This is a genomic window from Alteromonas sp. 5NW40-0090, assembly GCF_057552975.1.
Genome location: NZ_BAAJLT010000002.1, coordinates 229,809 through 287,479, shown reverse-complemented (window position 1 = coordinate 287,479; position 57,671 = coordinate 229,809). Strand labels below are relative to the sequence as shown.

52 protein-coding genes (2 of these 52 cut by a window edge) are annotated in these 57,671 nt (G+C 44.8%); 19 read left to right on the top strand and 33 right to left on the bottom strand.

From position 1 onward, the window contains the following. Positions 1–382 carry the 3' end of a GTP cyclohydrolase FolE2 gene (gene folE2 / locus AC27KT_RS03385; protein ID WP_487127380.1) on the top strand. It extends 545 nt beyond the left edge of the window, so only the last 382 of its 927 coding nucleotides appear in the window; its start codon lies beyond the left edge, outside the window; its stop codon occupies positions 380–382. Between the two features lie 62 nt (positions 383–444). Further along, positions 445–1,242 (top strand): HAD family acid phosphatase, encoded by a 798-nt coding sequence (locus tag AC27KT_RS03380; RefSeq protein WP_487127378.1) that lies wholly within the window; start codon positions 445–447, stop codon positions 1,240–1,242. A gap of 18 nt (positions 1,243–1,260) precedes the next feature. Here AC27KT_RS03380 and AC27KT_RS03375 read toward each other — a convergent pair whose 3' ends face one another. Genes AC27KT_RS03375 through AC27KT_RS03365 form a run of 3 tightly spaced genes read right to left on the bottom strand, consistent with a single transcriptional unit; the run spans position 1,261 to position 3,050 of the window. Further along, entirely contained in the window at positions 1,261–2,001 is a 741-nt protein-coding gene (locus AC27KT_RS03375) for a DUF3299 domain-containing protein (protein WP_487127376.1), read from the bottom strand. 15 nt (positions 2,002–2,016) lie between these two features. After that, positions 2,017–2,463 (bottom strand): hypothetical protein, encoded by a 447-nt coding sequence (locus AC27KT_RS03370; protein ID WP_487127374.1) that lies wholly within the window; start codon positions 2,461–2,463, stop codon positions 2,017–2,019. Positions 2,464–2,468: 5 nt separating this feature from the next. Then, the gene (locus AC27KT_RS03365; RefSeq protein WP_487127372.1) at positions 2,469–3,050 is read right to left on the bottom strand and encodes a DUF3299 domain-containing protein; all 582 of its coding nucleotides are present in this window, start codon (positions 3,048–3,050) and stop codon (positions 2,469–2,471) included. Between the two features lie 193 nt (positions 3,051–3,243). Here AC27KT_RS03365 and AC27KT_RS03360 point away from each other — a divergent pair, with 193 nt between their 5' ends. The 4 genes from AC27KT_RS03360 to AC27KT_RS03345 all read left to right on the top strand — a co-directional run bounded on the left by AC27KT_RS03360 (position 3,244) and on the right by AC27KT_RS03345 (position 8,671). Beyond that, positions 3,244–5,127: a tetratricopeptide repeat-containing diguanylate cyclase gene (locus AC27KT_RS03360; RefSeq protein ID WP_487127370.1), complete on the top strand. Its 1,884-nt coding sequence runs from the start codon at positions 3,244–3,246 to the stop codon at positions 5,125–5,127. 781 nt (positions 5,128–5,908) lie between these two features. Further along, positions 5,909–7,072, top strand: a complete 1,164-nt coding sequence (locus tag AC27KT_RS03355; protein ID WP_487127593.1) for an MFS transporter — start codon at positions 5,909–5,911, stop codon at positions 7,070–7,072. Between the two features lie 433 nt (positions 7,073–7,505). Next, positions 7,506–8,279, top strand: a complete 774-nt coding sequence (locus AC27KT_RS03350) for a siderophore-interacting protein (protein ID WP_487127368.1) — start codon at positions 7,506–7,508, stop codon at positions 8,277–8,279. Between the two features lie 200 nt (positions 8,280–8,479). After that, a complete protein-coding gene (locus tag AC27KT_RS03345) occupies positions 8,480–8,671 on the top strand; it encodes a CsbD family protein (protein ID WP_474872273.1) in 192 nt (63 codons plus the stop codon). A 202-nt stretch (positions 8,672–8,873) separates the two neighbouring features. On the opposite strand, the gene AC27KT_RS03340 is transcribed toward AC27KT_RS03345, so the two are convergent. The 3 genes from AC27KT_RS03340 to AC27KT_RS03330 are packed head-to-tail and all read right to left on the bottom strand — an operon-like array spanning position 8,874 to position 10,715. Continuing rightward, positions 8,874–9,395: a CC0125/CC1285 family lipoprotein gene (locus tag AC27KT_RS03340; protein ID WP_487127366.1), complete on the bottom strand. Its 522-nt coding sequence runs from the start codon at positions 9,393–9,395 to the stop codon at positions 8,874–8,876. Then, positions 9,385–10,224, bottom strand: a complete 840-nt coding sequence (locus AC27KT_RS03335; RefSeq protein ID WP_487127364.1) for an anti-sigma factor — start codon at positions 10,222–10,224, stop codon at positions 9,385–9,387. Before AC27KT_RS03335 ends, AC27KT_RS03340 begins: the two co-directional genes overlap by 11 nt. Next, positions 10,221–10,715 (bottom strand): RNA polymerase sigma factor, encoded by a 495-nt coding sequence (locus AC27KT_RS03330; protein WP_487127363.1) that lies wholly within the window; start codon positions 10,713–10,715, stop codon positions 10,221–10,223. Before AC27KT_RS03330 ends, AC27KT_RS03335 begins: the two co-directional genes overlap by 4 nt. A 250-nt stretch (positions 10,716–10,965) precedes the next feature. On the opposite strand from AC27KT_RS03330, the gene AC27KT_RS03325 reads away from it, so the two are divergent. Further along, entirely contained in the window at positions 10,966–12,381 is a 1,416-nt protein-coding gene (locus tag AC27KT_RS03325; RefSeq protein ID WP_487127361.1) for a S8 family serine peptidase, read from the top strand. A 20-nt stretch (positions 12,382–12,401) separates the two neighbouring features. Here AC27KT_RS03325 and AC27KT_RS03320 read toward each other — a convergent pair whose 3' ends face one another. The 4 genes from AC27KT_RS03320 to arfB form a co-directional block, all read right to left on the bottom strand. Beyond that, on the bottom strand, positions 12,402–13,421 hold the full coding sequence (locus AC27KT_RS03320; protein ID WP_487127359.1) for an outer membrane beta-barrel protein: 1,020 nt from the start codon (positions 13,419–13,421) through the stop codon (positions 12,402–12,404). A gap of 249 nt (positions 13,422–13,670) precedes the next feature. Then, positions 13,671–14,666, bottom strand: coding sequence for a hypothetical protein (locus AC27KT_RS03315; RefSeq protein ID WP_487127357.1), 996 nt, complete (start codon positions 14,664–14,666; stop codon positions 13,671–13,673). A 122-nt stretch (positions 14,667–14,788) separates the two neighbouring features. Continuing rightward, positions 14,789–15,466 carry a hypothetical protein gene (locus AC27KT_RS03310; RefSeq protein WP_487127355.1) on the bottom strand — a complete coding sequence of 226 codons (678 nt, stop codon included), beginning with the start codon at positions 15,464–15,466 and terminating at the stop codon, positions 14,789–14,791. 126 nt (positions 15,467–15,592) lie between these two features. Beyond that, positions 15,593–16,009: an alternative ribosome rescue aminoacyl-tRNA hydrolase ArfB gene (arfB, locus tag AC27KT_RS03305; RefSeq protein ID WP_487127353.1), complete on the bottom strand. Its 417-nt coding sequence runs from the start codon at positions 16,007–16,009 to the stop codon at positions 15,593–15,595. Between the two features lie 145 nt (positions 16,010–16,154). On the opposite strand from arfB, the gene AC27KT_RS03300 reads away from it, so the two are divergent. Continuing rightward, the gene (locus tag AC27KT_RS03300; RefSeq protein ID WP_487127351.1) at positions 16,155–17,096 is read left to right on the top strand and encodes an alpha/beta fold hydrolase; all 942 of its coding nucleotides are present in this window, start codon (positions 16,155–16,157) and stop codon (positions 17,094–17,096) included. On the opposite strand, the gene AC27KT_RS03295 is transcribed toward AC27KT_RS03300, so the two are convergent. The 4 genes from AC27KT_RS03295 to AC27KT_RS03280 all read right to left on the bottom strand — a co-directional run bounded on the left by AC27KT_RS03295 (position 17,093) and on the right by AC27KT_RS03280 (position 19,071). Then, positions 17,093–17,527, bottom strand: coding sequence for a hypothetical protein (locus AC27KT_RS03295; RefSeq protein WP_487127349.1), 435 nt, complete (start codon positions 17,525–17,527; stop codon positions 17,093–17,095). The genes AC27KT_RS03300 and AC27KT_RS03295 overlap by 4 nt on opposite strands. Before the next feature lie 115 nt (positions 17,528–17,642). Further along, the gene (locus AC27KT_RS03290; protein ID WP_487127347.1) at positions 17,643–18,095 is read right to left on the bottom strand and encodes a hypothetical protein; all 453 of its coding nucleotides are present in this window, start codon (positions 18,093–18,095) and stop codon (positions 17,643–17,645) included. Between the two features lie 135 nt (positions 18,096–18,230). Further along, positions 18,231–18,794, bottom strand: a complete 564-nt coding sequence (locus AC27KT_RS03285; RefSeq protein WP_487127345.1) for a CBS domain-containing protein — start codon at positions 18,792–18,794, stop codon at positions 18,231–18,233. A 43-nt stretch (positions 18,795–18,837) separates the two neighbouring features. Beyond that, complete coding sequence (locus tag AC27KT_RS03280; protein WP_487127343.1) at positions 18,838–19,071, bottom strand: hypothetical protein; 234 nt, start codon at positions 19,069–19,071, stop codon at positions 18,838–18,840. Positions 19,072–19,532: 461 nt separating this feature from the next. Between AC27KT_RS03280 and AC27KT_RS03275 the strand changes: the two genes are divergently transcribed. After that, positions 19,533–20,060, top strand: a complete 528-nt coding sequence (locus AC27KT_RS03275; RefSeq protein ID WP_487127341.1) for a cytochrome b — start codon at positions 19,533–19,535, stop codon at positions 20,058–20,060. Between the two features lie 22 nt (positions 20,061–20,082). Continuing rightward, entirely contained in the window at positions 20,083–20,649 is a 567-nt protein-coding gene (locus AC27KT_RS03270) for a YceI family protein (protein WP_487127339.1), read from the top strand. A gap of 77 nt (positions 20,650–20,726) precedes the next feature. On the opposite strand, the gene AC27KT_RS03265 is transcribed toward AC27KT_RS03270, so the two are convergent. Together AC27KT_RS03265 and AC27KT_RS03260 are read right to left on the bottom strand one after the other, a co-directional pair. Further along, positions 20,727–22,019: an NAD(P)/FAD-dependent oxidoreductase gene (locus tag AC27KT_RS03265; protein WP_487127337.1), complete on the bottom strand. Its 1,293-nt coding sequence runs from the start codon at positions 22,017–22,019 to the stop codon at positions 20,727–20,729. A 185-nt stretch (positions 22,020–22,204) separates the two neighbouring features. Continuing rightward, positions 22,205–24,274, bottom strand: a complete 2,070-nt coding sequence (locus AC27KT_RS03260; RefSeq protein WP_487127335.1) for a TonB-dependent receptor — start codon at positions 24,272–24,274, stop codon at positions 22,205–22,207. A gap of 318 nt (positions 24,275–24,592) precedes the next feature. Between AC27KT_RS03260 and AC27KT_RS03255 the strand changes: the two genes are divergently transcribed. Both AC27KT_RS03255 and AC27KT_RS03250 read left to right on the top strand, forming a co-directional pair. Further along, positions 24,593–25,036, top strand: coding sequence for a DUF2721 domain-containing protein (locus AC27KT_RS03255; RefSeq protein ID WP_014951195.1), 444 nt, complete (start codon positions 24,593–24,595; stop codon positions 25,034–25,036). A 286-nt stretch (positions 25,037–25,322) separates the two neighbouring features. Then, a complete protein-coding gene (locus tag AC27KT_RS03250; RefSeq protein WP_487127332.1) occupies positions 25,323–26,207 on the top strand; it encodes a LysR family transcriptional regulator in 885 nt (294 codons plus the stop codon). Between the two features lie 102 nt (positions 26,208–26,309). Here the strand turns inward: AC27KT_RS03250 and AC27KT_RS03245 are convergent, their stop codons facing one another. Further along, positions 26,310–27,644: an OmpP1/FadL family transporter gene (locus tag AC27KT_RS03245; protein ID WP_487127330.1), complete on the bottom strand. Its 1,335-nt coding sequence runs from the start codon at positions 27,642–27,644 to the stop codon at positions 26,310–26,312. Positions 27,645–28,028: 384 nt separating this feature from the next. Here AC27KT_RS03245 and AC27KT_RS03240 point away from each other — a divergent pair, with 384 nt between their 5' ends. Further along, the gene (locus AC27KT_RS03240; RefSeq protein WP_487127328.1) at positions 28,029–29,027 is read left to right on the top strand and encodes an NADP-dependent oxidoreductase; all 999 of its coding nucleotides are present in this window, start codon (positions 28,029–28,031) and stop codon (positions 29,025–29,027) included. A gap of 30 nt (positions 29,028–29,057) precedes the next feature. Here AC27KT_RS03240 and AC27KT_RS03235 read toward each other — a convergent pair whose 3' ends face one another. The 8 genes from AC27KT_RS03235 to glmU all read right to left on the bottom strand — a co-directional run bounded on the left by AC27KT_RS03235 (position 29,058) and on the right by glmU (position 40,119). Next, on the bottom strand, positions 29,058–30,128 hold the full coding sequence (locus tag AC27KT_RS03235; protein WP_487127326.1) for a GGDEF domain-containing protein: 1,071 nt from the start codon (positions 30,126–30,128) through the stop codon (positions 29,058–29,060). 104 nt (positions 30,129–30,232) lie between these two features. Next, the gene (locus tag AC27KT_RS03230; RefSeq protein WP_487127324.1) at positions 30,233–32,158 is read right to left on the bottom strand and encodes an ATP-binding protein; all 1,926 of its coding nucleotides are present in this window, start codon (positions 32,156–32,158) and stop codon (positions 30,233–30,235) included. A gap of 19 nt (positions 32,159–32,177) precedes the next feature. After that, entirely contained in the window at positions 32,178–33,200 is a 1,023-nt protein-coding gene (locus AC27KT_RS03225; protein ID WP_487127322.1) for an ABC transporter substrate-binding protein, read from the bottom strand. Positions 33,201–33,324: 124 nt separating this feature from the next. After that, the gene (locus AC27KT_RS03220) at positions 33,325–34,311 is read right to left on the bottom strand and encodes an LLM class flavin-dependent oxidoreductase (protein ID WP_487127320.1); all 987 of its coding nucleotides are present in this window, start codon (positions 34,309–34,311) and stop codon (positions 33,325–33,327) included. 275 nt (positions 34,312–34,586) lie between these two features. Further along, positions 34,587–36,419: a glutamine--fructose-6-phosphate transaminase (isomerizing) gene (glmS, locus tag AC27KT_RS03215; RefSeq protein ID WP_487127318.1), complete on the bottom strand. Its 1,833-nt coding sequence runs from the start codon at positions 36,417–36,419 to the stop codon at positions 34,587–34,589. Positions 36,420–36,421: 2 nt separating this feature from the next. Further along, complete coding sequence (locus AC27KT_RS03210) at positions 36,422–37,234, bottom strand: DeoR/GlpR family DNA-binding transcription regulator (RefSeq protein ID WP_487127316.1); 813 nt, start codon at positions 37,232–37,234, stop codon at positions 36,422–36,424. A 197-nt stretch (positions 37,235–37,431) separates the two neighbouring features. Further along, a complete protein-coding gene (locus AC27KT_RS03205; RefSeq protein WP_487127314.1) occupies positions 37,432–38,472 on the bottom strand; it encodes a Gfo/Idh/MocA family oxidoreductase in 1,041 nt (346 codons plus the stop codon). 288 nt (positions 38,473–38,760) lie between these two features. Next, the gene (glmU, locus tag AC27KT_RS03200; protein ID WP_487127312.1) at positions 38,761–40,119 is read right to left on the bottom strand and encodes a bifunctional UDP-N-acetylglucosamine diphosphorylase/glucosamine-1-phosphate N-acetyltransferase GlmU; all 1,359 of its coding nucleotides are present in this window, start codon (positions 40,117–40,119) and stop codon (positions 38,761–38,763) included. A 231-nt stretch (positions 40,120–40,350) separates the two neighbouring features. Between glmU and AC27KT_RS03195 the strand changes: the two genes are divergently transcribed. After that, a complete protein-coding gene (locus AC27KT_RS03195; protein ID WP_487127310.1) occupies positions 40,351–41,772 on the top strand; it encodes a sensor domain-containing diguanylate cyclase in 1,422 nt (473 codons plus the stop codon). A gap of 17 nt (positions 41,773–41,789) precedes the next feature. Here AC27KT_RS03195 and AC27KT_RS03190 read toward each other — a convergent pair whose 3' ends face one another. Genes AC27KT_RS03190 through AC27KT_RS03180 form a run of 3 tightly spaced genes read right to left on the bottom strand, consistent with a single transcriptional unit; the run spans position 41,790 to position 44,713 of the window. Continuing rightward, on the bottom strand, positions 41,790–42,674 hold the full coding sequence (locus AC27KT_RS03190) for a DMT family transporter (RefSeq protein ID WP_487127308.1): 885 nt from the start codon (positions 42,672–42,674) through the stop codon (positions 41,790–41,792). Between the two features lie 33 nt (positions 42,675–42,707). After that, entirely contained in the window at positions 42,708–43,256 is a 549-nt protein-coding gene (locus tag AC27KT_RS03185; RefSeq protein WP_487127306.1) for a methylated-DNA--[protein]-cysteine S-methyltransferase, read from the bottom strand. Positions 43,257–43,258: 2 nt separating this feature from the next. Then, complete coding sequence (locus AC27KT_RS03180; RefSeq protein WP_487127304.1) at positions 43,259–44,713, bottom strand: DNA-3-methyladenine glycosylase 2 family protein; 1,455 nt, start codon at positions 44,711–44,713, stop codon at positions 43,259–43,261. Positions 44,714–45,012: 299 nt separating this feature from the next. On the opposite strand from AC27KT_RS03180, the gene AC27KT_RS03175 reads away from it, so the two are divergent. Continuing rightward, positions 45,013–46,161 (top strand): serine hydrolase domain-containing protein, encoded by a 1,149-nt coding sequence (locus tag AC27KT_RS03175; RefSeq protein WP_487127302.1) that lies wholly within the window; start codon positions 45,013–45,015, stop codon positions 46,159–46,161. A gap of 60 nt (positions 46,162–46,221) precedes the next feature. On the opposite strand, the gene speA is transcribed toward AC27KT_RS03175, so the two are convergent. From speA to AC27KT_RS03150, 5 genes are all read right to left on the bottom strand, one after another. After that, positions 46,222–48,132 carry a biosynthetic arginine decarboxylase gene (gene speA / locus AC27KT_RS03170; protein ID WP_487127300.1) on the bottom strand — a complete coding sequence of 637 codons (1,911 nt, stop codon included), beginning with the start codon at positions 48,130–48,132 and terminating at the stop codon, positions 46,222–46,224. Between the two features lie 158 nt (positions 48,133–48,290). Further along, a complete protein-coding gene (locus tag AC27KT_RS03165; protein WP_487127298.1) occupies positions 48,291–48,713 on the bottom strand; it encodes an arginine decarboxylase in 423 nt (140 codons plus the stop codon). Positions 48,714–48,898: 185 nt separating this feature from the next. Continuing rightward, positions 48,899–50,287, bottom strand: coding sequence for an NAD(P)(+) transhydrogenase (Re/Si-specific) subunit beta (locus AC27KT_RS03160; RefSeq protein ID WP_487127296.1), 1,389 nt, complete (start codon positions 50,285–50,287; stop codon positions 48,899–48,901). An 11-nt stretch (positions 50,288–50,298) separates the two neighbouring features. Continuing rightward, positions 50,299–50,580, bottom strand: a complete 282-nt coding sequence (locus AC27KT_RS03155) for an NAD(P) transhydrogenase subunit alpha part 2 (RefSeq protein ID WP_014951245.1) — start codon at positions 50,578–50,580, stop codon at positions 50,299–50,301. A gap of 2 nt (positions 50,581–50,582) precedes the next feature. Beyond that, positions 50,583–51,740, bottom strand: a complete 1,158-nt coding sequence (locus AC27KT_RS03150) for an NAD(P) transhydrogenase subunit alpha (protein ID WP_487127294.1) — start codon at positions 51,738–51,740, stop codon at positions 50,583–50,585. A gap of 541 nt (positions 51,741–52,281) precedes the next feature. Between AC27KT_RS03150 and AC27KT_RS03145 the strand changes: the two genes are divergently transcribed. The 4 genes from AC27KT_RS03145 to AC27KT_RS03130 form a co-directional block, all read left to right on the top strand. Further along, the gene (locus tag AC27KT_RS03145) at positions 52,282–55,188 is read left to right on the top strand and encodes a TonB-dependent receptor (protein ID WP_487127292.1); all 2,907 of its coding nucleotides are present in this window, start codon (positions 52,282–52,284) and stop codon (positions 55,186–55,188) included. An 84-nt stretch (positions 55,189–55,272) separates the two neighbouring features. Then, the gene (locus AC27KT_RS03140) at positions 55,273–56,841 is read left to right on the top strand and encodes a tryptophan halogenase family protein (protein ID WP_487127290.1); all 1,569 of its coding nucleotides are present in this window, start codon (positions 55,273–55,275) and stop codon (positions 56,839–56,841) included. A 26-nt stretch (positions 56,842–56,867) separates the two neighbouring features. Beyond that, complete coding sequence (locus tag AC27KT_RS03135) at positions 56,868–57,611, top strand: SapC family protein (RefSeq protein WP_487127288.1); 744 nt, start codon at positions 56,868–56,870, stop codon at positions 57,609–57,611. After that, on the top strand, positions 57,590–57,671 hold the beginning of the coding sequence (locus AC27KT_RS03130) for a DUF6445 family protein (RefSeq protein WP_487127286.1). The gene runs 620 nt beyond the window's last position; only the first 82 of its 702 coding nucleotides appear in the window; its start codon is at positions 57,590–57,592; the stop codon falls past the right edge of the window. Before AC27KT_RS03135 ends, AC27KT_RS03130 begins: the two co-directional genes overlap by 22 nt.

The following is a 57,671-nucleotide window of genomic DNA, read 5'->3' as shown; positions in this document are numbered from 1 at the left end:
AAAAGGTTTATCCGTAGAAGAAATGGGCGCTTGGCTCGCTTCCAAACAAGCCAGCATAGCCACGGCGCATGCTCAGCGCTCTTTTGCCGATATAACCTTGGATTTGGCCAATAACGAAATTCCAGACTTCGTAGGCATTATCGACTTAGTAGAAACCGCGCTAGGCACACCGCTTCAAACCGCAGTGAAGCGAGAAGATGAGCAGGCGTTTGCCAAACGCAATGCTGAAAACCTAATGTTTGTAGAAGATTCGGTAAGGCGACTGCATGAAGCGTTAAGCACGTATTACCAAGCCACCTATTTTCGTGTAAAAGTAGAACATCAAGAAAGTCTGCATGCACACGACGCCATTGCTGAATTATCAGGCCCAGTTCATCGATAAATTCAGACATAATTTGGGTGTTGAAACCGGTAGGCAGAAGAAACAATAAAAGGAAAATAACATTGTTATCTCTTAACAAGCTCTCTTACATCAGCAAAGCAGCGTGCATAGGCGCTGCAGTATCAGCTATTGCGGCGTGCTCGTCTGCGCCATCAACCCCGCTTGCTGGTGTAAAATCACACACTCTGTCAAATGCCGTGATATACCAAACCAGCAGCAAAGAGTACCCTGTTCTTTCAAGTTTTGTGTATGGCCAAGCTATTTCAGCGCTACCTACGCGTTTTGCTGATGGCGATGTTGTGGTGATGGATGTTGATGAAACCGTGCTAGACAATAGCACCTATCAAAAAGAACGAGAAAGTGCTGGCTTGGGATATTCTTCACAAAGCTGGGCCGAATGGGTAAAACGTGAAGAAGCCACACTGGTGCCTGGTGTAGCCGCTTTCATCGATGAAGTAGTTGCACGAAATGGCAAGGTGGCGCTTATTACGAATCGCAATAAAGCGCTTGATAGTCACACCTGGAATAACCTTTTGGCACAAGGTTTACCGCTTACCACGAGTAATACCTGTATTGTTGGCCGCACTGCTGAAGACAAAGAAGCGGTAGGCCAAGAAGGTATGGTTAATGACAAAGACTTGCGCAGAATGCAGCTTACCCAGGGCAAGATCGCATGTTCGAATACGTCTAAAGACGCGACGTCTACGTGGGCTGTGCCTCACACTATTATCATGCAAATTGGCGACAACATTGAAGATGTGGGCGGCGTAACCCAAGAATCTGCCAACGTTGAGTTGCTCATGCCACGAGTGGGCACAGAGATTTTTATTCTGCCAAACCCCATGTACGGTTCTTGGTAGACCATTGATAAAGTAAAATCAACGAATGTCGCTTTCTATATGGAAAGCGCCGTTCGTTAAATTAGCGTTGTTATCGTTAATGCCATTTCCCAGCCTTGAATAGGGCTTTATTTCTACCACGTCCAGTAAGTATGCAGATGTGCCCTGAGGGTCTTCATACAGCCCGGTAGAAAATTCACCCGAAAATGTATACGCCTGCTGGATGTCTATTCCTCTAATGCCGCCTTGCTCGTGGGTATTATTCAACGACACAAACACTATTTGATTCGGTGGCGGTGGTGGGTAATGAATGCACGCGCCGAAATAAGGCACAATGAAGAACGCCGTTATTTCTCGCTGTGCATTGGCTTCTACAGGCACAATAAACCCGCTGAGTTCGACGTACTTGCCGTTAAATGTATCAACCGTATTCACTGAAATTAGCGCTTGCTGGTATTCATCGTCAAACGTGCGCTGAATAGACTGAAATACCTGCTCATGAAGGGGTAAATCCTGCGGAGGATTTTGAGAAGAATGGGTCTTGCCCAACAGCGCTTTTTCGGCGTCAGGTAACAGCGCGTCCCACGATAAGGGTTGGAACTGTTGAACGGTAGTTAACCTGTGGCTGTCTTGATAAATCGCCGTGTTATTCTCGAAAAAACGCTCAATTACGCTATCAAGCTTACCGCTTAATTTACCCCTCAGGCCGAGCCCCACCAGCGCGCCCAATGCAGTGAAAGCAACAAGAGAAGCCAGTAAACCATACGTGGCGCGCTTCATACATTATCCTAGCTTTTAACTTGCTAAAATTTTGACTTTACGGGTGTAAGTTACCGGCACATTCTTTTTAAGCGCATAGACTTTTAGAACAAGTTCGTGCGTGCCTTCTTCTTGTGCCTGAAAGCTAATGGCTTGTTCGCCCTTTGTAGACGGCAGAGAAAAACGCGGCGGCGAAAGTAGCGTTACGCCATCACTTGCCATCACATCTACGCTAACTTCTTTGTAGTTCGAAGGAATGGTAAATCGCAGCGGAACGGCTGACGCCTCAAGCTTAGCCACTTCTCGCTTTCTGTCGATATTGAGCGAAATAAGTGGCTCCTTAGCTGCCGCTAAATGCTGTTGCATCATGGGGTGCTGAAAGCCAAACTGCATGTTTCCCATACCTGCGTGTAGTTCACACGCAGTACTATGAAATGCTATGAGACTTGATAAAACGGTAGCTGCAACGACTGTTTTTTTCATATCAGTTACTCCTCGTAAAGCGCGAAGCTGTCTAGCACTAACGAATAGGCAGATTTACCTAGTGCGCTTTCGTGGTTGTCAATTTTTACCGTGCCTTCAAACCAATAAGGGTCGTACAAGTTCTCAACTGCAATGCCTTCTTTGTATTCAACATACAAAATTTGATTTGGCGGCGGTGGTGGCATGTGTAAGCAAGCCCCAAAATAAGGAACGACGAAAAAAGCCGTCGCTTTTTGCTCATCGTTTTGCTCTAAAGGCACAATAAACCCAGGGATGCGGATAGCCTTCCCGTCAAACGCCTCTATCACTCGCGTCGACACTAACGCTTGTTGGTATCGCTGTGCTTGTTCATCTTCTAGCTGCTTTGAAGCAAAGTCATCGACAGAGTCGGCGGCAGAGCCATCGGCAATATCGTTTAAAAACTCAGGCCTATTTAAAAGCGCGCTCAAATCGTCCTCGGGCATAAGAGCTACCCAGTCAATTTCCTCGTAATTGGCGGCTTGGGTTGGGTTTAACGTGCTAACTAAAACCAATAGTGCCGCAATTAAACCGAATTTAACGCTAGAAAGCGTGACAGAAAATTTCACAAAGATGCCCCTTCAAAGAAACAGAAAACACGTTATAACATAACAGAACTCACTAGGATAAGTTTTACGTTGTTCTACCTACATTTTTGATTGAGCACTTCATAACAAGAAAGTTAGCTCAATATTGTCGAAGCTCGAAAAGAGTGACTATATTTTAGTGAATGGAGTTTTTATAAAATAGGCACATAGTTGAATGACTAGAATTGGACTTTTTGTCACAAGTGTATTGCTCACCCTTTTCACGTTAAAGCCCGCCTACGCTGCTACAAACCAAATCAACCCTGCACCAAACGATGAAGTTATAGCCAGTATCAAAGCACTACATCGAGCACCCGAAAAAGAAATGGGTAGATTAAAATCGCTGCTTGATTCAAATCAGTTCTCTCCAAAACGTCATGAATGGATATACCTTTATGCCTTAGGTAAAGAGAAACAGGGCGAATATGATGAAGCTTTAGCACTCGTAGAGAGATGCATAAGCGATGTTTACGCTAGCAGACTAATGCAGCAACGCGCAAAATTGCTAAAGGCCAAAATACTTTCACGCAAAGGCGAAATACAAGAATCGATTAGCTTGCTCAACTCCGTTAGGCAGTGGTCTATGAACCACGGCGTAATACAATTGAATATTGGCGTACTAATGACACTAGGCACTACTTTTGAAAATATTGAAGAACCTAAGCTTGCACTTGATAACTACCTCTCCGCTTATGATTTAGCTACACAGTTCAAGACACAAGTCCCCACCTCTCATATTGCTGGTCTGATAGGCACTATTTATCTGCAGCAGTCTAAATTCGAAGAAGCAAAAGCCTATTTGAACGAAGCTTATGAATTTGCGGTTGAAAAGAGCAATACTATTAATCAAAGTAAGGTAGCAGAAAAGCTTGCTCGAGCAGAGCTAGGGCTTTCAAACTTTAAAGCCTCCGCGCACTTTTTTGAATTAGCCATAGAGATTGCCAGAAAAAACAATACCCCCCTCCTACTAGCTAAAGCCCTACTCGGCGAAGGAGAAATGTTATTAGCGCAAGGGAATACTTCAGAGGCAGCCAGCGCAGCTCGCCGTTTATTTGAAGAAGCAAGCGACCTGGCCCGTAATTTAGAATCTACTACTATTTACTTCAACTCGCTTATAGCGCTTTCTCGTCTCGCGCTGTCTAGCGGAGACAAAACAGAGGCGTTAGCAAAGGTTAGGCTTGCAGAAGAGGCAATAGCGAGTGCAGAAGCAGGCGTTGCCCATTTGGAAGCCGCTTATCTTAAACTGTCTATTCTTGAGAAGTTTGGCAACGAGCAAGATACGATAGACGCACTCAAGCAATACATTGAATTAAATAAAAAAATAACCGAATCACTAGATAAGTCGCGTGTGCAAGTAATACGAACGCTTTACGAACTAGACGAAATTCAGGCGGAAAATAGTGACTTAAAAGCTATCACTCAATTACAAGAAGAAAAACTTGCGCTTAACCAGCAACGAAATTTTTTGCTGGCTGTAATCACTGGGTTATTTCTAACACTTAGTCTACTACTATTTTTACTCTACATTAAGCGTGCGCGTTACCAGAAAAGATTAGAACGGCTTGCTACTACCGATGCATTAACCCGCTTTTATAACCGGGTCAAAATTCTAGAGTTACTGGAAGGATCTCTAGCCACCTTTGAAGCGACTAACGAAAAATTTTGCGTAGTAATGTTAGATATCGATTTCTTCAAATCTATCAATGATAACTATGGACATAAAATGGGCGATGATGCATTGCGCATATTCGCTCGCACTGCGCGACAGCTTTTTACTAAACACGTCGATATGGGCAGGTTAGGAGGTGAAGAGTTTCTGTTCATATTCCATTGTGCTAAAGAAGACCAAATTTACAAACAGCTAGATAGCTTCCGTCAGACGCTAAAAATAGCCTCTGCAAGTCAACTCTGTACAGACATTAAATTAACATTCTCAGCAGGGCTAAAAGTAATTGAGTCGCAGCAAAGCACTGCTGCCATCTTAGAAGATACAGACAGAGCCCTTTATGAAGCTAAAGAAACTGGCAGAGATAAAACAGCGGCTATTAAATGTTTGTAATTTGATACACATTAATGGGAAAAAACTACACAGCCGTATCCCACAAGCAAAATACGCTTTCTATAAAAGCGTCAAAGAAACCACTAATAAACGTTAAAAAACAAAAACTTAAAACAAATTAAACTCCATAGAAAATGATTGGCACAGATCACGCATATATTAGACTAACGGATAAACACAGAGCGTAGTTTGTAGCTAGGAAAGCTTTAGCGACGGAGAGGCCAAATTACGTAGATGACAAATACTGAAGGCGACGACATTGGAAGTAAACGGAGAGGTCGCCAAGGATAAATGGAAACGTCGGTATTTGGAGTTAAGGGATGACTGTAGAAGATTCGTTAAACTGCTGGTCGATGATGAGGTTAGGTAAATGAAAACCTAATTAAACTCGCAGGAAGCATGGCTTTAGTTTCATAAGGATTGCAAACAAGCTCTGAGTACCTACATCGCAAGCACTGACAGTGATGTCTCGTGCAGCAAGGGACTGTTGACCCAATTTGGATTCGTTGAACGTACGTGTGTGTTGCTTCAGCGAGACCATTGTGAGGACACTGGTAATGTCGTCGATATTATTAGTGAGTTGTCACCCGACGACATTCCTCTCCCCTCAAAGGCCCATCCCGGCCTTTACATACCTCTGATTTTGGCCCGCCTTTGGCGGGCATTTTTTTATCCTCACTTGTGATAAAATGTTAGTGGACCTTCGCCACCTACCTAAAGAGCTACCTGCGTGATATCGCCTTCAGCATCTTCTACTGTCTTCAAAGTGCTTTTTTGTGCGCTGCTCGCTACGTCTATTGGTCAGAGTGTTATGTTAACCACCTTACCTTCTATGGGACGCCAGGCTGACCTGTCTGAGTTTCACATCGCCACAATTATGTCGAGTTCAGCGCTAATTTTCGCGTTTGGCACCAATGTATGGAGCAAAGTAGCAAAACGCGCTGGGTTTAAGCGAATTCTGATGGTTGGACTAACTGGCTATAGCTTGGGAACATTTGCCTTTGCTAGCGCTTGGATGGCAGGGTTTTCGGGCTTAATTAGCGGTACTAATTTGTTTCTGGCATTATTAGTAAGTCGCAGTTTGCAATCCACTATAATGTCTGCAACGCCGCCCTCTGCCGTGGGTTACGCTGTCGCAATAAGTACTCCCCAAAACAGAGTTAGTGCCATTAGTAAAGTGACCTCCGCGAGTAATGTAGGGCAGATTTTCGGTCCAGCTTACGCAGGGTTATTGGTGGGGTTTGGCTTAATAGCTCCGCTGTACAGTATTGTTTTATTAACCTTGTTAGCACTGACGTTGGTTTATTTTAAGCTGCCAGTTTTACCCCCTTTATCTGAGCAACAGACAGCTGTGCATAAAAACGAAGACAACCAAGCTCCCACCAAAGTGCCTTATGTGTTTGTTGCTGCGTGTATTTGCGTGTTCTGCGCTATGGCAATGATGCAGCAGTCGCTAGGCTTCTTTTTTATCGATTTTTATCATTACACGCCCGTTGAAGCCGCACAACAAGTAGGGTTTGCTATGATGATCAGTGCCGGAGCGTCTCTTACTGCACAATTTGGATGGGTTCAAAGAGGACGTGTAAGTAAAGAGACTATGATTTCGCTGGCACTTCCAATATTGGGTTTAGCTTACTTGTTGCTCTTCCTTCAACATTCGTTGTTTGTACTTTATGGTGCGATGACATTGATGGGGCTAGGTATGGGCATGGCTTACCCATCATTGGCCGCAGCCGCAACAACCTATTGCGCGCCTTCTCAACAAGCGACTATTACCGGTTTGATTACGGCCACAACCGCCATGGGCTATGTTATAGGACCACCACTCGCAGCAGTGATATACCAAGTTAACATTGCCTTGCCTTTCGCTATAGCGTCAGTACTCATTGCGCTTACCACTTGTGTAGTCTACGTAACGCTGCAAAGAGCTAGCCGTCATGATTAGGATTTAAAGGCCTATACCAAAGGCGCGCACCTGTTGTTTAATCGATGCTTTTCAAAGGTATTTATTTTTTTACCATTTATTTTTAAAAAAGCGGAACCTTTTCAAAATTCGGCTATCTTACTTAATACATAAAGTCGTTGAGTGTGCGTCTTTGTGGTGTGTAAATGTGTTTTCCAAGTTATGTTGTGGTTTTTTAAGGGGCTTTTTAGCCCCTTTTCTTTTGCCGCTATTTTCCACATCAGTGCCTTTCAACAACGGCATTTCGATCCACTTATCTAACAATTTGGCTTAACAATCGTAGTCGGTTTTCGTAACCCCCCCCCGCATTTAATCTAAAAAATAGAATTTAACAAACGTTATCGTTTCATCTTAAGAAATAGTAATAATAATCATTATCAGGTAAGATTTTTAGTCTATTTTTAAGGAGAAGCCAATGCCTAAACCTCAACCCCGCCAAGCGGTTGTTACGCAATCTGTTCGTATAACCCCTACTATGCAGCGAGTCTTTTTAGGTGGTGAAGACCTTCGCACTTTTCCAGCAGTAACTGCAGGTGCTTATGTAAAGCTGATGTTCGATAGAAACGGAAACCCGCTTAAGGAACCTACGGATATGGGCCAAGTGGCAATGCGCACTTATACGGTTGCTCACTTTGATGCGGACAAACCTGAAATAGTTTTGGATATGGTTATTCACGCAGATAACGGAAAAACTGGGCCTGCTTCAGCGTGGGCGACCAGTGTAAAACCTGGCGACGTTATTACATTGGCGGGTCCAGGCTCTAGCAAAGGATTAAGCGAACATTACGACTGGGTATTGCTAGCAGGCGATATGACCGCTCTTCCTAGTATTAGAAATCACTTAGCGGCACTTCCCTCTCATGCCAAAGGCTATGCCGTGATCCGTATTGAAGACGAAAAAGACGCGGTGGTGTTTAAAAAACCTGAGGGTATTGAGGTGATATGGGAGTTTGAAGACACCTTATCTAATCGCCTTACTCAGATTAATTGGCTAGAGGGTACACCCGCAGTTTGGGTAGCGTGCGAATTCTCTGATATGCGCACCATAAGAACATGGCTAAATGATGACAAAGCCATAGCGCATAAGAACATTTACATTAGTAGCTACTGGAAAAAAGGTCGTAGTGAAGATCAGCATAAAATAGAAAAACGGCAAGACAGCGAAGCCTTTGCGAAAACGTTAGCCTGACATAGATTCAGTGAGGCTGTAGTGTTTTCAAGCGTTTGTAAGATCTGCATAAAAAGTTTTGAGGCTACCATTTAAAAAATCCAATAAAAGCCTATTTTTCAATAAGATAAACTATGGAATATCGTTTGCTCTAAGTAAAATGACTGGCGAATATTATTGCCAGTTTTTTAGACCAATTGTTTGGATAAGGAGAGCAAATCATGAACAGTGATCGTATTGAAGGTAATTGGAAAGAAATGAAAGGTAAAGTACAGCAGAAATGGGGCAAACTTACCGACGACGACTTAGATGTTATCGACGGTCGCCGCGAAGAATTAGTAGGAAAAATTCAGCAAGAGTACGGCAAAACCCGTGATGAGGCTGAGAAAGAAGTAGACGAGTACTTCAACTAATATCTTAGGTTTTCTTCAGTGCTCGAACGAGAGAGTGCTTATTAGCAAGGTAAACATTTGCTAATGCAAAATTAATAAGGGCCGCAACTTTACGTTGCGGCCCTTATTGTTTGTTCAGTCTATAAATGCATAACGCTGATACTTTAGAAGACCGATTTCACCTAATCACCACCCAAATTTAAGGAATGGCCGGTGAAATACATTACTCTTTTATATTCGGCTGAAGATTTTCACGTACTTCCCTTGCATCAAAACTGGTCGCTGATGAAGGGCGCGTACCTTTACCTAATTCAATGTTTAGAATGCTCTCAATCTCACTTTTTTGGGAACCACCCACAAATACACCGGTTTCAAATTGAGTAGTCGGGTGATAAGAAGTACGGCATGTCAGCACACCACAATCGGTAACTCTTGCGTAACGCTGGCTAAACCCAGCGGTAGGTGTGGTTTGAACCGTCTCTTTATCGACTAACGTTTCGCGGTCGGTAACAACAAACCAGTCGTATCCTTCTAAAAGCGTAAGTTCAGCGGCACGCAGCATGGCGTAGTCCATAGCTTTAGCCTTATCTGTTCCTTTAGCTTTAAAATGCACACGGTATTGTGTGTCACTCAGTTTGCTTTCGGTATAGCCAAAACCACCTTGCTTTGCTTGTCTATAGTCAGGTTGGCTTGCACAGCCCGCCATAATTATTACCGCAATTACTACCAGTATCTTAGTTTTCATCATTTACTCCTTTGGCCTTATCAGATAGCCAAGTTGCTTCTATTGCGCTTTTTTCTTGCTCTCGGTTTAATGGCGCCGATGCCATCATTTTATCTAACTCATCTTCCAGTGATTTGGCACTAGCAGCCGTTTGATATTCACCTGCCATTTCGCCTACCTCATCCAGTTTGCTAGCGGCAAGCAGCCATGTGCCTTGCTTGTCTTTACACGCTATCATTACGCTTAGTTCATCTTGTGATGCTACTTCAGCTTGTCGGCAGTAGTTGAATTCAGTGTTTAAAAAAGACAACTGTGGCGTTACCGTAACGCCTGATACAAACGAGGTGGTTTCACCCGAAAGGTTTTTATCGAGTACAGACGAAACGTTAGCCCAATGAGAAGGTTGTACGGTTTCAGCCCCTTGTTGATTAAAAAATACTAAGCCTGCTAATACTGCTACACTCGCCGCTATTGCAAAAGGTCCTTTCCACTTTGTTGGCCCACCTAGCCCACTATTAGTTACGTCCACTTTCTTTGGAAACGGCTTAACATTTTCCGCAAAACTCTGATTTGACGAGCTTTCGCTAGATAAGCTTACGCCAGAGGCCTGTATTTCGCTTTCTTGGCTCAGCTGTTTTTCATCATTCAAAAGGGCTACGATTTCTTTAGGTAGCGCTACTGCAGTCGCCTTCTCTGCCGCCACTTTTACTACTCTGTCTACTTCTGCAAGTGCGGCGAGTCGGTCAGAAATGGATACATCTTGCGCTATCGCTTCACGGACTGTGTCCATTTCTGCTGTGTTTAACTCTCCATCTAAAAACGCAGAGAGTTTCTCGTCAGTTAAGATCACGATAGCACCTCTTTTTGCCCGTTTAATAAGTTTGATATCTTCACTCTTGCTCTGGCAAGGCGGCTCATGATGGTCCCTGCCGGCACCTGTAAAACTTCAGAAGCATCGGCGTAACTCATTCCCTGTACCGCCACTAAAGAAAGGGTTTCCCTCTGCTCACATGGTAGTTCGTCCATGGCACTGGAAACCTGTTTTAACGTTATCGCTTGCGTCACTGCCTCATCCATATTTAATTGATGTGCAGACTGCGCTTCATGAGAAAGAACATCGCAGGCATTAACACGTACCTTTTTCGCTCTGTACTCGTCTATCCAGCAATTACGACACACTCTAAATGCCCATGCCATTAACGTCACTTGCTCAGGGATCGGTTTACTAAGTAGCCTTTCAAGCGTGTTCTGAAGTAAATCATCAGCATCATGCATGTTTCCCGTCAACGAATATGCGAATTTTCGCAATGACGGGACGAGTTCAGTCAACTCATCTTTCATTTTCATGTACCTTCGTGAAGATTTCCGTTATCAATACTCTATTAACGAGCCACTGTTATTTTTATTCCGCTGCATTGCATCTTTTTTTCAATGGTATGGATCACCGTGCCATTCGCATTGGAATTTTTTTTCTATCTATTCGTCACTACAATATAAGGCAGTGGTAATACTTGCCTAGAACCATGGCACAATTTATGCCATTCCTTCTCTTAGCACTGAACTGCACCAACATTATTGTAAAGGTAGCAAAATGAAGTACGCACTTATGGTGGGAGTTATTAGCTTATTCGCGGCATCAATCTCTCAAGCTCAACTCGTCGGAACTGTGAATCAGGTAGTGTCGCCAGTGCGCCCAATAATTGATAGAACACCTTCCGACTTAACCGCCATTCGCGAGGAAGCAAAACGACGCGTGCAATCATCTATAGAAGAAGTGGATAGCGCAACGACGTTGGTCTCGGGCGTGGTTAACAGCATCCCTTCCCCTAAATTCGTTGTCCCTGAGACGGCCACTATTTTATCTTCATCAGGACAAGTAATTGTCAATGAAGTTGTGGTAGAAAATGGTTTTCTTGCTGTCGAAAATGAGTGGTTATTTTTAGGGGAAGAAGCAGACAGCGTACATTTTCAAAATAACAACATTGAGTTACAAAAGGCTCAGTTTTTACCCGCTCTCTCTCAGTGGCTTTTTAAAGTAAAAGTCACAGGTGATAAAGAAGAACTGTCGTCTATTCGCAACAGTTTACCGAAAAAACTTCAGTCTCAAATTGGGCGAAATCATATTTACTTGTCACAAAACGACGTTACAAAGACTGGAAATAAGCCGGACATCGGGCAACATTCACATAAGTCATCACAATATTTTGAAGTTTGCCCCACCCCGCTACGCATTGGAATGATTGATACTCATGTTATGGCTGCTCACCCTAAGCTGTCACACATCAACCTTACACAAGCCTCTTTCACTGTTGGGCAGCTTCAAAACGCCAGCACACATGCAACAGACGAAGAAGGTCAGAAAGCATTGAAGAGCCCGCAAGCAAAAGGCGTCCCCATTTCTTACGATCATGGAACAGCAGTAGCGAGTTTATTGGCAGCGTCGGTACCTGAATCAAGCCAAGTGTTTAATGCCAGTGTGTTTTATTCACGCAACAGTGTTAGCCAAGGCGCCACACTGATGTCGTTAATTGAAGGCCTGAACTATCTTGCATCTCAGCATGTAGATGCCATAAATATGAGTTTGGCAGGTCCCGACAACCCTATTTTAGCGAGGGCTATAAAAAAGTTAGATGAGAACGGTATTCAAATAATTGCAGCTGTAGGTAACGAGGGCCCGGCCTCTTTACCCTTGTACCCTGCGGCTTATCCTGAGACATTGGGCATTACGGCCGTTGATAAATCTAATGCAATTTACAGATGGGCGAACCAAGGAGATTACGTTGATTTTGCAGCATTTGGTGTATCAATAGATGCTGCACACCCTAATGGAAAAACGGTGAGACAAACGGGCACCTCTATGGCGTCACCTCGAGCCACCGCCTTGTATGCGTGCTTTTTACGTGCTGAGAAAGAGAGAAACGCCGCTTTGATAAAGCTGCAGCAATTAGCGATAGATGCGGGTACTCCGGGGCGGGACAGCGTATTTGGTTTTGGCGTACTGCCATAGCCTCAAACACACCGCCCTTATTAGAAGTGAACATTAATGCCGAGCTCAGCAATGGTTTCTTGATAGTTTGCACCATCCACACTAGAAGCAAAGTCTCCATATTGCGTAGACAGTTTAATATCAACATTGTTGTGAATGGCGTAATCGGCACTCATCTCAACGACGTGTCTGTCGTCTTCCCTACCTATACCTCCATCTTGTTCTGAGGCGTAATCTCTTACATCTAATTGATAGGCAACCGTAAGCTTCAAGGGTTTACTAAGTACCGCTAGAGGATAGGTGTACGCTAGATCCATCCCAATACCGGTGTAATCGAACACATTATTTTGGGCATCTTCATTTTGATACTTAAGCGCGATTTGGAAGAAGTCTTCCCCTTCGAAGAAGTAAAATAGGTCACTGCGCACAGCAGCTGCTTCACTATCTCGAATTGGTGCACCTTCAGGCGTGTTCTCGAATTGTTTATCGATAAGGTCGCTACTAACACGCAAGTAAATGCGCTGCCCCAACAATTTTCCGACAGATAATCCAGATTGTTGATAGGTGAGGAAGTCACGCCCGTCTAGCTCAGCGCTAGCGTGATAGTAGTGCGCTCCTAGTTTGGCGAAGTCAAACGCATAGCTGGTGCTAGCGGACAGCGTGGTAAGGCCAAGATCGAACTCGTTTAGCGTTTGATAGTTGGTATTCGCCTGACTTACCGACAGTACATTTTCCCATTTCGCTGTGGGCTTCACCAACACCTTTAGCTGAGCTTCTGACTGTACCGCGCCGTCGGCCACATCTGAATTCGTATCGAGCTCGCTAACGCTCACATTGCTATCAGAGCGGTACCCTAAATAGCCAGACCCTGAGAATGAAAACGTTTGGTGTTTTGCGTTTGTATTATTCGCATCTTCATCATTGTGCGAGTGACTGTCAGAGCCCGCATAAGCAGCGCTATTACCGAGTAAAACAGCTGCCACGGACAGCGAGAGGCATTTGCGGCCGCCACGAATAAGGTTGTTGGTTGTTGATGAGTGTTGAAGTATTTGCGTATTCATTGTTATTACCTACCACAAAGAAAGTGAAACTTAGCGATTGCTGTTTTTAAGGAGAGACGTGAGATTTGACTTGAGGTGCTCGCTTTAAGGAATGCACGATAGCGAGGCAATGTATTCGCACCTGCAGCCTAGACCTTAAATAGCGGCTTGCCTTTCTATTTAGACAAGCCGCACTCAGACTTTAAGGTGGCTATTTAACGTGCTAGCTCAAGGTTGCTCTACGCCCACCTAGTGGTTTAAGCCTTTATATTAAAGGCCAAGCGCACCTGAAATACTTGAAGCTACGTTGTCGTTTACAGTGCTTGTTACGGCGCTTTCGACCGAACTCGCCACGGTATTATTTACCGTGCTTGCTACGGTGCTATCCACCGTATTTGCTACCGTGCCTTCTACCGTATTTGCGACTGTTGCTGACACAGTTTGCTCGACTGTATTTGAAACTGCGCCTTCTACAGAGCTATTAACCGTACTTGCTACCGTGCCTTCTACCGTATTTCCTACCGTGTCAGTAATCGTTCCTTCGACAGCGGTGCCAACCGTTCCGGTTACAGAACTGGTCACTGAGCTTGCTACGGTGCTGGCTGCTGTATTGGCTACGCCGCCGTTTACCGCACTTTCGATGGTGCCTGCAGCCGTGTTGTCAGCCGTGTTCGTTAAGGTACTACCTGCTGCTGTTTCTGCAGTATTGTTTAGTGCACCACTTACACTGCCAGCTAGCGAACCTTCTGCGGTATTTTCCGCGCCATTGTTTGTTAGTGAACCGATTTGGTTCAATGCCAAGCTTGGCGCTGTCTGCGCTGTACTTTCTGCTTCACTTTCTGCTCCATCGACTTGTTCTGCATTTCCAGACGCTGATGACAGTACAGATAATGACCCAGACACACTACTTGTCAGTGCGCCTGCCACTGGCGAAGTTATCGAGTTCGCCATATCTGATGTTGCAGAAACTTGACTCACTCCCTGATCGGCAGATAGATCGTTGCTTGTTTGGTTTGCGGATAATTGTTCACCGGTATCGGCTGAGCTCTCGGTGGACATTTGGCTCTGCGTAGATGCTTCGCCTTCGGCAGAAGTCTGTGTATTAACCTGATTTGCAGACTGTGTAGTTGCACCGCTTGTTAGTGAAAGCGATGCAGAAGTCGACGCATTAGCTGATGTGTTAGCAGAGAACGTGGTTTCTTGAGCAAAGGCCGACGTTGATGCGATACCTAACGCTAGTGCAATTGCAGTGTTTAACTTTTTCATCCGGTTATCTCCGTTTTTCATAAAGGACACTGAGATAACGATTAGAGAAAACGATTTATTCCGCTGAAAAATGATTTTTTTGAAGATAATTAAAAAAGCCCCGTAAAAACAGGGCCTTTTTATTATTTTTCCGAGGCAGTCATGCTCTTTTCCCACCAAGGAAGTGAGAAATCTATATTATCTGGGTCGTAAGTTTTAGCGTATTTCATTTTTACCGAACTCCAAAACGCCGCTTTGAAGACAGGGTCATAAATGACAAACTCACCTTGCTCTCGATATTGCTCAAATAACTTTTGATAAGCACCCACAGGTGTTAAAGGATTATCTTGTTGGAAAACCACGTCGCCGCCATAGGCCTCGTAAAGCGCTTTAGATACTTTCCAACTTTTAGCCATGCCTTCGGCCATCGCAAGACGGTAACGCTCTAACTCGTCGTCTTGATAGGCGCCATTTTCATCTAAATCAACAGTCCACAGCTTTATCACGGAGTACGCAGATTGAATCTCACTTTCGTTGGGCTCTATGGCGTTTTTATCGGCAAAATCAGAAAGTACAGATTCAGTGATTTTATTACCAAGCGCACGTTGCGCTAAAATATCGCGAACTTCTTTCTCTGATTTATCGGTCAAAATAGATTGAAAGCGGTCGACGTCAGCCTGTGAAGGCTGAAGTTCAGAATTTGAAATAGACTTGTTAAACAAACGAGCAATAATCTCGTTTGCGGCTTGCGGTGTATTAATCCCAAGCGAAACCACTATGGCTGCAAATAGCACCATAGGAATAACGTTCGAACGCGTCACTTTGTATGCTTCCCTAAGTTCCAATAATTAGCACAAGCACAAGACACATTCATTTATTATTGTAAGAATTTTCCGTTGTCTTGCGAAATGACATCTATAAGGCTTAATACTTTAGATTAGTTTTGATTAAAATTCCACTTTCTTACGCATGGATTTTTTAGCACCCTGTTGTTTTTTTACATCTACACGACGAGCTTTCGCTGCGCGGCTTACCTTAGTTTTTATGCGCGGTTTTTGCTCGACTGTTGCAGACTTAATCCAAGCGACAAGACGCGCTAACGCATCTTCTCTATTTTGTTCTTGAGTTCGGAAATTTTGTGCTTTCAACACAAATACACCGTCATTAGTGACACGACTATCTTTTAAGCTCAACAACTTAGCCTTTAGCTTATCGGGTAATGACGACTTATTAATGTCAAATCTCAGGTGTATAGCACTGCTGACTTTATTAACGTTTTGCCCGCCACTGCCTTGCGCTCGAATAGCTTGCAAATCTGCCTCGCCCTCATCTATAGATATTGACGATGTTATTGGTAGTTCCATTTTGTTTCCTATTATTTTTCGCATGGCGCGCTAGCTTTGCTGCATTAAAACCCTACTTACAACCAGTGACTATTATTCATTACTCACTTGACCGTTTGTGGGTTAATCGATAGGTTAAAATTCACTCTTGCTCTGGAAACACAACATGCTGTTCGCTTTACTTATCATTATTTGTATCCTTGTCGCTCTTATTTGGTTTACTGCAAAAATGGATAGCAGTATCGAATCAGCATTCACGCCATCGGGAAAACTGACCCCTGTTGAGGGAGGAGTTATCCATTGGCAAAAGCAAGGAAGCGGGCCATCGCTCATACTTATTCACGGCTTACTCGGCAATAGTAGCAATTTTAACGATTTAGCTAAAACTTTAGCATCGCGCTATACCGTGTATTCTGTTGACCGCCCAGGTAGCGGCTTTTCTAGCCGATACAAACGCACGTCTGCATGCTTTGAGCAACAAAGTAAGATGATATTAGAATGGATGAGAATAGAAGGCATCGAAAAAGCCAGTATTGCAGGTCACTCGATGGGCGGCGGTATTGCATTAAGAATGGCGATAGACGCGCCTGAAAAAATCACATCTGTTTCATTACTTTGTCCACTTACCACACCGCTTAAAGGCGGGGCAGGCCCACTTTCGGTTCTTTACATACCTAATGAATTCGTGCGCAATGGCGTAGCAAAAACCATTGCCAGCCCATTAAGAGCAAAGTTGGGACGAAAACAGGTTGCTCAAATCTTTCATCCAGAGCCGGTGCCCTCATCCTTCTCTATCGAAGGCGGCGGCTTACTCGCGCTTCACTCGCGAAGTTTTTATGAAGGGAGTCGAGATACGGTGTCTGCACAAGGTAGCCTGCATAGACAGCAGAACTATTACAATGACATCCAATGCCCAGTGGGTATCTTGTATGGAGAAAAGGACACAATTTTAAAGCCAAGCGAGCATATCGAAGCTGTTACTTCTACATTAAACACGGCCGTACAGAAAATAATTCCTAACGCAGGGCACATGATCCCCGTTACTCAAGCGCGAATCTGTGCCGACTTTATTGTCGAGATTGACAGTAAAGCGCGGCAAGCTAACTAATGAAACATAGCGCCTATTTTTGAAGTGTGAGCATTGTGAGAGAACTCAACAACAGCCAGCGCGCTCTGTCTGCCAGATTCAGCCTGTCTTAATTTACGCAACTGGTCAGCCACACACTCAATACCATCATATTCCTTACACATCTCAAGAGGACTCGATTCAAGCGTAATATTGTAGCTACTAAACCAAGTTTTCATTTGTTCACTGTCCCCTTCTGACAATGAAATGAGTAAATGATACATACGAATGAACGCGAGTTGCTTACGGTACTCTACGGTGCCGCTTTCAAAACCAAGCAAGGTAGTTTGCGCAAGAGACGAAGGAGAAATACCCAATATTTCAGAGGCTTGTTTAATATTTAAACCCAGTTCTTGATAAGCCCAAGTGAACGCTTTGGTTACTACGCTGGTAGGAAATGGTGATCTATTCATAATTTCGCCTCGTTTCATCAAACAATTGCAACAAGATTTTTTACTATCTATGCATTGATCTGCGAAATACGTACCAACTCGCTTGCTAGTTAAAGATTCACTTAAAACGTCCCAGCTAAGACACTTGCTTTGCTGCAACTTTTGCTAAATGTGATGAGATACCTTCTGGTTCGATACTGAATCTGTACTGGGAAAGCCATTCAATGGCTTCGTCAATTAGTTCAACAAACGTAAATTCGATATTGAGCTCTTTATACACACGTTTGAGTTGACCCTTAGTCGTTGCTTTTGCCGTAGAGTCACCTAATACAACCGCAATGTGAGTCAAGCCCAAAGGTTGCATTGCCGCCGTACGCTCGCGCAGCTGCGCTTCTGCATCGGGGATCAGAAGCGATTCTCCTGTAACGCACACGATATTACACCACACCTTTCCAAACAAACCTTCCGCATTGGTGCGATATTCTTCACTAAAACTTTTTACACATTCCCTATTCCAAGGCCCGTAGGCTTGTGTTACTACCGCATCACCACACAGAGTCACAATAAACTCACCATGCGCGTACCTCATACAACCACCTAATCATTTTTATTAATACTCTAATAGCACATAGCGATATTGCATTGTGAGCTATATGCGTTTTACTGCGCGTTGCTTAACGACAGCGCGCAGTAAGAGTATGGTCCAAAACTCATAAAATAGAAATTAGGCCGCTAATATAGTGATGAGTTCGGCAAACGTAGGCCTACCTTGTATATCAAGGGGCAAGCGCAACTCTCTCGCTATATCACTGACACTAATTACACCACGAACTTCATGGCTATTTCTGTCCATAACTAGACAGTGATGCTGCCCGTAATCTTTGAGTGTTTCTATAACGTCACCCACCGATGAACGTATTAGTTCACTGAAATCGAACGACATGAGAGAAGTTTTGGGACGCATGAAATCATGAACAGTGAGCTCTTCTCGCTTAATCTTAAGCTCGCTTACACGCTGAATGATTTGCTGTTCACCTACATCGTGACTGGTCACGATACCAACGAAACGGTTCCTACTGTTTACCACCAGCATCATACGAACATGAGACTGACGCATAATCGACTCTACTTTCGTAGCCGGCGTTCGCGCATCAATAACGTGTGGTAAGTGCTGCTTAAAGTCAGTGAAGACCGCCATAGCAGATGATTTTACAGTAATGGTGTTTTCAACAACCGGCCATGCCAAAGTATCGATAGCTTCGGTTTTATATAGATTTAAGGCGTGCATACCTTTCTCCTAATCAACAATTAAAAATTCAGATTTTTAGTGATTAAGTGAAAGAAGGAGGTCCTCGAATGATGTTGGCGCGCTGCCTAGTAGAGGCTTTTGCATCAATCGCTTTACCAGTCGAAAACCGGTATTTTTCCAAGCCGCTGGTGATGCTGACAAGCGAAATGCCATCATCAATATCGTCGTCAGATACTTCAAAAGCGGAGCTTTCCCACTCGCTAATGAGGGTTGAGAGCGTATTCGTACTGTTCGACTGCCCCGCAATATTTTGCACACTTTTTCCCTCTCCCAATACGGAGACGGATACTAGTGATGAAAATAACGCTGGCAGAATAACGGCCAACAAAATGTACGAAACGCGCAAAGCGTACAACCCCTACTGAACTAAACAACAATGAAGCAAAGCAGCCACATTTGTTACTGCCTATTTAAACTATAAGAGTATTTAGCGCGTTTAATAGAGGTGTTTAGCGCATTTTATCGACCATTAAACGACACGCCTTCGAAAACTAAACGCGTTGCGACTCAGGTTTGGTGGGTTGTCTGCTGTACATTCGTTCTAAAAACAAGAACGAACACTCCCATTAAATGTGATGTTTAGCCAACGTAATTAGAAATACACTAGACTCAATTGATCCATAAGGTGTTTTTTCAGCGGTCATTTAGTGGTTAAGACAACGGGATTAACTGAAGGTCTAAACAACCTGATTTCAAGTAAGTAATAACGGAAGTGATATGAAACCAAGATGGTCCAGATCTATAGTTATTTTGCATTGGATATCTGCCATTGCCATTGTCGGCATGTTTGCTTCAGGGCTGTGGATGGTCGACCTCACATATTACAGCGACTGGTATAAGACGGCACCGCATTGGCACAAGAGTGTTGGATTAATTTTGCTTGCCATCACTGTTATTCGCTTAGTCACGCGCGTTGTTACTTCACGGCCGCCGTCACATGGCACCCCGTTAGAAAAAAGGTTAAGTCGCATAGGTCATGGGCTTTTGTACACCTTGATTATCATGCTATTCGCGAGCGGCTATTTAATTTCAACGGCCGATGGAAGAAGCATAGACGTATTTAATTGGTTTTCTGTACCTGCAATGGGCGAGTTCTTTGAAAATCAAGAAGACATTGCAGGAGAGGCCCATTTTTATATTGCTTGGTCAGTGATTGTATTGGCGAGCATTCACGCACTGGCTGCACTGAAACACCACTTTATTAGTAACGATGACACACTGAAGCAGATGTTACGGCTTCGATGATATTGAGGAAAAAGGAGAAATGATGAAGAAGTTAACACTTGCCTTGGCCGCTGCGCTGACTTTAAGCACCGCTAACGCCGCAGATTATGTGATTGATAGCAAAGGCGCCCATGCGTCTATCAACTTTAAAATTCAACACTTGGGCTACTCGTGGCTTACTGGTCGCTTCAACGATTTTAAAGGTACTTTTAGTTACGACGACGCAGCACCTAGTGCAGCAAAAATTATGGTGACTATCGATACCGACAGTATCGACTCAAACCACGCAGAGCGTGACAAGCACCTTAAGAGCGACGATTTCTTAAACGTAGACGACTTTCCAGAGGCGAAGTTTGTCAGCACAAAAATTGTCGATAAAAGCAATGGCATGATGGATGTAATGGGTGACTTCACGCTTCATGGTGTGACAAAGCCTATTACGATAGAAGCCAAAAAGATTGGCGAAGGCAAAGATCCATGGGGCGGCTATCGTGCAGGCTTTATGGGCACAACGACGATCGCTCTTAAAGACTATGGCATCGACTATGATTTAGGCCCGGCGTCGCAAACGGTAGAATTAGAGCTTCACGTTGAAGGCGTAAAACAATAGCTATCTACGTTTAGTCCCAGCGAGCTAAATTTATGATTTAAGAAAGCCCCAAACATGGGGCTTTCTTTTTTATGTGGTTAGTGAAGCTTCAGCTTAGGACTGATGGCCTGACTTAGCTTTTTCACAAGGAGCTTTAGAGCACCTTTAATTTTTCCGTGTACTGCAAACTGGTGCATATTATACAAAGAAACGTAAACCAACTTAGCTAGACGCCCTTCAATAAACATACTGCTGTTTGACAGTGAGCCCATTAAGCTTCCAACAGTGCTGTATTTACTTAAGTGAACCAAGGATCCATAGTCCTTGTAAGTAAAATCTTTCGTGTCTTTTTGGGTGAATAACGACGTTATATTATGCGCAACAATATCCGCCATTTGGTGGGCAGACTGCGCTCGAGGCGGCACCCACTTCCCATTTTCCTGCTGGAAACCACAGCAATCGCCTAACACCCAGATATTCTTGTGAGATGAACTGCGAAGCTGCTTATCAACAAGAATTTGATTAGCTCTGTTCGTTTCAAAAAGCGCAAGCTTTGTTATGAAGTCCGGTGCTTTCACCCCCGCAGCCCACACCATTAAATCAGCGTCAATCCGACCACCGTCTTTTGTGATCAGTCCTTTCGCGTCGGCTTCTGCCACCATGGTTTGCTCTTTAATGTCTACGCCTAACTTATGCAGTGCTTTTCTTGCAGAGTTTGCTATCCGCTCGGGCAGCGCAGGCAATATACGATCTCCCGCTTCTACTATAGTAATTTTAAGACGAGAAGCTGACATGTCTGGCATTCCGTAAGCCTTGGACAAATTCGCCACATGGTGAAGTTGAGCGGCAAGCTCAGTACCTGTTGCTCCAGCCCCTACTATAGCGACATCAATTTTGGCGTCTTTATCTTCTTGCTGATTGATGCGGATTAGCTGATTAAGAAGCGCTCTGTGAAAACGTTCAGCTTGCTTTAGCGAGTCGAGAAAGTAGCAGTGCTCAGCAACACCAGGTGTACCAAAGTCGTTACTCACACTACCAACAGCCATCACTAACTGATCATATTGAATCTCGCGTTCGGGCAAAACCTGTGTCCCTTCTTCGTCGATTAGAGGCGACAAGGTAATGGTTTGCGCTTGCGCGTTAAGCGAGCACATTTCACCTAATTGAAAGCGGTAGTGGTGAGCCGCAGCGTGGATAGCGTAGTCCACACCGTCTGAATGCTTATCAATTACACCGGCGGCCACTTCGTGTAATAGCGGCTTCCAGATATGGGTTCGACTGCGGTCGACGAGGGTAATTTCGGCTTGTTTCTTTCTCCCGAGGGTGCGGCTTAAGCGACTGGCTAATTCAAGACCACCAGCACCGCCACCAACAATTACTATTTTTTGCATGGGTATACCTATTAACAATCATTCCACGTATGTCGCCTGACCTTTCCAAACGCTATACATGGCGTGACTGAGACCCATGCTGATGCCTACAGACTACGCCTGATGCCGCTGGGGTACAAGCAAATCACGGCAATAGTCTGTATTTTCAAGATTAATAGTTATCTATTACGGTTGCTTATTTGAAGCTATAACGTGAACGATGCCGTTATCATGAAGTTTCGAGGCCGCCCAGGAAAATAGCGAGGGCCTGTGAAGCTAGTAAAGTCTGCGCGTTCAGCGTAGTCCGTATCAAATAGGTTATTAACGCGCGCGTATAGCGTTACATCGCTGTTCAGGCTATATCGTAAACGCGCGTGCACCAAATCATGCCCCTCGTATTCATTGAGATTTTCGGCGTCGGTGAAATAGCTCGAAATATGCTGCCACTCTAGCTGTGTTTGTACTTTTCTCGATACATCAAAGCTTAAGCGGGCGTTAAACTGAAGCTTTGGCGCGGTATCAATATCATTACCTTTAATATCTTCTTCACCTGAAAGCTGACTGTGCTCGTAAGTATGCCTTGCGTATGTACCAGCAAAATCTAAGCGCAGTATATCGCTTAAGGGTAGGTCAAAAGAAAGCTCTACGCCTCTATGCCATGTTTCGCCGTTGCTTACGTTGAAAAAGTCGCTGTCGCGGTAAATCACATTATCTTTTTGTAGGCTGTAAAGACTAAGCGTATAGCTGCCGTCAAATAGTGTACCTGTAACGCCCATCTCGATATTATCGGCCGTTACCGAGTCAAGATCAGTAACAGTCTGTGCACGCTGCAAACGATACAGCTCTGTTGCTTGAGGGGCGCGATAGCCTCTTGCGATGCCGCCAAACAACTGGGTTTGAGGATTAAGTTGATAACGAAGTGAAAGCTTCGGACTAAAGTTATCAAAGTCATTTTCGCTGTCTGCTGGTCTGGAATATCTACAGCCACCAAAACCGCACTGTGTGCCATCTTCGCGTACACGACCAACATTCATATTGTTGGTATAGTCGTATTGCATAGACTCAAAGCGCCCGCCGACAGAAATAGCCCAACGCTCAGCTTGCCAATTGAAGGTAAAGAAAGGTGCAAATAGCGTGGCATCTACATCATAATCATAGTGCTTTCCTACAGGTATAGTTTCAACCAAAAAGGCTGACCCTTCTGTGGCGCTGTCTTGTGACTGGCTTAATTCACCTTCTGTGTATTCTACGTCTAATCCTATATCTGCACTTAGGCTGTCATTGATGACGTAATTGAACTGAGACAGTACACCAACGCCTTTTTGAGCATTCGTTTCAAGGGGTTTGCCAGGTAAAAAATGCATACGGAAACGCATGTCCTGGTTGCGTACGTAAGGTGTAATCGACAGTGCATGATCACCGCTAAAGCTAGTATCGAACTTGCTCCATAGCCTAAAACTTTCTGCTTTTCGAAACGCTTCGGGGTTTGGGTTACTTTTGGCTATTTGTGTATTTTTGTAGCTTTCAAACCCTTCGATGTAGCCGGCAGTTTCTTGGTCCAGATGGGTATAAGTAAGCCCGCTTGTAATAACCGTGCTGTCCCACTCTAGCCTGTGGCGAAGCGAGACTTTCTCTTGGTCAACGCCCTCTTCATTTCGATATCCTGTATCTCTGGTAACACTGGCGGCGATACCCACGCCACTGCGACCAAAGTCTTTCCCTTCTTTAAGCTTTACGCGATGAAACCCATATGACCCATAATCAACGCTAAGCTCTCCGCCGCCTTGGGTTGTGTCTGGGGTAATCACATTAATCACACCATGTATCGCATTAGAGCCATAAAGCGCTGACGCAGGGCCTTTTATCACATCAATACGCTGTGCAATTTCACCGTGGGCTTCAAACAGTTCGTTGATGTTACAGAAGCCTGCCGCGCGTAGAGGGATTCCATCTTCTGCCGCTAAAATTCCGCCGCACGCGCCAGCGCCGGTTAACACTGGCGAACGAAGGGCAGGCAAATACTCTTGCCCATTGCCCCGCTGTACGCCGGCACCCGCTATGTAATTCAGCGACTCTTGAATGTGTTGAAATGAAAGCAGCGAAAGCGTTTCTTCTGAAATAGACGACACTGCATAACCGGAAGCATTCATATTTCCCTGTATACGAGAAGACGTGGTTTCAATTCTTTCTATTTCATTGGTTTGTTGAGCGATGGCTGCATACGATAGCAGAGCCACAGCTAACAACGACAGAGGAAAGCTTGGGGCAAAGCGCATTATCTATCCTTATGATGACAAAATGTTTTTTTTAGCAACTGATGCTAGTGTATCGTTAATTTAGACAAGAATGGGTTAAAACTCGCTAAACTGTTGCGGCATTTTGACAATTACGCCATATCTATGATCTAAGCGTTGGCGTAGACTTTGCAGTTCGCAGACTTTACTGTCACAACACAAATCTTAGTTTTATACACTATTTCTAATTTACGTATATCTAACGCATATAGACAGGCAGTACGTTAGTAGATTGCAGCAATGGGTTAAACACTCTTTGCCTGAAGTAAGAACACCAAACTTTGTTCGTTGGAGGAACCATTGGACACACTTATTCCTAGTCTTTCACAGCTTATTGAATTCGCTGTTGCCCCCGTATTTTTACTTACCGGTATTGCTGGCTTCCTCAATGTTATGTCGTCTCGGCTGGGCCGAATATCCGACAGGGTGAGGGTGGCAGAAAGACAGATTCATACTCTTTCAGACCCGCATATTGTCGATCGCTCAAAAAAAGAAATTAAAGTGCTATGGCGCAGGGTAAAAGTGATTAACTGGGCGATTGGGCTATGTGTTGCCGCTGGACTGATGGTGTGTACCGTCATTATGGCGCTATTTTCTGGGTCGCTGTGGGTTGTAGATTTAAAAACACCGGTCATCGTGTTGTTCATACTGGCTATGATGTTTCTAATCAGTGCGCTCATTGTTTTTCTGGTTGAAGTGAAACTGGCGACCAACACGATAAATATGGTCAGAACTATTCGCTAGCATTTTGACCCAATGCTAAGCTTCGTAATTTCAAGATTGGTAATCTCTAAGGCAATTATAAGGCGGATGTTTTTTAACTAATCTAACCGCCTTGTATTCCTTTTATGTGTTGCTATTCACACAATGTAATTGTACATAGAACTTCTGTGTAAACATGGTGTAAAGGTCACTTCTTAAAAGCGTTCATTAGCGTCTAAATAAGGTAAAATCCCACCATTAACGTCGTTAATTTGCTACAAATGCACTTTTACACAGTTTCGGCCTACTGAAAGGATTTAACTGCGCCATGAATACTAAATTACTACGCTCTCTTCAGGTTTTTGTTGCGGTAACAGACAGCGGTAGCATGAGTGTGGCAGCCCGCGAGCTACACATGACTGTTTCTGCAATTAGCCAACAATTAAGAAAACTTGAGCATGATATAGGGCTTAGTCTTTTCAACCGAAATACCAGAAGTTTGAGCCTTACAGAAGCTGGCCGCATTTATTACGATACCAGCAAGAAAATGCTACAAACCGCTGAACTCGCTCAACAAAAAATTGAAAGTCTTCAAGATAACCCCACTGGGAACATTAACATTATTGCCCCTGAAGGATTTGGTGGCGGTTTACTCAGTGAACCACTGAAAAAGCTTTGTGAAGAATTCCCCAAAATTACGATATCTTTAACGGTAACTGATGAACCGAAAGATATCATTGCATCAAGTGCAGACCTGGTGCTTTGCTTCGCTCCGGTTTCAGATACTAACTTCAGCAGCTTAATGCTAGCCACATGGAAGCGTATTTTATGTGTCTCGGCAGCGCATCCGTTAGCCAACGAAACGTTATCTTCACCAGACCAATTGAATAGACATGCTTACATTACACATAGACATGTTGAAGACTACGTAATGAAGCACAAAAACAAAGGCGAGTTTGAACTGGACACTCAGCGTATTGACGTCAATTCAATGCAAACACTCATTAAACTTACCCAAGATGGCTTGGGCTTTGCCGTATTGCCTGAGCCAGAGGTAAGACATTTGCTCAAATCAAACGAGATGAAGCAGCTTTTCACCGACTGGGATTTGCCTGACTATACTGTATACGCGGTAACACCGAAGCGGGACCTTATGCCAGCAAAAATCAGTGCTGCTATCACCTGCTTACAAGATTTGTTTGCGCAAATATAATCGTCATATAACAGCCAAATGGACCTAGAAAAACGCTTGGCTCAATACGACAAAGGCAGCGTACAAACGCTGCCTTTTTTATTGCTTTTAGCTTCTTTATTATTAGAAGCGAGTGTTCATTTGAACGCTCAAGATGTGCGCCGTAGCTGACTGTGTACCAACAAATGTGGTAGTAAAATCAGCACCAGGTACTGCATCTTCTACAATCGTTCTCTTTTTATCAATGTCTGCTTCACGACCATCAATAAATACGTATGCAAGGTCAATTGAGGTGTCTTCACTCATGGTGTAAGTCATTCCACCAGAAATCCAATGACGGTCAGTATCTGGAATACTTAGCGAGCGATTTTCTACCGATACCACACCGTCGTCATAAGCATAGCCCGCACGAAGAGTAATCTCATCGTTTAAGATGTAGGTAACACCGATAGATGCGCGCCACGAATCGTCGAAGTTTTCTTCTTTGATAAGGAAATCATCACCACTTGCAAGATTAGCTTCAAGCTTTTGGAAAGTACTCCAATCAGTAAAAGTTACACTACTTTGAACAGACCACTTATCGTTTAACTTCTGATCGATGGCTAGCTCAGTAATTGCAGCTAAATTCAAATCAAGGCTTCCACCTTGGTTTAGTACTGCTCTCAAATCTGAAGATACTTCACCACTTAGCTCTAGTTTTGTCTCAGCACGATGTGATAGCGCAATATTAGTCATATCAGTCGGCTGCCAGAAAATTCCCGCGTTCCAACCAAAACCCCAATCGTCTCCTTCTAGATTAAAAAGAGAAGCACCCGCCGGTACAGTAGAACCTAGCGCATTAAAGGCAAACGATAGAGATTCAGAAACGCCTGAACCAATTTCAGCTTCGGCATAGGTTGCGTTCAGACCGAAACCAACCATAAGCTGTTCATTTACTTTGTATGATATCGCAGGGTTTAAAGTTACACTTTTAACCTCTGCTTCATCGGCAAACGGCAAAGCCTCAAAGTCATCTGAGTAATCAGAGCGAAGACCATAAGTAGTAAACACACCAACACCAGCCGAGAACCTTTCATTAATTGGTGTGGTATAGAAAAATCCAGGTACAAACGCAGTATCCGCAATATCATCCTCTGTTGCTGAAGTAGAAAGAGAGGTTGCATCAGTAGGAAGAGAAGTCTCACCCAATGCATAAGTCGCGGTGCCATTAATATCTACATTTGGGTCGATAAAGCTTACTGATGCACTGAACTCAGCTTCTTTAAATACACCAATTGCTGCAGGGTTGGTTGCTAGAATAGAGGCATTCTCTGGCTTTGCCGCTTGACCAGCCATCGCGCGGCCTAGGCCGTTTGCACTGTGTTCATTAACTTGGAAACCAGCTGCCAGCGCAGAAGAAGAGGCTAAGGTAGCAAGCGCTAAGCAAACTGAGGCACGTAAAGAAAACTGTTGCTTCATAAGATACTCATTGTAATAGGGGAAAATTGCAGCGGGCATTTTACGGATATGAGTAGTTTTGTTCAATGCAAGTAAACGTTATTTACGCACTTTTATCGCATTTTTTACAATTATAGCTACAATTTCGACGCATTTATAAGCACATTTGATAATACATAGTTAACTAAAGATCACTACATTGTTAACACTCGTCTAGTGAACCATCACCAATAACTATTGGAACTGTTCACATCTTTAATTCACATTTATAGATTCTTTGCTAAATGGTTGTATTTATACCAATAAGCCCCACCCTATTTTCATAGTCGTGGGGTGATCTCAACCAGCCAAAATGCGTTTCAACATTGAGCACACCACCCCTTTTAACGAGTACAGGAGGATACAATGCCAACATATAAAGCTATTACTTTGGTAAAGCGCCCCGACGATAGAAAAATCGGTCCGCATTTATTTGAAACGAAAGAGCTTGAAATACCTACACCAAAAGATGGCCAGATTCTAATTAAGCAAACTCACATGTCTTTAGATCCTGCAATGCTAGGGTGGATGAGTGAAGACAGAGAAAGCTATATCCCTCCAGTAGAGCTTGGTGATGTCATGCGTTCGAGCGGCGTAGGCGAGGTGGTTGAGTCTAACAACTCAGACTTTTCTGTGGGCGATAAAGTTATGGGCATGACCGGCTGGAGTGAATATGTGCTGAGTGATGGCTCTGGCTTCAATAAGCTTCAGCAAGGTGTGACTGAAGAAATGGCACTGTGCGTTTTTGCGCTACCTGGCTTAACCGCCACAACAGGCCTTTATAACTTTGGCGAACCAAAGGAAGGTGAAACGCTTATTGTAACAGGTGCAGCGGGTTCTGTAGGATCGATAGTGGGTCAACTTGCAAAAGCTGATGGACTGCGTGTGATCGGTGTAGTGGGTAGTGACGACAAAGCCAACTGGATTGTTAATGAATTAGGTTTTGACGGCGCAATCAATTACAAAACTGACGACTTAGAAGAAAAACTGGCCGAGCTTACGCCAGACAAGATTGACGTATTTTTTGAAAATACAGGTGGCCCTATCCAACAGCACATATTCAATAGAATGAATACTCATGGACGCATAGTGGTGTGCGGTATGATTGCTGATTATCAGTCAGAAAATCCGGCGCCAGGGCCAAACTGGATCCCTTTAATCAAAAAGCGGGTCAATATTCGTGGTTTTGCTATGCCCGACCACTGGGGGGAAATTCCACAGCTTTTACAAAAGCTTACTCCATACGTACAGCAAGGTAAGATAAAGTACCGTGCCCATACTATTGACGGGTTAGATAACGCGGAAAAAGGCTTAAACATGTTGTTTGAAGGTAAAAATACCGGAAAAATGATAGTGAAGCTGTAAAACCTCAAATCAGAAGCACAGCGTTTGGTATCAGTACTGTGCTTCTGCTATTACATACTGTGCTTTACCTTTTTCTTTCGCTTCATATAACGCTTTATCGGCTTCATCAATAAGCCAATCAATGGATATATCGTCAACCGATTCAGCATAAGCCGCACCGATTGAGCAACTCATAAAGGCGTGCTTTGCTCCATCGGCATGCTTTAATTGAGCCCCGCTCCATTTATCTAACAGTGCTTGCGCGTGCTTTTCAACCTGCTCTTTATTGATATCGCTTAAAACAACGATAAACTCTTCGCCACCGTATCGGCCTAGGATATCTGTTTCGCGCTTAAAAACCTCTTTCATAATACGCGCCTGCACTTTTATTGCTTCATCACCCTGTTGGTGACCAAAACTATCGTTGTATTTCTTAAAGTCATCTAAATCAAGCATCAAGGTAGCCATTGATACTTTATGACGCTTACTGAACGCCAGCAGCTTTTCGCTCTGATCTCGTAAAGCACGCCGATTAAGCAAATCGGACAACGGGTCGAACTTGCTAAGTTTTAATAATCGGTCGTTCGTTTCTTTAAGCATGCGCACACTGCGATCTAATCTGTACTTAGCATAGACACATATAAAGAGTGAACCTGTTACAAACGAAGCTGAAATTGGCACCCTGTCACCGTAAACCGGCGCTAACCACATCAAGCCTAAAAAACCAAAGATATTAACGACATTTGCAGCCATCGCTAATTTAAATGGGATACCCAAGGCAAATACGCAGAAGAACGCATATAAAATGGTGCCTTCGTAAGGGAAAATAAAGTTGTGCTCTTTCCAACACACCCATATCAGCCAATAATTGCTGTAGGAAAGGGCAATAAGTAATCCTGCGAAAATGTAGGCTCGAAGCTGAATGAACCTGCGCCAGAAGGAGAGTACAACAACGACGAGTATAATAGGGAATTGAAGAAGTAAGCGATCAAATATGTACAGCTCGTACATGCTGCTTGGTAGTAGCATCAAGTCAGCAGCCATAAAGGCAAGCACAAGTATAGCACCAATGATCAGCGCAATTCTCAGCCGAAGTAGCTCGCGGGGTTTATTGATTTGCACACGCCACCTTAAGCAATAAGTTACTGTTAAAGCATCTATATATTAGCCCATGGCGAAATCACCCACGGGCTCTTACAACTTCAAATTACTGAAGCTGCATCACTTTAACTATTATCAGTGACTTCTTGATTAAGCGCCAGTTTTGACAAACTTTCTTGCAGTGCCTCAACGGTGACAGGTTTGGTAACGATGTCGTCCATCCCCGCTTCTTTAAATGACACGTGACGCTCTTTGAATGCTTCGGCGGTAAGTCCTATAACTGGGATTTTGCTAAGCTCTCCATCAAGTTTTCGAATGCGTTTTGTCGCTTCAATGCCGTCCATCACTGGCATGTGCACATCCATGAAAACAACATCAATACCGCCCTCTTCTACTCGTGCAGCGGCTTTCAGTCCATTATCAACGTGCTCAACATCACATTTCAGATGTTCTAAGAGTGCCTGTGCTACCACAGCATTAATGGCATTATCTTCAGCCAACAGAACTTTAATACCTTCTGGTAAGCTAGCGCGCTCTGCTTGTCGCGCGGAATCCGAATCGGCCGACGACTCCACCATGCGACGACTCTGCACGTTGGCGGTAACGGTGAAACATGAACCTTCACCTACTTTGCTCACCACCTTAATATCACCACCTAATATTTGTGCAAGCTGCTTTGCAATAGCAAGACCTAGCCCAGTGCCACCGTATTTACGCGTAATTGATGAATCGGACTGCGTAAACTTATCAAAAATATGCTCGAGTCTGTCTGGCTCAATACCAATACCGGTATCTTTAACCGCAATTACCAAATGGTTCTCGCTCACGGTATCCTGTGAAGGCTGTTTGAGCTTGGCGGAAATAGTCACCGTGCCCTTATGAGTAAACTTAATTGCGTTACTCACCAAGTTAATGATTATCTGGCGTAACTTCGTAATATCACTGGTTACTGCCACCGATTCCATGTTCTTACTTTTGTAAACCAAACGCGTACTATTGGCGCTAGCATTGGTACCCAGTAGCGTAATAAGGTCATTCAGCATTGCGTCAAGATCGAACTCTGTAACGTCAACCTCTGACATACCTGATTCAATTTTTGAGAGATCCAGAACATCGTTGATAACGGTCGCTAGAATAGACGCCGATGATTTCAAATCGCTGGCATACTGATGCTGTTTATCCGACAGTTGCGTATCAAGAAGTAGCGTTGCTAATCCCTGAATACCGTTCAGTGGGGTGCGAATTTCGTGACTCATTACTGCAAGAAAATCCGTTTTTGCGCGGTTTGCTTGCTGAGCTTGAGCAACGTATTGCTCTATTTCACCAGACATTGCCTCAACGTCTCGCGCTAAACTACCTAACTCGTCGTTTTGCTGTAAGTCTATACTGACCTTCTTATGGTCAACCGCAATACGACTTGCTGCTGATTTTATTTTTTCGATAGGAGAAACAACAAACACCTGTGTGACTCTTCCCATAAGCAAACTGACAATAACGACAGCAAATAGCGTCACTAATGACGTTAGCCACGCAATAGTAGATAGGGAAGATTGCAGTGCGTCAGCAGGCTGTAATACGGTAACTTTCCAATTCCATGGCGCAAATTCCGCACACGCAAATAACACGTCAGCATCGTTAATATTCGACTCACCAAAGGCGACCTTACGACTGGCAATGGTTGCGATTGTCGCATCTTCGACATTAGGAACCACAGTGTGCTCCATCGTACTAAACACCACAGTATCGGCACTCTTGTCACTGATCGCAAAGTGGCGGTCGGTGGCTTGCTGCAACGACTTTAGCTCTTCAAACACTTCCTTTTGATAGGCCTCGCGAAACACAGGCACATTCTCTAGGCCCGACTCAATAAGCAGTTCACGTCTTTCGTCAATGATCTCTAAAACGTTTAATGTAAGCGTCTGAGTGAGGAGCTGATATTCTCTTTCGCGTGCTGAATCGTACGCCGTCAAATAAGCCCAATACCCAGTAAGTGCCATACCAATTAATAAAATTGGAATGTAGATAACCAGCAGTTTCGATTTAATCCGCATACTTACTTCTAATTAGGCCTTATTGATACACATGCTCTTTAGAGAGCTTCAAATAATTGGAAGGGATGGGCATTTGTAATTTAATTGCCGTAGCAACATTTACCGCTACAGTGTACGTATCCATTTTACCAACGGGAATGTCTCTCGCCGATTTTCTTTGCAGTATCAGCTTTGCTTTTCTTGCTGCTGATTTCCCTATACTCTTTGATTCAGATACCACCCCGATAAGCGCACCTTTTTTTACTGACGCAATACTTTCAGCAAATAGAGGAAGCAATCCAGTCCTCTCTTTAACCTTCTCCACTAATCCATTGGCTTCTGCTAAAGGCCCTGAAGATAACCAATAGCCATCTAGTTCTGAGCTTCTTTGTTCTAAGCTATCAACAATACTATCTGTCATTTCAACGAGTCCTTCATCACCTTCTAAATAAGGCGTGCTGACTGCAACTAAGTTTATATTTTCATACTCACTGTCTAACGCTAGCAGTTGGTTTACCAGGTTACTCGATGAGGGATAGGTTGAATGTACTAAACCTATAGTAAGAGGAGACGTAGGCTCTGATGCTCTAAGCACGCCATCTAACATATCAAGTTTTACTTTCGCATCGAGCACGTGCGACTCGCCAGTCATATTGCGTTTGCTTGTAGCACCAATAGTGGGAACTATCCCTTCTTCGACTGGAGCTGACACAACCATGAAAAGTTTTGGCGTATCAACAAAGTCTTCAGAGGCATTCAAAGCACGAGTGGCCAAGGTAGCGACAGATACAATAAGATCAGGTTTAGGCTCTTGTGCCAGCTCGCTTAATATTTCTTTAGCGCGCTCCTCCGATCCTTCAGCATTGTATGTAGTAACGTTAATGTCGTGCTCAGGCATAATTCGAATAAGCTCTTTTTCAAATTCGGACCGTGATTCACTAACAATAGGAACTGGGAGCGTTTCAATAATAACAAGGTCCAGAGCGTCTTTAGCTTTGGCAGAACTTAAAGTTGCCGCGAACAAAACTAGGGTAAGGAGGAAGGAAAACCAGACCTTAAGCATGACTGTAAACCCGTAATAACTAAATGAAAACACACATGTCATTACATATCATAAAGTTATTCTGGGGCATTGCATAGAAGAAGTTATGACCAAACCCTTAAAACTGGTCATAACTTTTTAGGAGCTAGGATGCGATGTCCGCAAACGCTTTAACGCTGAATAAACGCGCCTCGATATCGTAAATTGGCATAGACACAATAATCTCATCAATATCCGTTGCTTCGATAAATTCAGCGAGCTTGCGTTGCACGGTTTCTTTCGAGCCAACTAAGGCATATCTGAGTACACTTGATAACATGGCCTCATCTGGTACCGTACAGTATTCACTAAAGTTATGCATAGGCTTTGCAAACGGCTTGTTAAGGCCACGTCGCATGTTCATAAATTGCTGCTTCACTGACGTAAATAGAAGTTCAGCCTCTTCATCGGTTTCAGCAATCACCACCATTACACCAGCCATCGCTTTTGGCGCTGATAACTGAGGCGACGGTTTAAACATATTGCGGTACACATGAAGCGCATCGAATAACGCATCGGGCGCAAAATGCGAGGCGAACGAATATGGGAGTCCCATTTTTGCCGCCACCTGTGCACTGTATAAGCTAGAGCCAAGCAACCACAGGGGGACATGAGTATTTGCCCCAGGTACTGCAACAATCGGCTGCCCGTCTTGCGGTGTACCCAAGTAGTGCTGAAGTTCCTGAATATCTTCTGGGTAACTGTCTACATCGCTTTGCAAATTGCGACGAAGCGCGCGTGCGGTTGCCATATCAGTGCCTGGTGCACGGCCAAGTCCAAGCTCTATGCGATTGGGAAATAATTCAGCCAAGGTGCCAAACTGTTCAGCAATGACCAAAGGTGCATGGTTAGGCAGCATAATACCGCCCGCACCCACTTTAATGGTAGAAGTGGCATTCGCAATATGCGTGAGTACAACCGAGGTGGCAGAACTGGCTACACCTCGCATGCCGTGATGCTCGGCTAGCCACACACGTTCATAGCCATTGCGCTCAGCTTCCATAGCCATCAGCTTTGAGTTATGTAGCGCGTCTTTCACGCCAAACCCTTCAGATATTGGCGCTAAATCTAGCAGTGAGTATGGGATAGCCATGTTGCCTCGCAATGTTGAAACTTGGTATGACTTATAGGTATGACCTTACTTCTCGTTTTACAACTGCCTTACCTGACAAAGTAGGACGGATGGAGAAGGTTTGTCGATAAAGTGAGAGTGGTGAAAAGAGAAGTGAAATTATAGTAAGGCATGGACTTGCAGGAAAGCCACTTAATTAGCAGCCAATACTCGCCTGTTGAAAAATTAAAAAGCCTGCGCTTTTGTCAGTCGCAGGCTTTGTTTGTGAGCACGAATAAGTGCTTCAGCAGTGTGCTTTATTCTACCGTAACCGACTTCGCCAAGTTACGCGGCTGGTCTACATCAGTACCTTTAATTAACGCTACATAGTAGCTCAATAACTGTAGCGGCAAGGTATAGATGATAGGTGCGATTGGTTCGTCGCAGTGCGGTACGTCGATAACGCGCATGGTTTCATCACCTTCAAACGCCGCATCCTTATCCGCAAATACATACATGATGCCGCCACGGGCACGTACTTCTTCAACGTTCGACTTTAGCTTCTCGAGGAGTTCGTTGTTCGGTGCAACCACAATAACGGGCATTTCGTCATCAATAAGCGCAAGTGGGCCATGTTTCAATTCCCCAGACGCATATGCTTCCGCATGAATATAAGAAATCTCTTTAAGCTTAAGCGCCCCTTCCATGGCAATAGGGTATTGATCGCCACGGCCTAGGAACAAGCTGTGATTCTTATCTGCAAATTCTTCAGCTAAATCTTCAATGCCACCAGTTATCGCTAAGGTCTCTTCAAGCTTGGCAGGTAGACTATGAAGCGCAGAGACAATAGCTTTGCTGTCAGCGTCTGTCATGCCGTTTTCTTTGCCCAGTGCTAGGGTAAGCATTAAGAACGCAGTGAGCTGAGTAGTAAAGGCTTTGGTAGACGCTACGCCAATTTCTGCGCCAGCACGGGTCATAAATGCTAGGTCTGACTCGCGTACCAATGACGAGCCCTGAACGTTACAAATGGTCAAACTAGACATATAGCCCAGCGCTTTTGCTAAGCGAAGGGCAGCTAACGTATCGGCTGTCTCACCTGATTGAGAGATAGTAATAAGCAGGCTGTTTGGGTGAACCACTGACTTGCGGTAACGAAACTCCGATGCAATTTCTACGTTGCACGACACATTGGCGTACTGCTCTAGCCAGTAGCGCGCCGTCATACCCGCATGGTAGCTGGTACCACAGGCAATAATTTGTACATGCTGTACTTTTTTGAATATCTCGTCAGCACCTTTACCAAATATATCAGCGGTAAGACCGTTTTCGTCAATACGATCTTTAAGCGCATTACGCACAACGGTTGGCTGCTCGTGAATTTCCTTGAGCATGTAGTGGCGGTAACCCGCTTTGTCACCCGCGTCGTGCTCGATATTCGACTCAATCACTTCGCGTTCAACAGCATTGCCGTCTTTATCGAAGATTTTAACGTCGCGACGAGTAATCTCTGCCACATCGCCTTCTTCTAAAAAGATGAAGCGGCGTGTCACTGGCAACAATGCCATTTGGTCCGAAGCAATAAAGTTTTCGCCAAGCCCCAAACCAATTACTAGCGGGCTGCCAGAACGGGCAACGACCACGCGGCTTGGGTCTTCTTTATCCATGATAACGGTGCCATACGCACCGTGGAAGGTTTTAACGGCACTTTGCACAGCGTCTAGTAAAGTCTTACCTGACTTAAGCTCTTCGTGCACGGTATGGGCAATGGTTTCTGTGTCGGTGTCGCTGGTAAAGGTATAGCCCTGCTCTTTTAACTGTGCTTTTAAGTTAACATAGTTTTCAATAATACCGTTATGAACAACAGCTACACGTTCAGTTGAAAAGTGGGGGTGCGCATTCGCTTCAGTCACACCACCGTGCGTTGCCCAACGGGTATGAGCAATTCCAGTTGTACCCAAAGCTTCACCTTCTGCCACCGCATCAGCAAGCTCTTGTACTTTGCCTGTACGGCGAATACGTGTAAGCGTGCCGTCGCCTTGCAATAGCGCCACGCCAGCTGAATCATAGCCGCGATACTCCAGTCTTTTTAAACCTTCTAATAGGATTTCAACCACGTTACGCTCAGCTACAGCGCCAACTATTCCACACATAATTATTCTCCACTCGGCGCTGCAATAAGTACTGTCACGCCCTGATTTTCAATATTAAGTTTGTCTTGTTCACAAATGCCTTCATCAGTGATCAAAACAGAAATGTTTTTCCAGCTTAGCTCTAGGTTAGGCATTTTATGCGTTAATTTCTTTGAGCTGGCTACTATAACCACCTTACTAGCCGCCACAGCCATGGCGCGGGTTACACCAATAAGCTCGTTAAAGGTGGTGGTTCCTCTATTCACATCAATGCCCGCGGCACCAATAAACGCAATGTCAAAACTATAGGCACTAACCAACTGTTCAGCCATAGCGCCTTGAAACGACTGAGATTGGGCATCCCATGTGCCCCCTACCATTAACACCGTCGGCTCTTTTTCACTTTGGGTAAGGTAATTGGCGGTTGATAACGTGTTGGTCATTACCACTAAATCATCGATGCGTGATAAATGGGGCAAGATGGATGCGGTGGTAGACCCGCAGTCTATAACGAGCTTATTGCCCGGATTAACCAAGCTCGCTGCGAGTTGGCCTAAAGCATTAATTGCTGGGCTAGTAGTTGAATTCGTGAAAGGGTCATTGGTAATAAACTGAGATGGCCCAGCATTTGAGTTGGTAGATGATGGTACAGGCACTGCGCCACCAAACTGTCGAATCAGTAAACCTTGCTGCGAAAGGGCTGCGAGATCTTTTCTAATGGTGACTTCAGACGTAGCAAAACGCACGGCCAAGTCTTCAACTTGTGATTGACCATGCTCTTTCACCCACGCCACTATCTGCTGGCGGCGCTGTTCAACTGATTTACTACTTTTCAATATAACCTCATGCTCTTGCCGCCTTCTCGCTAAACCTTCCTGTACGCGTTGTTCCAATTGAGAACAAGCCATAAAAAGTCTGCAAAATAGTCCGCAAACACATCTTCAACATTCAACCATAACTTTCAAAACGAAAGTTATTAGTTTTAAAGTGAAAGCATCGTAAGTTAAATTGAAACGACGATCAAGGTAATTGTTTAATTAAACGCCAGCGATTTCTTTTGAGCACTCGCTTTTATGGCTAGCTCAATGACTTTGATAACAGGTACGACCGTACTCGCGTCAGCCGGCGAGAATTTACCGTCTTCAATAGCGTGAGCAAGGCGATTAAAAAACGTGAGATATTCACCCTTCACTGTTGTTACCGTCTCTTCAACTAGCTGGCCGCTTTCATTGGCCACAGCTAGCACGCCATGCTCGTTATCTTTTGTAATCGCCCAGTGTTCATCGTCAAAGGCTAGCTCTGCACGCAATTGATCTTCTTGCGGATCTAAATAGAACTTTCGAAAGCTGCCTTTTGTGCCTTGCAAGTCGTAGCGCAATGTTACGCTGGCCTGAAAAGCTGAACTACCTAGCTTTACAACTTTATCAACATAGTGAAGTGTTACATCGAACGTGTCATCTGACTGCCCATTTTCACGCAAGGCCTGTATGCTTGCCGACACTTCTTCCGGCTCGCCGAAAAGCTGTAGCGCTTGGTCGATTAAGTGGGGACCTAAATCCCAGAAGATACCGCTTCCTGGCCCTGCATTTTCACGCCATCTGTCTCGTGGTACCGGGCGAAATCGGTCAAATCGGCTTTCCAAGCGTTTAATGTCGCCTAACTTGCCATCGTTGATTAACTGCTTAACCGTAAGAAAATCGCCATCAAAACGTCTGTTGTGATAAACACAAAGCTGTTTATTTTGAGAATGTGCAAGCTCTACTAAAGCTTCTGCTTCTTCACTATCTAATGTAAATGGCTTTTCTACCAATACGTGACAGCTGTGCTCTAATGCCAGTTTCGCCTGTGGTCCATGAAGGTGATTTGGGGTTGTAATAACCACCAAATCCACATCGTGAATTTTAAGCGCTTCTTCCAACGAGCCATACACTTCAGCATGGGGTAAAACTGCGTTAACCACATCAGGTTTTGAAGAGATAACCACATCGACAGAGAACTGCGGTAGATAATTTAGAAACGGCAAATGAAAGGTTGTGGCGGAAAATCCAAAGCCAACCAGAAGTGTAGATATCATCGCATATCCTTGTGTAACGAGAATTAAGAGGTAAGTAAACACACACTATCAGTAATGATAGATAGGGGAAACCTTAGATAGTTCATTATTTAGAAGACAGATAGCTGAATGAGTTGCGACTACAGCGACACAATAGACGTTAACTAAGCCCTCTGATTTTGTCATCTTTCTGACTGGGCGATAGTTTGATGGGACTAGAGAAGAAACTGGGCTAGCTAATCACTATTTGTGTTTGCCAGCCCTATCTCACCATGTAACCCGTTAGCGAGCTTTCATAAGGATACGTCTTTATTTTTTGGTCGGGCGCGGCCAATTTGGAATATTGCGCTGCTTACCGCGGGCCACGGCTAGCGCGTCTTCGTCTACGGTTGACGTGATCACCGAACCCGCACCTACGGTAGCGCCTTTGCCAATGTTTACAGGCGCGACAAGCGACGAGTTTGAGCCGATAAAGGCATTTTCGCCGATGACGGTTTTGGACTTGTTCACACCGTCGTAGTTACAGGTAATTGTGCCTGCGCCAATGTTCGCTTTGGCACCCACTTCTGCATCGCCTAGGTAGGTCAAGTGATTCGCTTTGGCGCCCTCGCCTAAAATAGCCTTCTTCATTTCCACGAAGTTACCCACTTTGGCATTTTTCTGCATTACTGCACCAGGGCGCAACCTTGCGTAAGGTCCAACTGTGCAAGCTTCACCTACACTGGCTTCTTCAATAATAGAATTAGCTTCAATTACAGCGTTGTCGGCAATAGTACAGTTGCGCAGAATACAGTTTGCACCAATGTTGACGTTGCTACCAAGTGTCACCTTACCTTCAACAATAACGTTAACGTCGATAATTACGTCGTTACCGGTTTCAAGCTGGCCGCGTAAGTCAAAACGAGCAGGATCCAGCAAGGTTACGCCATTGGTCATTAGCTCTTCGGCTTGGCGACGCTGAAGCGCGCGCTCCAGATTAGCTAACTGCAAACGATTATTAACGCCTTCCACTTCTACCGCAGACTGTGGCTGTGCAGACTGAATTCGCTTGCCTTCAGCTGCAGCCATGGCAATAACGTCGGTAAGATAATACTCGCCTTGCGCGTTATCATTGCTTAACTCACCCAACCAGCGCTTAAGATCAGCGCCAGACATCATCATCATGCCGGTGTTAATTTCTTTGATTTCACGCTGAGCATCAGTGGCGTCTTTGTGCTCGACTATCGCGGTAATATTGTCATTTTCGCGAATAATGCGGCCCATGCCTGTGGGGTCGTCTAAATTTACAGTGAGCAGTGCTAAATCACAGCTTTCTTTTGCTGCTTTTAATGCGCTTAGTGTTTCTTCGCGAATAAGTGGTGCGTCGCCAACAAGTACAAGCACGTCTTCATTATCTTTAATGTGAGGTGCCGCTTGCTGAACAGCGTGGCCTGTACCTAACTGTTCGGCCTGTAAACACCAATTTAGATTGTCTTCAACAACAGTTGCCTTTAGCTGGTCGCCGCCATGGCCGTAGACCAAATGAATATTGTCAGCACCCAGTGATTTTACTGTGTTGATAATGCGCTGCACCATAGGCACACCACCTACTTTGTGTAATACCTTCGGTAACGACGATTTCATACGGGTACCTTTACCCGCTGCTAATACAACCACAGAGAAAGCCATATAATTCCTTTATTTCGCAAAGAGAATGAAAGTCGGAGCATAGTGTAACCAAGGCCCAACAATATGTCAGCGATTGATTCACTCCGAGGTCTGACCGGACGGCTTCACATTGCGCTTTTGCTCTTCGTTATTTAGTCTAAGTTAAAAGAAACCGCCTAGTAGTTCATTATTGCAACAGGTATACTCAACGCTTAGGTTAGGTTCAGTCAGGCAAGGGAGCATGCGCAGTCTGTGAACACATTTCGTACACTACATAGAAGTATTCTGGTGTTATTTGCGGTAGTGGTTATCGCTATTGTGACACTGGTTCATTTCAGTATTTCAAAAATCGTTGCCGAACAAAGTCGTGCACAGCAGCAGTCATTGTCGCCTGCAATATCGCTTATCGTCGAGCAACTTCTGAAGCCTCTACATATTTCTGAAGCATTAGGGCATTCCACTGAGTTGGTAGACTTGATGGATGGAGAAACAATTGATCAAGATGCTGTTTTTAAGACATTGGATCGCCTTGAAAATGAGTTTGGTTTATCTTTCTTTATCGCCAGCGAGGCAGACAGAAAACAATATAATTCTGACGGTAGTATTATCAACCTTATCGAAGGTGAAGTAAGCTGGTACTTCAAATATCGCGATTATCCCGCTGATGCCGTTGCCGATATTGGTAAATGGGAAGACACACACTTTTATATTGATATTAAAATTCACGACGAAAATGACCGCTTTTTAGGTTTTTTCGGTGTAGGAAAAAGCCTGCGCAGCTTTATCGAAGTGTTCGATACCTACAAACAAGAATACGGCTATGATTTCTTATTCGTAGATGGTGAAGGCGATATTATGTTGTCTTCAGATCCAAGTCTTATCGCCTCTTACTCAGAATTCACCAACTTGTCCGAGTTGCCTTGGTACGCGAGTTTGCCAATGACAATCCAAAGCGAGCAAGCGCTGAATAACAAGCTGGTCACTATTGACCAAAAAGACTTTCTGATTGCGGAAGTTAAGCTGAATCAATTTGGTTGGACTGTGTTTCTTTTAAGTCCGCTTGAAGACCGCCAAGCAGAAATTTCTCAAGCGTTTATTTTTAGCGTGGTAACGCTGCTGGTTGTTGTCTTCTCGCTGTTCTTACTTATCTACAATCTATTGTACTATTTCAGAAAAGATATGCAGCCAGACTTGGTGGTACGTCACAGCAACCGACTTCCTGAAAAAGATAACTTGCAGCTTATTTATAAAACGCTGTTAGCCGAGCACAAATCACTCAGCGTAATGTTGGTAAGCGTTGACGAATTTTCAGATATTGTAGATGTCCACGGCCGTAATGCGGGTGACGACATTCTTGATAAAGTCGTCTCTTACTTAGCAGAACATATGCGCGAGCAGGATATATTGGGTAGATGGAGTAGCGCAGAGTTTATTATCTTGTTGCCACATACGGGCCCCCATGTAGCCTTTGATATGGCGCAAAACCTTCGACATGGCATTGCTACGCTTTCACCATTGCAAGAGTTACCGGAAATAGTGATTACCGCCTCTATTGGTATTTCATATACTGCGTCAACTCGCGCTATGCACGAAGTAACAGCACATGCTGAAGACGCACTTTATCAAGCCAAGCGCGACGGCAGCAATTTAGTAAGAATGCAGCTGATTGACTAGCCCTAGTTCAAGCTAATCTAAGCGGGTTTGACTTTGAGGCGTTTTCGTTTGAGAACGCCTGTTGTTAGCGCTACACCAAACAAAATCATCAAGCCGCCTACTATGGTTTGCACTGACAAATGCTCCTGCAAGAAAAGTACGCCCCAAATAATGCCAAATAGCGGTACTAAGTAAGCAACAGTTATGGCTTTTGCCGGGCCCACATCGGCAATCAACTTGAAATAAAGTATATAAGCTATTCCGGTCCCCCCAACAGCGAGTGCCACTGCGTTAACCCACGCATTCACGCTTGGCATAGTGGCGGGCAGAGTTGCAAGGGCGAATGGTGCCAGCATTACGCTTGCCATGGCCTGACTACCTGTAGCGACAACCAGAGGTTTAACCCCTTGTAGCCATTTTTTCATCATACATGCCGCTATCCCGTAGCCTGTAGTGGCTAGTAGCGCAGTCAAAATGGGAAGAAAACTAATATCGCCCTCGCCGAGCTTTTGCTGACTAATAACGGTTACGCCTACAAAGCCTACAAAAAGCCCCGCTACTGCTGACTTTGTTAGTTTGTCACCTAACCACAGCCAAGCGACAATGGCGCCAAACATGGGAGCCGTGGCATTTAAAATGGCATTCACCCCTGCCTCTAAATGTAGGCTGCTGTAATTAAACAGGACGAAAGGCACTGCCGTATTTGCCATGCCCACTAACGCTATAGCCAACCAGTGTCGCTTTATATCTTTTATCGACCCTCGTATTAACAGCAATGGTAGCAATACCGCTGTAGCAAGCACAGTACGAATGGCTACTAATACATAAATGCCAAATTCTGGTGCGGCAACACGCATGAAAATAAATGAACCGCCCCAGATACCGGCTAACACCAGCAGCGAGATAATGTCTCTTATTGCCATTCTTTTATCACCATTTTCTTATCACCCATTCTTTTATAACCCCAGCACCCCCTGGGCTCCTTCTAAATTAAGTAAATACTGCTTACGGGGTAAACCACCTGCGTAGCCCGTTAGGGTTTTATTACTTCCGATTATACGATGGCAAGGTACAACGATAGCAATAGGGTTACGACCATTTGCCATACCTACGGCGCGGACAGCTTTTGGGTTGCCAATGGCTTTTGCGATATCTAAATAGCTAGCGGTTTCGCCATATTTAACGTGCTGCAAGGCATCCCACACCTGACTCTGAAACGCCGTACCTTTAGGGCAAAGCGGTAGGTCAAACTCGCGTAACGTACCGTCAAAGTATGCCTGTAACTGACTGCACGCTGCTTCGGTGATGGCGTTTTTTTGCGAATGAAAGCCGTTACTTAGCACGCTTTCTTGCGCTGCAGTTTCTCTGCCTATGCCACCCTGCTTCGAGTTGGCCGTATTATCTGATTCAGCGGCACTCACAAACTCGATAGCCGTTATGCCTTCATCAGTGGCTTCAACTTTAACAAGCCCCTGTATGCTGTTCACGAAATCTGTATATTTCATACCTACGACTCTCTTTGCTGATTGCTTAACTGCCACAATTGAAGGGTTAAATAACTGCGCCAAGGTGCCGCTTTTTCGGGCGCTATGGGGAACTGCTGCGCCATTTTACGAACGATTAAATCACCGCCAAGGTAGACGTCAGGATTTCTCTCCCCCCGCATTTTTAAATAGTCGAGCGTCCACGGCCCCACGCCTTTAATGGCGAGTATGTCTTCATGGCTTGGCATGTTACCGTTTATGAATAAACGAGCAAAATGACGTACGGCCTCTTTTCTCGCCTGTGGCATACGTAAGAATTCAAGACTGTTTTCGGCCACACTTTCAGGCGAGGGAAAGCTGTAGCGTTCACTCGTTATAGATTCAAGACCGTTTAACGGGAGTGCATCAGATACCGTTTCGCCCAGCTGATGTACCAGTAAAGTCACCTGGCCAATAGCCGCTTTTACACTAACTTGCTGGCCTACAATAGCCCGGCAACCGCTTTCAAATACACTCCATGCACTGGAAAGGCGCAGCCCAAGCGTTAACTTGCTCGGCGGTAACCCTGACTGCAATAGGCTTTGTTCAATTAAAAGAGGGTCAGCGTGAAGATCTAGTACCTGCTTTATGTTTTCAATTATCGTATGAAGACGACCTAAATCAGGCATGTCTATGAGAAGTTTGAACCCGTGGCGCGCCTCGTCGTGAGTGGCTTTAAAAAAGCCTAGACTCTCATTGCAAGAAAAGTATCGTTCATAGCTCTCGTCCGTTACTCGTTCCATGCCTTTAATAGCGCGAGTTGCCAAGAAATCTCGTACATAGGACCAATTGTACGGCGGCCGGTATGAAAGAAATAAAGAGATAGCCTTTTGTTGAACCGGCTCCTTTTTTCTAAGCTGGGTAGGAGACGTAGCGCAATATTGCTCTATGGCCCGCTGCAGTTGTCTCAGTGATTGATAGCCTGCCGTAATTGCGATATCTGTCATAGATAAATGAGTTTGTTGAATAAGCTGCTTTGCAAACAAAGTGCGCTGCATATTTTGAAACTGCTTAGGCGGTATGCCCACAGCATTGACGACCAACTTATTTAGGTAACGCTCACTAATACCCAACCGCATAGCAATATCCGCAACGCGCTCAATGGGAATAACAGATAGCAGCGACAACGCTCGGTTAATCGTTGCGCCCACACCTTTCCACGCCGCCGAACGAGGTGCACTGTCAGGCCTGCAGCGAAAACATGGACGAAAACCTTGCGCCATGGCCTGTGTGGCGTGTTGAAAGTAAGTCACATTCTCTTCTTTTGGAAGTCGCGCTGGACAGATTGGCCTACAAAAAATACCCGTTGTCTTTACCGCCACAAAAAATCGTCCGTCAAAGCGCGGATCTCTGCTAAGTCTTGCTTTTGAAAGCACTGACTCAGTAGTTGTCGAGTTTTCTGACCCCCCCATGTCTGAGACAAAAAGATTGTCTGGCATTAGAATGCGCTTCCCACCTGTCGTTTATCACCTTTATCTAGTGTATCGTGCATTGGCCCCGTTGGTGCGACAAAATCAGAACTCAATAATTACAAACCTTACTAGTAGAACTTTTCTTCCCTTCTTGCATATTCTTACAACGGTTCGCTTACCGCTAGAATAAATCTAATCATTGAAGAGATAGTGAGCATAATTAGCGACATTTGATCATTGGAGCAGCTAAACGCATAATAATGCGATAATAATAATGAGCGCCTGATGGATGTATCAGAAAACCACAGGCTTAACGAGCTGACTGTATGCTGAACTCTTTGCGCACCATCAAGCTGCGCCTGTCTAAAATTTGGCTGATAGCGATGCTAATGGTCATTACACAAAACGCTTTTGCGGATTGGCTTGATGACTATGCTAGTTACGTTCAAAAGGAAGCCTCAAAATACAACGTGCCTGGTTATGCGTTTGTGTTTTATGAACAGGGCAAAGCGCCAAGGGTTTACGTATATGGAAGTACCCGCAAACGCGGCGGAGAGAAAGTTACAGAGAACACTGTATTCAGGCTAGCTTCTGTTTCAAAAACCTTTACTGCGTTGTTGTCAGCTAAACTTGTAGAAAAAAACCAGCTTAGCTGGGAAACGCCGATAGCCACCTTACTACCCGACATTCCTTTTAAAGGCAAAGGAATGAATGCGCTGCAACTCCAACATATCGTGGGCCAATCTAGTGGCTTTATGCCCAACGCTTACGACAACCTTATTGAGGCTGACTACTCGCTGGAGCGCGTGCTTAAATCCTTGGGCGAGCTTGAACCACTGTGTGCACCGGGCGAGTGCTACACCTATCAAAATGCACTCTTTGGTGCGCTAGAATACTACTTCAGCAACAATAATACCTCATACTCACGACAGCTTCAGGCCAACCTATTCTCACCACTGGGTATGAAAACAGCCAGTGTTGGAAAAGGCGGATTGCTTGCATCAGAATCATGGGCTCAACCTCATATTGCTATCGCCAGAAATAAATGGCGCGAGGGAAAGGTAGAAAGCAACTACTACCGGTTCTCTCCAGCTGCTGGCGTTAACGCTAGCATTTCAGATATGACGATTTATCTGCAAGCGCTGCTAGGCGAGTTCCCAACGGTCATATCCGATGAAATGGTGGACTATGTCACTACAGAGCGCGTGAAAACGAAGCGTGAAACCTACCGCAGAGGTTGGCGCGGCATGATTGACGATGCTCACTATGGTTTGGGTTGGCGTATTTACGACTTAAATGGATTACAGCTTAACTATCATGGGGGTTGGGTAAAAGGCTATCGCGCTGACGTGGCGTTTTTGCCTGAACACAAAGTTGGCTATGTGATGCTGATGAACGCAGAGTCGAACATGATTAATTCGACAACCGCTGAGCTTTGGAGGCGCTATTTGAAAAAAGCCGACGCAGCTAATTAATAGCTACATCGGCCATACGACCTATTTAAAAACAACAGGCCTTTCGATTTATGCTGTGGATTACTGCTTTAAGTAAGTATAACCCGCTAAACAGTTTTCATAAAAGTCAGTCCAGCGTACCCCTTCGCGAGGATTCAATTTACCGTCCCACACTTGCTTGTCTATCATGCGTTTTACATCTGATGCCATTGCGCGTGGGTTATACTGCATAACGTTAAGTACATCTTCTACTGACGAGCCTTTTACTACTTCTTCAATGTAAAAGTCTTCCGGGTCGTCGTCATAGCTGTAAATATGCACTTCATTTAAGCGACCAAACAAGTTGTGCATGTCGCCCATAACGTCTTGATAAGCGCCCGTTAAGAACAAACCAATGTAGTACGGCTCATCTTTCTTAAGTGGGTGCATTGGCAGCACGTCAGTAATTTCACGGCCAATAGTGAACTGATCAATTTTACCGTCGCTATCACAGGTAATATCCACCAGCGAGCAATTGACCGTTGGCTCTTCATTCATACGAATAAGAGGGACTACCGGCAGCAGCTGGTCGATAGCCCATGTATCAGCAGCCGACTGGAACACAGAGAAGTTACACAGATACTGAGACGACAAACTGTAATCCAGCTCTTGAAGCTCTTCTGGCACATATTCTTCGTTTCGATACCACTGCTGTAAGCGGCCCATGATATCCCAATAAAGCGTTTCTATTTTACCTAGTTCTTCAAGTGACAACACGCGAAGCTTAAACGCATCGAGCGCCTGCTCTTTATACTGAGACGCGTCGTTGTAAATTTCATGCATATTCGTTTGTTCATCAAACGTGTCTGCAAGTTCACGCATGTTTTTTAAAAAGAAGTGCTCGCCTTCTTTCGCAGATGTATCCATTTGCGATGCATTCGACTTAATTTCGCCCACAATTTCTGTAATAACGCAGCTGTGATGCGCAGTGATTGCACGTCCACTTTCACTAACCAGATGCGGATGCGGTACGCCTTCAAGGTCGCACATTTCCTTCATGCCATAGACAACGTCAGCCACATACTCCTGCATGCTGTAGTTGCGCGACGATTCATTAGTTGAATTACTGCCGTCGTAATCGATACCAAGGCCACCGCCTACATCAACATAATCTAGCTCGAAGCCCATTTTGTGAAGGTCTGCGTAAATACGCGCGCCTTCGGTTACCGCTTCTTTAACCGCACGAATGTCTGTTAATTGGCTACCAATATGGAAATGCAGCAGCTTTAAGCAGTGCGCCATGCCTTGCTCTTCAAGGTAGCGGGCTGCGTTAATGATCTCAGTAATGGTTAAACCGAATTTCGCACGTTCACCACCAGAGCTTTCCCACTTACCACGACCTTTCACAGTCATTTTTGAGCGCACACCAATAATAGGATCGATATCCAGTTCCTTCGCTATTTTTACTAGAAGAAGAAGCTCGGTGTATTTTTCAACTACTACCACAACGCGGCGACCCAGCTTTCTTCCTAACAGCGCAAGACGCATAACTTCGTCGTCTTTATAACCATTTAGGATAGTCAGAGACTCTTCGTTGGTATTCATGGCAAGCACAGTCAGAAGCTCGGCTTTTGACCCCGCTTCTAAGCCATAGTTAAATGGCTTGCCCGCATCGACAATTTCCTCAACGACTTCGCGCATTTGGTTTACTTTTACCGGATACACACCTTGATACTGGCCTTGGTATTCGGCTTCTTCGATGGAGCTTCTAAATGCTTTGTTCAAGCCTGCAACTTGCGAGCGCAGAATATCATGGAAGCGCACAACAACAGGAAACTGTACACCTTCTTTGCGGATATCTTCAATTACCGAATTAAAGTCGATTCGAATGCTAGGATCTTCAGGAACAGGGGTAATATGGACGTTGCCGTTTTCACCAATTTGAAAATAGCCACCACCCCATTGAGACACGCCATAGACGCGCTCCGCTTCTTCGATGCTCCAATCTGACAATTTATTCACCTATTTGTAAGTGGGCTAGGCCAATACCTAGCATAGAAAGTGCGAAAATAAGCAGCGTATTATAGTCAACGTAAGACTGAACGCGATAGTTGTTGCGATATAAAATATCTATTGTCGCGACGAATTTTGTTTATCGAACGTGGGCTTTTCTAGCCTATCCAAGTTCGAACATAATCTATAACAACGTTATCTGCTTTTTCTTCACAATGAGTTATAAACTCTGAGATGCTTTGAGTACGTTCAAGGTCAAATCCCAGTTTAATTGATGGCGCGCTAAAAAACTTCTCTGCTATGTGATCAGCATCTGTTGCTTCATCTTCCAACCATGTCTCGCTGAGCTGACTTCGCCTATCTAACTTAATGGGCGCTTTTATTTGATTGAAGGTATCAGAATTGGGGATTTGCCAACTACGCATGTCTACAAATAAGTGAAAGGGTCTGCCTTTACGGGTTTTCAAGCAGTCAGAAAGCTTAGCAAGATACTGAATGTTCGTGGACATATCCCACTTACCGCGAAGCGTAACCAAAATACAATTTCTAAACGGCTCAATATGAAAAGGGGTCGTAGACATTTACTCGTACATCTCTATGCAACTATATGAATAGCTAACTCAACATCTATAGCACTCACATACTAGAGCTGATAAGCATCAAGTACAACTAGAGTCGAGTACTTTGTAATTAAGTTTAATACCCAACAAAAAGGCCTGTGTTTGAACAGGCCTTTATAGAAGATGTATCAAAGAGATACGCTGTATTAGTCGTCTCCGAACTCACGGATAATGCTATTGATGGTGTCTTTAGCGTCACCCAGAACCATGCGCGTGTTGTCTTTGAAAAACAGCGGGTTGTCTACACCAGCAAAACCGGCATTCGCAGAACGCTTAAGAACAAAGACCGTTTTCGCTCGATGAGCTTCGATAACTGGCATTCCATAAATAGGACTACCTTTCATCTCTTTGGCTGCTGGATTAACTACATCGTTTGCACCGATAACAATAACCACGTCATAGTTTTCCATGCGAGGGTTAACGTCATCCATCTCGTATAGTTGATCATAAGGCACGTCAGCTTCTGCCAATAGCACGTTCATGTGGCCCGGCATACGCCCAGCTACGGCGTGAATAGCGTAGTCAACCGTACAGCCATTTTCCTCTAGCAAGGACTGAAGTTCACGTACCGCGTGCTGCGCTTGCGCAACCGCCATACCATAACCAGGCACCACCAGTACGGCTTGCGCTGCTTCTAATACATAAAATGCATCTTGCGCTGACAGTACTTTAATCTCGCCTTCTATTTTTTCGCCGGCCTCAACTGGCTTGGCAAAGCCAGACAACAACACATTCATCAATGAACGGTTCATGGCCTTACACATAATATTGGTAAGAATTAAGCCAGAAGCGCCTACTAGTAAACCGGTAACAATCAATATCGTGTTACCTGTAGCGAGACCTGCCGCCGACGCTGCCACACCTGAGTAGCTATTTAAAAGCGCAATAACCACCGGCATATCTGCACCACCAATTGAAATGGTAGCCCACAAGCCGAAGCTTAGTGACAACGCAATGGCACAGTAAATCCAAAGTGGGTTGCTTGGGTCGGTAGTAAAGAAATAACCAATCACTACCATGCCAATTAGATGCAAGATACTTAGCTCGCGAAGCCCTGTGAAAATAACGGCTTTAGAGCTCATTTTTCCTGACAACTTACCCCAGGCTACCACCGAGCCAGAGAAAGTAATGCCCCCGACTAAAATTGTGAAAAACAGGGTAATAGAAGTAAACGCACTTTCGGTTTTAAGGGTAATTAGACTCATTCCGGCTAATGTTGCCCAACCCAGAAGCAATGACGCTGCGCCACCAAAGCCATTAAATAACGACACCATTTCTGGCATTGCCGTCATTTCAACGGTTTTGGCTTTCCACGCACCAAAGGCGCCACCAATAACAAAACCTAGTAGGATGTAATGATAGCTAATAATCTGCTGATCAAGCAGGGTGACGACGACAGCAACCAGCATACCAATGGCAGAAATAAAATTGCCTTTTTTCGCGGTATCTGGATGGCTAAGTAACTTAAGTCCTAGTATAAATAGTGCCGCAGCTACTACGTACGCAAGGTTTATTACGGTTACGATATCACTCACTTGCGTACTCCTTATTTATCTTTTTTCTTGAACATGCCAAGCATGCGATCAGTCACGAGATAACCACCCACCACGTTAATGCTGGCCAGCGCCACCGCTGCGGTACCAAGAATGGTCGTTAGCAAGTTGTTGTCGCTACCCGAGGCTACCAACGCTCCAACTAACGTAATACCCGAAATCGCGTTAGAGCCTGACATTAAGGGTGTATGTAAGGTTGCTGGGACTTTTCGAATTAACTCAAAACCCAAAAAAGCAGCCAATAGCACGATGAAAAGTAGGTAAATGATTTCCATGATTAGGCTCCTTTGTATGCGTTGTTAAGCATGTCGTTGGTGATGTTACCGTCGTGAGTAATAACACAGCCGGCCAGAATGTCGTCTTCTAAATTCAGCCCAAAGGTTTTGGTTTCATTGTCAAAGAACTCATCCACAAGGTTGTAGATGTTATTGGCGTACATGTCGGTGGCGGCTTTAGCCACATACTGGCTCCAGTTACCGTTACCAATTACCTTTACACCGTTAACTTCAACGGTTTCGCCAGCAACTGAACCTTCAACATTACCACCTGATGTTGCAGCCATATCTACAACCACACTGCCCGGCTTCATGAGTGCTAATGTATCTTTTGAGATGAGCACTGGTGGTTTGCGACCAAATAACTGCGCTGTCGTAATAACAATGTCAGAGTCGGCAATCGCGTCGCGTTGCGCTTCTTGCTGCTTCGCTTTTTGTTCATCGGTGAGTTCTTTGGCGTAACCGTCTTTCGTTTGGCCTGTTTCCCCAATGTCGATTTTTAGGAATTTGCCACCTAGCGATTCTACTTGCTCAGCCACCACAGGGCGGGTGTCATAAGCAAGTACGTTTGCGCCTAAGCGTTTCGCGGTTGCTATGGCTTGAAGACCCGCTACGCCCGCGCCAATAATAAATACCTTTGCTGGTTTTATTGTTCCTGACGGTGTCATCATCATAGGTAATATTGATGGCAACTGATTCGCCGCCTGCATCACCATTACGTAACCCGCAAGACTCGCTTGCGAGCTCAATGCGTCCATTTTTTGTGCACGAGAAGAACGAGGGATCATCTCTACAGAAATAGCGGTTAGCCCCTTTTCTGCAATAGACTCAACAAGCGATTGCTGAAAGAAAGGGTCGAGATGGCCTACCACAATGGCCCCTTTTTTCATCAACGCTAGCTGTGCATCGGTGGGTTTGTTCACTGCCACCAGCATATCTGCTGTTGATAATGCATCATTCACATCATCGATGACAGTTACGCCTACATCTTTATATTCTTTATCTGAATACCCTGAGTGTACGCCCGCACCCGCTTCTAGCAGTAAGGTCGCCCCTTTTTTCACCAGACGCTGTGCACTGCTAGGTGTAGCCGCACATCGCTTCTCCACATTATTTTGCGGATCTGGCGCTTTTGACTCATTTAATATTATGATTTTCACACGCTTCTCCTCACATTCCGGCTATCCGAGAATGACACCCTTTAAACAGTACTAAGCCATTTTATTCACTTATGCCTAGCATTCTCTAGCTAAATCAAAAACAGAACAGGCAATTTCTGTATTTATTTTGCTTCGAATAGCACCCCTTATTTTGCTTGTTTTTCAAGCGAAACTGCGGCAAAGCTACGCTATATGGGCATACATCACTAGTATCATTTGCTTACGAGTCATAACTAATATTTATATAGAAATGGCATACAGGCGATAAATGAAGTAGATAAAGGGGCATTTATTTTGTGAATACATTAATAATTGTGCATTTTTTAAACACACGTAAAGGTGAAATACTCTAATCGATGACGAAGAAATCACACCTTTTAGACAAAGTGACTCGGATAATTTAAAAAATTGTTAAATAAATTTGGGGGATTTTACAAACCGTGTCGTCTTGATGAATTAACAGCGAAATGCTGTGAGAGAAAGCCAAGTGGGGTGCACACCATAAGGCGCATTAAAATCAACGATTAGGACACACACCATCATGTATAGGAAAACTAAGCTTGCATGCTCAGTGGCAGCAGTTTTAGCGTCGGCTATTTCTGCGAATAGTGCATTTGCCCAAGACGCGCAACCCAATAAAGACGTAGAAGTGATTGAGGTAAGTGGTATCCGCTCATCGGTTGCAAAATCGATGGATGTTAAACGCAGCTCTGCTGGCGTAGTCGACGCCATTAGCGCAGAAGACATCGGTGATTTTCCCGATACCAACTTAGCTGAATCACTACAGCGTATTACCGGCGTATCTATCGACCGTTCAGGCGGTGAAGGTCAGCTCATTACCGTACGTGGTTTTGGACCACAGTTTAACACCGTATTGGTGAACGGTCGTCAAATGGCGTCTGAAAACGATTCGCGTGCGTTCAGTTTCGACACGATTGCTTCTGAGTTAGTAAGCAGCCTTGATGTGCACAAAACGTCAACGGCCACAATGCAGTCTGGTGGTGTAGGCTCTACCATTAATATTAATACCGCACGCCCGTTTGCATTAAACGGTTTTAAAATGGCGGGCTCGGTAAAAGGTGTGTATGACGAAAATAGCGAAGAAACTACGCCGCAATTTTCTGGCCTTATTAGTAACACGTTCAACGACGACACCTTCGGTGTATTACTTGCCGTTTCACACCAAGAGCGTGAGACTCGCCTTAATCAGGCTCAGATGGACGGTTGGCTAGAAAACGTTGGTGTGCCAAACCCTGTTACCCAATCAGGCGACGCTTGGACAGGCAATGTATTTTCACCGCGAAACTACGATCACAAAGTCACCTTTGAAGAGCGTACCCGCACTAACGCGAACCTTGTATTCCAATATGCACCTAACGACAAACTGGTTGTAACCGCTGACGCACTGTATTCAGATTTTGACGTAGAGTCTGAAGCAACGTCTTACGGCCACTGGTTTACCGCACCTAACATTCAGGGTGTAGGCGATGACGGCAGTCTGTTTGATGAAAACGGCAATCGCCGCAGCCCAACGGTTGATGCAAACGGTACTATTGTCGATTTATACCAAGAGGTAGGTTTGGCGACAGATATGCACGCCAAAACATTCGACCGTTTAACCGATACCTATGCCATAGGTCTTAATTTTGACTATCAGTATTCTGACAACTTGAACTTATCGTTCGATTTAAGCCATTCAGAAGCTGAACGCGAAGCCAATAATGGCGGCGGCGATCAGCTTTCACTTATTGGTTATGCCAACCGCGTACGATTCCAGGTAGACGACAATATTTTACCTGTTGCCAGCATGTTCGCTTCGCCTAATGGCAATATTTACAGCGGACAACAAGAACTCGATGGCGCGATTGTTACTGGTCCTGACGGCTTCCCTATATACAACCCTGCACTGACACCTGATGGTGTGAGCAATCATCTTGATGAAGCTAACAGCCGAGCTCATGTAATGCTGCGTAGAGGCTGGGCGGTAGAAGATGAAGTGATCCAGCTGCGCTTTGACGGCGAATACGTAACAGATGGCAGCGGCCTAACTGAAATTCGCTTTGGCGCACAGTACAGCACCGAAACCAAATCACTTACCCGTTGGGACAATGAAGGTGTCGGTATTCACTGTACTTACTGTGGTTACCCCGACTTACCTGAGATCCCAGCAGGCAGCCAATACGTTTTTGACGCAGGCAGCGATTTTCTTTCTGACGTAAGTGGAAGCGGTCGCATGCCAACCTCTTGGCTTGCCCACGATGGCGAAGCCAACTTTGCGTTTTTAGAATCTTACTATCAAAGCGTAAATGGTGATTCGATTAGTTTTGATGCGGTGCGCCGTAACAACAGCTTTGAAGTTGAGGAAGATATTATCTCTACCTATATGGAATTCGACTTCGAAGGCGAAGTTGCAGACATGTTCTTAAGCGCAACCGCAGGTGTGCGTTATGAAATGACGGATGTGACGGTTAACGGAACGCAAGCGCCAATAACAGGCTTAACGATTCTGGATCAAACCGAAATGCTGGCTGGTTTTGGTGATGCGCAAAGTATTGCCACTGAGTCTGATTACGACGTCCTATTACCTAACTTCAGCGTACGTTTAGAAATTACCGACGATTTAATTGCGCGCTTTGCGGCGAGCTCTACCATTACTCGCCCTACGCTCAACAGCATGTCGCCGGTAACCGTAATTACGACTACCCGCCAAGGTGGTGATTTAACGTCTACCAGTGGTAACCCTGCGCTAGAGCCATTCAAATCGGATAACTTGGACTTGTCGCTTGAGTATTACTACGACGAAGCAAGTTATGCATCAATTGGTTACTTCAGAAAGCTGGTATCGAACTTTATTGTTAATAGCCAAGAAGACAAAACCTTCGAGCTTGCTGACGGCAGCCTGCTAACAGACCCGTCTACAGGCGCCAACGCTAGCGCGCCAGATGCGGGTGACGACGTTGCTGTGTTTACCAATACTCTGCCAAATAACGGTGAAGACGCAACGGTAGACGGCTTCGAGCTTGCGCTTCAGCACACCTTCGATAACGGCTTTGGGGTGCTTGCCAACGGAACTATCGTTGACAGTGACGCCGAACTCGATCCATTCGATATTAATCAGGTATTTGCACTAACCGGGTTAAGTGATTCTTACAACTTGGTGGCATTTTATGAAACTGACGATTATCAAATTCGTCTTGCCTATAACTGGCGTGATGAGTTTGTTCAGTCGTTAACACAAGGGCAGGGTGACGGCCCAACCATTGTTGAGTCTTATCAACAGCTTGACATTAGCGGTAGCTACAGCGTGACAGACAATGTAGAAATCTTCTTTGAAGGTATTAACCTTACAGAAGAGTTTGTACATAAACGCGGTCGCTTCTCTAATCACTTGCTGTTGGTTGAAGACAGCGGCAGACGTTGGGCCTTCGGTGTGCGCGGAAACTTTTAGTTTCGCGTAATTGGGGCCGACATTTGTTGGTCCCACATTCGTGGCTACCTTTTGGTAGCCACAGTTTTTATTCAGGAAATCAGTATGACAACAGCAACTCCCATAACGCACATTGTAGTAGTTGGTGGCGGTAGCGCAGGGTGGCTAACGGCTGGTCGTATTGCAGCGCAACATCAATGCGCTACCCGCAAAGACATTAAAGTAACCTTAGTTGAAAGCCCCAATGTGCCTATTATTGGCGTGGGTGAGGGCACCTGGCCAACCATGCGCTCAACACTAATTGCATTGGGTATTAGCGAAACCACTTTCATCAAAGAATGCGACGCCACATTCAAGCAAGGAGCAAAGTTTGCCAAGTGGACCACCGGTGAAGAGCACGATTTTTACTACCACCCTCTCATGCTGCCCCAAGGGTTTTCGCAAACAAATTTAGGTCCTTACTGGCAGGCTGTAGCACCAGAATTAAACGAGTCTTTTTCCCATGCAGTATGTGTTCAGGAAGCGATATGCGAAGCAGGTTGTGCACCTAAAAGCATACGCCACGCAGAGTTTGCAGGCACCGCAAACTATGCTTATCACCTTGATGCAGGAAAATTTACCGCCTTTTTAACCAAACACTGCACTGAAAAACTAGGTGTACACCATGTGCTGGCCGACGTTAACCGCGTCGAAAGCAGCAATAACGGCGATATCAAAGCCCTTCATACCGAGCAAGGGGTAACAGTAGAAGGCGACCTCTTTGTTGACTGTACCGGCTTCAAATCTATGCTTCTAGGCGAACACTACAAGGTGCCGTTTATTCCCTGTGACGATGTACTTTTTATCGACCGAGCATTAGCAGTACACGTGCCTTATGACACCCCGCAAAGTCCTATTGCATCCCACACTATCTCCACCGCACAAGACGCCGGTTGGATTTGGGATATCGGTTTGCAGTCACGCCGAGGTGTAGGCCACGTCTATTCAAGTAGGCATCAAAGTAAAGATGACGCCTATGCTCGCTTAGACACATACGTTCGCCAAACCAGCACGTTAAACGGCATAGATGGGATAAACGTAAAAGACATTACTATTCAAAGCGGACACAGGCAGCGCTTTTGGCAAAATAACTGCGTGGCTGTTGGCTTAGCGGCGGGATTTTTAGAGCCGTTAGAAGCCTCAGCGCTTGTACTGGTGGAGCTGTCTGCCTCAATGATTGCAGAACAATTGCCTGCAAACCGAGCCGTCATGGGTATTGTTGCGAAGCGTTTCAACGATACTTTCTGCTATCGTTGGCAGCGAATTATTGACTTCTTAAAGCTGCACTACATGCTGAGTAAGCGAGAAGACAGTGCGTTTTGGCGAGACAACCGCGATAGCCACACTATTCCTGACTCATTAAAAGAATTACTCGCACTGTGGCAATACCACCCGCCTAGTGACAAAGACTTTACCAGCAACAATGAGGTATTCCCTGCGGCAAGCTATCAGTATGTGTTGTACGGTATGGGGTTCACCTCAGATTTAGGCGCACATCAGCAATGGGTGAACGCCGACTTTGCTAAGCAACAATTGATGCAGAACAGAAAAGCTCGCGGCATGGCGGTGGAGAAACTGCCTAAACATCGAGAACTTATAAATAAAATTCACCAATTCGGCCTGCAGGCCGTTTAACGTAAATCAATAAGCAGGGCCTACGTATGACTCACATGGTTGCCATTAATAATAAACAACATGCAGATTTGAAAGTAACCGATGATGCATTATCACTCAGTGCCAATCAGCACCTTGTACCTGTGGTGGTCTCTGAACTCAACAAGCTTGTGGTACATTACCCCGTGGTGATCACCAAGTTTGACGATTCTGGACAATTTGGCTTATCTGCCTTGCTAGGTTTTGAAGAAAAAGAAAACCTATTTTGGCAACAAGGTGAATGGGAGGCGGTGTATATTCCCGCACAGTTTGAACGCCTGCCTTTTTATGTAGGAACGGAAGCGCAAAGCGCTGATGGCAGTAACCGCGTGCTGTGCATTGATATGGATAACGCTTCAGTAAGCGAAGAAAAAGGTACACCGCTTTTTGATAACACGGGTGAGCCCAGCAACTACCTGTTAGAAAAGCAGCAGATCCTTGCTCAGCTTCTTGACGGTGAAACGCAAAATCAACGTTTTATTGCCGCGCTGCAACAGCATAACCTTATCACACCATTCACCCTAGATATTACCTTTGAAAATGAAAGCAAAACGTCTATAACAGGGTTATATACCATTGATGAAGATAAGCTAGCGGCGCTTAGCGCTGACGCGATTGCTGATTTGCATGCCCAACAGATTCTGCAAAGCATTTACACGCTCATAGCGTCAAACGCACAAATCTATGCCCTTATCGACAAAAAGAACAAGGCGAATAAAAACGCAGACGCATGGTTTCAAACTACAAATTGATTAAGGTTGGTGAGCAAGCCACACCGATTGTTGTTATCGATGATTTCACACCAGACCCGC

What these genes read in the sequence shown, in the direction of transcription:
- AC27KT_RS03320 (WP_487127359.1), bottom strand. Translation starts at nt 13,421, where the DNA reads ATGAATACGCAAATACTTCAACACTCATCAACAACCAACAACCTTATT.
- AC27KT_RS03265 (WP_487127337.1), bottom strand. Translation starts at nt 22,019, where the DNA reads ATGCAAAAAATAGTAATTGTTGGTGGCGGTGCTGGTGGTCTTGAATTA.
- AC27KT_RS03275 (WP_487127341.1), top strand. Translation starts at nt 19,533, where the DNA reads ATGAAACCAAGATGGTCCAGATCTATAGTTATTTTGCATTGGATATCT.
- glmU (WP_487127312.1), bottom strand. Translation starts at nt 40,119, where the DNA reads ATGGCTTTCTCTGTGGTTGTATTAGCAGCGGGTAAAGGTACCCGTATG.
- AC27KT_RS03135 (WP_487127288.1), top strand. Translation starts at nt 56,868, where the DNA reads ATGACTCACATGGTTGCCATTAATAATAAACAACATGCAGATTTGAAA.
- AC27KT_RS03245 (WP_487127330.1), bottom strand. Translation starts at nt 27,644, where the DNA reads ATGAAGCAACAGTTTTCTTTACGTGCCTCAGTTTGCTTAGCGCTTGCT.
- AC27KT_RS03340 (WP_487127366.1), bottom strand. Translation starts at nt 9,395, where the DNA reads ATGAAAACTAAGATACTGGTAGTAATTGCGGTAATAATTATGGCGGGC.
- AC27KT_RS03270 (WP_487127339.1), top strand. Translation starts at nt 20,083, where the DNA reads ATGAAGAAGTTAACACTTGCCTTGGCCGCTGCGCTGACTTTAAGCACC.
- AC27KT_RS03350 (WP_487127368.1), top strand. Translation starts at nt 7,506, where the DNA reads ATGCCTAAACCTCAACCCCGCCAAGCGGTTGTTACGCAATCTGTTCGT.
- AC27KT_RS03180 (WP_487127304.1), bottom strand. Translation starts at nt 44,713, where the DNA reads ATGCCAGACAATCTTTTTGTCTCAGACATGGGGGGGTCAGAAAACTCG.
- AC27KT_RS03185 (WP_487127306.1), bottom strand. Translation starts at nt 43,256, where the DNA reads ATGAAATATACAGATTTCGTGAACAGCATACAGGGGCTTGTTAAAGTT.
- AC27KT_RS03295 (WP_487127349.1), bottom strand. Translation starts at nt 17,527, where the DNA reads ATGAATAGATCACCATTTCCTACCAGCGTAGTAACCAAAGCGTTCACT.
- AC27KT_RS03230 (WP_487127324.1), bottom strand. Translation starts at nt 32,158, where the DNA reads ATGCGGATTAAATCGAAACTGCTGGTTATCTACATTCCAATTTTATTA.
- AC27KT_RS03190 (WP_487127308.1), bottom strand. Translation starts at nt 42,674, where the DNA reads ATGGCAATAAGAGACATTATCTCGCTGCTGGTGTTAGCCGGTATCTGG.
- AC27KT_RS03205 (WP_487127314.1), bottom strand. Translation starts at nt 38,472, where the DNA reads ATGATATCTACACTTCTGGTTGGCTTTGGATTTTCCGCCACAACCTTT.
- AC27KT_RS03360 (WP_487127370.1), top strand. Translation starts at nt 3,244, where the DNA reads ATGACTAGAATTGGACTTTTTGTCACAAGTGTATTGCTCACCCTTTTC.
- AC27KT_RS03315 (WP_487127357.1), bottom strand. Translation starts at nt 14,666, where the DNA reads ATGAAAAAGTTAAACACTGCAATTGCACTAGCGTTAGGTATCGCATCA.
- AC27KT_RS03140 (WP_487127290.1), top strand. Translation starts at nt 55,273, where the DNA reads ATGACAACAGCAACTCCCATAACGCACATTGTAGTAGTTGGTGGCGGT.
- AC27KT_RS03330 (WP_487127363.1), bottom strand. Translation starts at nt 10,715, where the DNA reads ATGAAAGATGAGTTGACTGAACTCGTCCCGTCATTGCGAAAATTCGCA.
- arfB (WP_487127353.1), bottom strand. Translation starts at nt 16,009, where the DNA reads ATGGAACTACCAATAACATCGTCAATATCTATAGATGAGGGCGAGGCA.
- AC27KT_RS03155 (WP_014951245.1), bottom strand. Translation starts at nt 50,580, where the DNA reads ATGGAAATCATTTACCTACTTTTCATCGTGCTATTGGCTGCTTTTTTG.
- AC27KT_RS03325 (WP_487127361.1), top strand. Translation starts at nt 10,966, where the DNA reads ATGAAGTACGCACTTATGGTGGGAGTTATTAGCTTATTCGCGGCATCA.
- AC27KT_RS03220 (WP_487127320.1), bottom strand. Translation starts at nt 34,311, where the DNA reads ATGGCTATCCCATACTCACTGCTAGATTTAGCGCCAATATCTGAAGGG.
- AC27KT_RS03345 (WP_474872273.1), top strand. Translation starts at nt 8,480, where the DNA reads ATGAACAGTGATCGTATTGAAGGTAATTGGAAAGAAATGAAAGGTAAA.
- AC27KT_RS03285 (WP_487127345.1), bottom strand. Translation starts at nt 18,794, where the DNA reads ATGCACGCCTTAAATCTATATAAAACCGAAGCTATCGATACTTTGGCA.
- AC27KT_RS03300 (WP_487127351.1), top strand. Translation starts at nt 16,155, where the DNA reads ATGCTGTTCGCTTTACTTATCATTATTTGTATCCTTGTCGCTCTTATT.
- AC27KT_RS03250 (WP_487127332.1), top strand. Translation starts at nt 25,323, where the DNA reads ATGAATACTAAATTACTACGCTCTCTTCAGGTTTTTGTTGCGGTAACA.
- glmS (WP_487127318.1), bottom strand. Translation starts at nt 36,419, where the DNA reads ATGTGTGGAATAGTTGGCGCTGTAGCTGAGCGTAACGTGGTTGAAATC.
- AC27KT_RS03175 (WP_487127302.1), top strand. Translation starts at nt 45,013, where the DNA reads ATGCTGAACTCTTTGCGCACCATCAAGCTGCGCCTGTCTAAAATTTGG.
- AC27KT_RS03225 (WP_487127322.1), bottom strand. Translation starts at nt 33,200, where the DNA reads ATGCTTAAGGTCTGGTTTTCCTTCCTCCTTACCCTAGTTTTGTTCGCG.
- AC27KT_RS03290 (WP_487127347.1), bottom strand. Translation starts at nt 18,095, where the DNA reads ATGAGGTACGCGCATGGTGAGTTTATTGTGACTCTGTGTGGTGATGCG.
- AC27KT_RS03260 (WP_487127335.1), bottom strand. Translation starts at nt 24,274, where the DNA reads ATGCGCTTTGCCCCAAGCTTTCCTCTGTCGTTGTTAGCTGTGGCTCTG.
- AC27KT_RS03375 (WP_487127376.1), bottom strand. Translation starts at nt 2,001, where the DNA reads ATGAAGCGCGCCACGTATGGTTTACTGGCTTCTCTTGTTGCTTTCACT.
- AC27KT_RS03240 (WP_487127328.1), top strand. Translation starts at nt 28,029, where the DNA reads ATGCCAACATATAAAGCTATTACTTTGGTAAAGCGCCCCGACGATAGA.
- AC27KT_RS03145 (WP_487127292.1), top strand. Translation starts at nt 52,282, where the DNA reads ATGTATAGGAAAACTAAGCTTGCATGCTCAGTGGCAGCAGTTTTAGCG.
- AC27KT_RS03370 (WP_487127374.1), bottom strand. Translation starts at nt 2,463, where the DNA reads ATGAAAAAAACAGTCGTTGCAGCTACCGTTTTATCAAGTCTCATAGCA.
- AC27KT_RS03165 (WP_487127298.1), bottom strand. Translation starts at nt 48,713, where the DNA reads ATGTCTACGACCCCTTTTCATATTGAGCCGTTTAGAAATTGTATTTTG.